The organism is Martinezella rhizogenes (assembly GCF_027460065.1).
In the GTDB taxonomy this organism is placed as follows: Bacteria; Pseudomonadota; Alphaproteobacteria; order Rhizobiales; family Rhizobiaceae; genus Agrobacterium; species Agrobacterium rhizogenes_C.
Map to the genome: position 1 here is coordinate 1 of NZ_JAPYZZ010000016.1, position 56,720 is coordinate 56,720.

Annotated in this window: 52 protein-coding genes and 2 pseudogenes (1 of these 54 running past the window's edge); 27 read left to right on the top strand and 27 right to left on the bottom strand. The window is 60.1% G+C overall.

Annotation, left to right across the window (positions count from 1 at the left end):
• Positions 1-159 (top strand): annotated as a pseudogene (locus tag O8B93_RS20960) (IS110 family transposase); the annotation flags it as partial.
• Between the two features lie 180 nt (positions 160-339).
• Here O8B93_RS20960 and O8B93_RS20965 read toward each other — a convergent pair.
• The 5 genes from O8B93_RS20965 to O8B93_RS20985 are packed head-to-tail and all read right to left on the bottom strand — an operon-like array spanning position 340 to position 6,217.
• The gene (locus O8B93_RS20965; RefSeq protein WP_269711812.1) at positions 340-1,611 is read right to left on the bottom strand and encodes a dihydrolipoamide acetyltransferase family protein; all 1,272 of its coding nucleotides are present in this window, start codon (positions 1,609-1,611) and stop codon (positions 340-342) included.
• A gap of 2 nt (positions 1,612-1,613) precedes the next feature.
• Positions 1,614-2,627 carry an alpha-ketoacid dehydrogenase subunit beta gene (locus O8B93_RS20970; protein WP_269711813.1) on the bottom strand — a complete coding sequence of 338 codons (1,014 nt, stop codon included), beginning with the start codon at positions 2,625-2,627 and terminating at the stop codon, positions 1,614-1,616.
• 3 nt (positions 2,628-2,630) lie between these two features.
• Positions 2,631-3,869: a 3-methyl-2-oxobutanoate dehydrogenase (2-methylpropanoyl-transferring) subunit alpha gene (locus O8B93_RS20975; protein WP_269711814.1), complete on the bottom strand. Its 1,239-nt coding sequence runs from the start codon at positions 3,867-3,869 to the stop codon at positions 2,631-2,633.
• Positions 3,870-3,913: 44 nt separating this feature from the next.
• A complete protein-coding gene (locus O8B93_RS20980; RefSeq protein ID WP_269711815.1) occupies positions 3,914-5,041 on the bottom strand; it encodes an acyl-CoA dehydrogenase family protein in 1,128 nt (375 codons plus the stop codon).
• Positions 5,042-5,053: 12 nt separating this feature from the next.
• The gene (locus tag O8B93_RS20985) at positions 5,054-6,217 is read right to left on the bottom strand and encodes an acetyl-CoA C-acyltransferase (protein WP_269711816.1); all 1,164 of its coding nucleotides are present in this window, start codon (positions 6,215-6,217) and stop codon (positions 5,054-5,056) included.
• A gap of 183 nt (positions 6,218-6,400) precedes the next feature.
• Between O8B93_RS20985 and O8B93_RS20990 the strand changes: the two genes are divergently transcribed.
• The 8 genes from O8B93_RS20990 (at position 6,401) to panB (ending at position 15,292) form a co-directional block, all read left to right on the top strand.
• Positions 6,401-6,874: an Lrp/AsnC family transcriptional regulator gene (locus tag O8B93_RS20990; protein ID WP_035221263.1), complete on the top strand. Its 474-nt coding sequence runs from the start codon at positions 6,401-6,403 to the stop codon at positions 6,872-6,874.
• An 81-nt stretch (positions 6,875-6,955) separates the two neighbouring features.
• The gene (locus O8B93_RS20995; RefSeq protein ID WP_269711817.1) at positions 6,956-8,128 is read left to right on the top strand and encodes an isovaleryl-CoA dehydrogenase; all 1,173 of its coding nucleotides are present in this window, start codon (positions 6,956-6,958) and stop codon (positions 8,126-8,128) included.
• Between the two features lie 7 nt (positions 8,129-8,135).
• Positions 8,136-9,737: a carboxyl transferase domain-containing protein gene (locus tag O8B93_RS21000; protein ID WP_269711818.1), complete on the top strand. Its 1,602-nt coding sequence runs from the start codon at positions 8,136-8,138 to the stop codon at positions 9,735-9,737.
• 7 nt (positions 9,738-9,744) lie between these two features.
• The gene (locus tag O8B93_RS21005; RefSeq protein ID WP_269711819.1) at positions 9,745-11,742 is read left to right on the top strand and encodes an acetyl/propionyl/methylcrotonyl-CoA carboxylase subunit alpha; all 1,998 of its coding nucleotides are present in this window, start codon (positions 9,745-9,747) and stop codon (positions 11,740-11,742) included.
• Position 11,743: 1 nt separating this feature from the next.
• Positions 11,744-12,670, top strand: a complete 927-nt coding sequence (locus O8B93_RS21010; RefSeq protein ID WP_269711820.1) for a hydroxymethylglutaryl-CoA lyase — start codon at positions 11,744-11,746, stop codon at positions 12,668-12,670.
• On the top strand, positions 12,660-13,436 hold the full coding sequence (locus O8B93_RS21015; protein WP_269711821.1) for an enoyl-CoA hydratase-related protein: 777 nt from the start codon (positions 12,660-12,662) through the stop codon (positions 13,434-13,436). Before O8B93_RS21010 ends, O8B93_RS21015 begins: the two co-directional genes overlap by 11 nt.
• Positions 13,437-13,577: 141 nt before the next feature.
• Positions 13,578-14,456, top strand: coding sequence for a pantoate--beta-alanine ligase (panC, locus tag O8B93_RS21020; RefSeq protein ID WP_269711822.1), 879 nt, complete (start codon positions 13,578-13,580; stop codon positions 14,454-14,456).
• Complete coding sequence (gene panB / locus O8B93_RS21025) at positions 14,453-15,292, top strand: 3-methyl-2-oxobutanoate hydroxymethyltransferase (protein ID WP_269711823.1); 840 nt, start codon at positions 14,453-14,455, stop codon at positions 15,290-15,292. The genes panC and panB overlap by 4 nt, the downstream gene beginning before the upstream one ends.
• Positions 15,293-15,496: 204 nt before the next feature.
• Here panB and rhaI read toward each other — a convergent pair whose 3' ends face one another.
• Positions 15,497-16,789, bottom strand: coding sequence for an L-rhamnose catabolism isomerase (rhaI, locus tag O8B93_RS21030; RefSeq protein WP_269711824.1), 1,293 nt, complete (start codon positions 16,787-16,789; stop codon positions 15,497-15,499).
• A 189-nt stretch (positions 16,790-16,978) separates the two neighbouring features.
• Entirely contained in the window at positions 16,979-19,075 is a 2,097-nt protein-coding gene (locus tag O8B93_RS21035) for a bifunctional rhamnulose-1-phosphate aldolase/short-chain dehydrogenase (protein ID WP_269711825.1), read from the bottom strand.
• 200 nt (positions 19,076-19,275) lie between these two features.
• Here O8B93_RS21035 and O8B93_RS21040 point away from each other — a divergent pair, with 200 nt between their 5' ends.
• The 8 genes and pseudogenes from O8B93_RS21040 (at position 19,276) to O8B93_RS21070 (ending at position 26,707) form a co-directional block, all read left to right on the top strand.
• Complete coding sequence (locus O8B93_RS21040; RefSeq protein ID WP_269711826.1) at positions 19,276-20,106, top strand: DeoR/GlpR family DNA-binding transcription regulator; 831 nt, start codon at positions 19,276-19,278, stop codon at positions 20,104-20,106.
• A gap of 47 nt (positions 20,107-20,153) precedes the next feature.
• A complete protein-coding gene (rhaS, locus tag O8B93_RS21045) occupies positions 20,154-21,164 on the top strand; it encodes a rhamnose ABC transporter substrate-binding protein (protein WP_269711827.1) in 1,011 nt (336 codons plus the stop codon).
• A 19-nt stretch (positions 21,165-21,183) separates the two neighbouring features.
• Positions 21,184-21,372: pseudogene (locus tag O8B93_RS27970) on the top strand (rhamnose ABC transporter substrate-binding protein); the annotation flags it as partial.
• A gap of 70 nt (positions 21,373-21,442) precedes the next feature.
• A complete protein-coding gene (locus O8B93_RS21050; protein ID WP_269711828.1) occupies positions 21,443-22,978 on the top strand; it encodes a sugar ABC transporter ATP-binding protein in 1,536 nt (511 codons plus the stop codon).
• Between the two features lie 14 nt (positions 22,979-22,992).
• The gene (locus tag O8B93_RS21055; protein WP_269711829.1) at positions 22,993-23,994 is read left to right on the top strand and encodes an ABC transporter permease; all 1,002 of its coding nucleotides are present in this window, start codon (positions 22,993-22,995) and stop codon (positions 23,992-23,994) included.
• The gene (locus O8B93_RS21060; RefSeq protein WP_269711830.1) at positions 23,991-25,001 is read left to right on the top strand and encodes an ABC transporter permease; all 1,011 of its coding nucleotides are present in this window, start codon (positions 23,991-23,993) and stop codon (positions 24,999-25,001) included. Before O8B93_RS21055 ends, O8B93_RS21060 begins: the two co-directional genes overlap by 4 nt.
• Before the next feature lie 3 nt (positions 25,002-25,004).
• Positions 25,005-25,328, top strand: a complete 324-nt coding sequence (gene rhaM, locus O8B93_RS21065; RefSeq protein ID WP_269711831.1) for an L-rhamnose mutarotase — start codon at positions 25,005-25,007, stop codon at positions 25,326-25,328.
• Positions 25,325-26,707, top strand: a complete 1,383-nt coding sequence (locus tag O8B93_RS21070) for an FGGY-family carbohydrate kinase (protein ID WP_269711832.1) — start codon at positions 25,325-25,327, stop codon at positions 26,705-26,707. The genes rhaM and O8B93_RS21070 overlap by 4 nt, the downstream gene beginning before the upstream one ends.
• Before the next feature lie 53 nt (positions 26,708-26,760).
• Here O8B93_RS21070 and O8B93_RS21075 read toward each other — a convergent pair whose 3' ends face one another.
• The 4 genes from O8B93_RS21075 to O8B93_RS21090 form a co-directional block, all read right to left on the bottom strand.
• The gene (locus O8B93_RS21075) at positions 26,761-27,597 is read right to left on the bottom strand and encodes an alpha/beta fold hydrolase (protein ID WP_269711833.1); all 837 of its coding nucleotides are present in this window, start codon (positions 27,595-27,597) and stop codon (positions 26,761-26,763) included.
• A 316-nt stretch (positions 27,598-27,913) separates the two neighbouring features.
• Positions 27,914-28,609 carry an FkbM family methyltransferase gene (locus O8B93_RS21080; protein ID WP_269711834.1) on the bottom strand — a complete coding sequence of 232 codons (696 nt, stop codon included), beginning with the start codon at positions 28,607-28,609 and terminating at the stop codon, positions 27,914-27,916.
• A gap of 162 nt (positions 28,610-28,771) precedes the next feature.
• A complete protein-coding gene (locus O8B93_RS21085) occupies positions 28,772-30,694 on the bottom strand; it encodes a putative bifunctional diguanylate cyclase/phosphodiesterase (RefSeq protein WP_269711835.1) in 1,923 nt (640 codons plus the stop codon).
• Positions 30,695-30,715: 21 nt separating this feature from the next.
• A complete protein-coding gene (locus O8B93_RS21090) occupies positions 30,716-31,222 on the bottom strand; it encodes a putative pterin-binding protein (RefSeq protein ID WP_269711836.1) in 507 nt (168 codons plus the stop codon).
• Positions 31,223-31,829: 607 nt separating this feature from the next.
• Between O8B93_RS21090 and O8B93_RS21095 the strand changes: the two genes are divergently transcribed.
• On the top strand, positions 31,830-33,266 hold the full coding sequence (locus O8B93_RS21095; protein WP_269711837.1) for an NAD-dependent succinate-semialdehyde dehydrogenase: 1,437 nt from the start codon (positions 31,830-31,832) through the stop codon (positions 33,264-33,266).
• Positions 33,267-33,508: 242 nt separating this feature from the next.
• Positions 33,509-34,606 carry a DNA alkylation repair protein gene (locus tag O8B93_RS21100; protein ID WP_269711838.1) on the top strand — a complete coding sequence of 366 codons (1,098 nt, stop codon included), beginning with the start codon at positions 33,509-33,511 and terminating at the stop codon, positions 34,604-34,606.
• Positions 34,607-34,621: 15 nt separating this feature from the next.
• On the opposite strand, the gene O8B93_RS21105 is transcribed toward O8B93_RS21100, so the two are convergent.
• From O8B93_RS21105 to O8B93_RS21125, 5 genes are all read right to left on the bottom strand, one after another.
• Positions 34,622-35,647 (bottom strand): sulfate/molybdate ABC transporter ATP-binding protein, encoded by a 1,026-nt coding sequence (locus O8B93_RS21105; RefSeq protein ID WP_269711839.1) that lies wholly within the window; start codon positions 35,645-35,647, stop codon positions 34,622-34,624.
• A gap of 5 nt (positions 35,648-35,652) precedes the next feature.
• The gene (cysW, locus tag O8B93_RS21110; RefSeq protein ID WP_269711840.1) at positions 35,653-36,540 is read right to left on the bottom strand and encodes a sulfate ABC transporter permease subunit CysW; all 888 of its coding nucleotides are present in this window, start codon (positions 36,538-36,540) and stop codon (positions 35,653-35,655) included.
• A gap of 3 nt (positions 36,541-36,543) precedes the next feature.
• Positions 36,544-37,365, bottom strand: a complete 822-nt coding sequence (cysT, locus tag O8B93_RS21115) for a sulfate ABC transporter permease subunit CysT (protein ID WP_269711841.1) — start codon at positions 37,363-37,365, stop codon at positions 36,544-36,546.
• 74 nt (positions 37,366-37,439) lie between these two features.
• Complete coding sequence (gene cysP / locus O8B93_RS21120) at positions 37,440-38,426, bottom strand: thiosulfate ABC transporter substrate-binding protein CysP (RefSeq protein WP_269711842.1); 987 nt, start codon at positions 38,424-38,426, stop codon at positions 37,440-37,442.
• Positions 38,427-38,595: 169 nt separating this feature from the next.
• A complete protein-coding gene (locus O8B93_RS21125; RefSeq protein ID WP_405049077.1) occupies positions 38,596-39,687 on the bottom strand; it encodes an enoyl-CoA hydratase/isomerase family protein in 1,092 nt (363 codons plus the stop codon).
• Between the two features lie 262 nt (positions 39,688-39,949).
• On the opposite strand from O8B93_RS21125, the gene O8B93_RS21130 reads away from it, so the two are divergent.
• Positions 39,950-40,207: a DUF2934 domain-containing protein gene (locus O8B93_RS21130; RefSeq protein ID WP_269711843.1), complete on the top strand. Its 258-nt coding sequence runs from the start codon at positions 39,950-39,952 to the stop codon at positions 40,205-40,207.
• Positions 40,208-40,276: 69 nt separating this feature from the next.
• Here the strand turns inward: O8B93_RS21130 and O8B93_RS21135 are convergent, their stop codons facing one another.
• A complete protein-coding gene (locus tag O8B93_RS21135; RefSeq protein ID WP_269711844.1) occupies positions 40,277-41,101 on the bottom strand; it encodes an SH3 domain-containing protein in 825 nt (274 codons plus the stop codon).
• A 257-nt stretch (positions 41,102-41,358) separates the two neighbouring features.
• On the opposite strand from O8B93_RS21135, the gene ubiG reads away from it, so the two are divergent.
• Positions 41,359-42,111 carry a bifunctional 2-polyprenyl-6-hydroxyphenol methylase/3-demethylubiquinol 3-O-methyltransferase UbiG gene (ubiG, locus tag O8B93_RS21140; RefSeq protein ID WP_269711845.1) on the top strand — a complete coding sequence of 251 codons (753 nt, stop codon included), beginning with the start codon at positions 41,359-41,361 and terminating at the stop codon, positions 42,109-42,111.
• Positions 42,112-42,159: 48 nt separating this feature from the next.
• Here the strand turns inward: ubiG and O8B93_RS21145 are convergent, their stop codons facing one another.
• The 4 genes from O8B93_RS21145 to O8B93_RS21160 are packed head-to-tail and all read right to left on the bottom strand — an operon-like array spanning position 42,160 to position 44,576.
• The gene (locus tag O8B93_RS21145) at positions 42,160-42,588 is read right to left on the bottom strand and encodes a DUF1178 family protein (protein WP_269711846.1); all 429 of its coding nucleotides are present in this window, start codon (positions 42,586-42,588) and stop codon (positions 42,160-42,162) included.
• Positions 42,585-43,445, bottom strand: coding sequence for a carbon-nitrogen hydrolase family protein (locus tag O8B93_RS21150; protein ID WP_269711847.1), 861 nt, complete (start codon positions 43,443-43,445; stop codon positions 42,585-42,587). The genes O8B93_RS21145 and O8B93_RS21150 overlap by 4 nt, the downstream gene beginning before the upstream one ends.
• A 24-nt stretch (positions 43,446-43,469) precedes the next feature.
• Positions 43,470-43,724, bottom strand: a complete 255-nt coding sequence (gene grxC / locus O8B93_RS21155) for a glutaredoxin 3 (protein WP_162688067.1) — start codon at positions 43,722-43,724, stop codon at positions 43,470-43,472.
• Positions 43,725-43,784: 60 nt separating this feature from the next.
• Positions 43,785-44,576 (bottom strand): ComF family protein, encoded by a 792-nt coding sequence (locus O8B93_RS21160; protein WP_269711848.1) that lies wholly within the window; start codon positions 44,574-44,576, stop codon positions 43,785-43,787.
• A 142-nt stretch (positions 44,577-44,718) separates the two neighbouring features.
• Between O8B93_RS21160 and O8B93_RS21165 the strand changes: the two genes are divergently transcribed.
• Positions 44,719-45,600, top strand: coding sequence for a methyltransferase domain-containing protein (locus tag O8B93_RS21165; RefSeq protein ID WP_269711941.1), 882 nt, complete (start codon positions 44,719-44,721; stop codon positions 45,598-45,600).
• 17 nt (positions 45,601-45,617) lie between these two features.
• Here the strand turns inward: O8B93_RS21165 and O8B93_RS21170 are convergent, their stop codons facing one another.
• The 6 genes from O8B93_RS21170 to O8B93_RS21195 form a co-directional block, all read right to left on the bottom strand.
• Entirely contained in the window at positions 45,618-45,809 is a 192-nt protein-coding gene (locus O8B93_RS21170; protein ID WP_269711849.1) for a Flp family type IVb pilin, read from the bottom strand.
• A gap of 95 nt (positions 45,810-45,904) precedes the next feature.
• Entirely contained in the window at positions 45,905-46,219 is a 315-nt protein-coding gene (locus O8B93_RS21175) for a hypothetical protein (protein ID WP_080829525.1), read from the bottom strand.
• Positions 46,220-46,391: 172 nt separating this feature from the next.
• Positions 46,392-46,805 (bottom strand): 8-oxo-dGTP diphosphatase MutT, encoded by a 414-nt coding sequence (mutT, locus tag O8B93_RS21180; protein ID WP_006315742.1) that lies wholly within the window; start codon positions 46,803-46,805, stop codon positions 46,392-46,394.
• Positions 46,802-47,578 (bottom strand): GNAT family N-acetyltransferase, encoded by a 777-nt coding sequence (locus tag O8B93_RS21185; RefSeq protein ID WP_269711850.1) that lies wholly within the window; start codon positions 47,576-47,578, stop codon positions 46,802-46,804. The genes mutT and O8B93_RS21185 overlap by 4 nt, the downstream gene beginning before the upstream one ends.
• Before the next feature lie 18 nt (positions 47,579-47,596).
• Positions 47,597-48,838 carry a bifunctional glutamate N-acetyltransferase/amino-acid acetyltransferase ArgJ gene (gene argJ / locus O8B93_RS21190; protein ID WP_269711851.1) on the bottom strand — a complete coding sequence of 414 codons (1,242 nt, stop codon included), beginning with the start codon at positions 48,836-48,838 and terminating at the stop codon, positions 47,597-47,599.
• Positions 48,839-48,927: 89 nt separating this feature from the next.
• A complete protein-coding gene (locus tag O8B93_RS21195) occupies positions 48,928-49,791 on the bottom strand; it encodes a peptidylprolyl isomerase (protein WP_269711852.1) in 864 nt (287 codons plus the stop codon).
• Between the two features lie 242 nt (positions 49,792-50,033).
• Here O8B93_RS21195 and secA point away from each other — a divergent pair, with 242 nt between their 5' ends.
• The 5 genes from secA to O8B93_RS21220 form a co-directional block, all read left to right on the top strand.
• Positions 50,034-52,742, top strand: a complete 2,709-nt coding sequence (gene secA / locus O8B93_RS21200; RefSeq protein WP_269711853.1) for a preprotein translocase subunit SecA — start codon at positions 50,034-50,036, stop codon at positions 52,740-52,742.
• A gap of 149 nt (positions 52,743-52,891) precedes the next feature.
• Complete coding sequence (locus O8B93_RS21205; RefSeq protein WP_269711854.1) at positions 52,892-53,785, top strand: DMT family transporter; 894 nt, start codon at positions 52,892-52,894, stop codon at positions 53,783-53,785.
• 81 nt (positions 53,786-53,866) lie between these two features.
• Positions 53,867-55,069 (top strand): glucans biosynthesis protein MdoC, encoded by a 1,203-nt coding sequence (gene mdoC / locus O8B93_RS21210; protein WP_269711855.1) that lies wholly within the window; start codon positions 53,867-53,869, stop codon positions 55,067-55,069.
• A gap of 56 nt (positions 55,070-55,125) precedes the next feature.
• Positions 55,126-56,541, top strand: coding sequence for a Wzx-type polysaccharide biosynthesis protein UppV (gene uppV, locus O8B93_RS21215; protein ID WP_269711856.1), 1,416 nt, complete (start codon positions 55,126-55,128; stop codon positions 56,539-56,541).
• Between the two features lie 8 nt (positions 56,542-56,549).
• Positions 56,550-56,720, top strand: partial view of a GNAT family N-acetyltransferase gene (locus tag O8B93_RS21220; protein ID WP_269711857.1) — the beginning only. 1,101 nt of this gene lie beyond the right edge of the window; 171 of the gene's 1,272 nt are visible here — the first part of the coding sequence; its start codon is at positions 56,550-56,552; its stop codon lies off the right edge, out of view.

Below are 56,720 nucleotides of genomic sequence, written 5' to 3' on the forward strand. Positions count from 1 at the left end.
CTCGTCGCCATCAGGCATAACCCGACCCTCAAAATCTTTCGTGATCGCCTCGTTCAGGCAGGAAAGCCTAAAATAGTCGCCGTCGTCGCAACCATGCGAAAGCTCCTGACAATCCTAAACGCCATCATCAGAGACAACAAACCATGGCAAAACGCTTGACATCAAAGACAGTCGCTCATTCCTGTGCCCCGGAACAAGCCCGAGGATGTCACAAGAATCCAGCCGACGCGCGTCTGCGCGGCGAAAAGAGCCGCTCTCAGCCCAAGAAACTGGGCTGGCTGGATCCCTGTAACAGGCACAGGGATGAGGGCGTAAAACGCACCGATCAAAAACGACCCCTCACTCGATGAAAATAAGAGCCGGCTTCTCCAGGAGCGCTTTGACGGCCTGAATGAAGACGGCCGCATCCCAGCCGTCGACGACCCGATGGTCGAAGCTCGAAGACAGGTTCATCATCTTGCGCGGCACAAACCGGTTCCCATCCCAGACCGGCCGCGTCACGATCTTGTTGACGCCAATTATGGCCACCTCGGGATGGTTGATGATGGGCGTCGAGACCACACCGCCCAAGGCTCCCAGCGAACTGATGGTGATGGTGGAGCCCATCAGTTCTTCCCGATGCGCCGTGCCGGTGCGGGCGGCTTCCGCGACACGCGCGACTTCTTCCGCACAGTCCCAAAGGCCGAGTGTTTCCGTGTGGCGAACGACCGGAACCGTCAGGCCCGCCGGCGTCTGCGTGGCAATGCCGATATGAACCGCTTCATAGTGGCTGACGACACCGTTCTCGTCATCGAAAGTGGCGTTCATGCCGGGATGATCGGCTACGGCTTTCACCAGCGCACGCATCAGAAACGGCAGGATCGTCAGTTTCGGCTGCCCGGAACGGCGGTTACCGTTCATCGTCGCGCGCAAATCCTCCAACTCCGTCACGTCGATTTCCTCGACATAAGTGATGTGGGGAATGCGCGAGACGGACAGCACCATCTTCTCGGCAATCTTGCGCCGCAGTCCCGTTATCTTCACTTCCTCGACGGCGCTATCGTGCGGCGTCATCGGTTCGTGACGTTCCGGCCGTGCCCGTACCGTTAAAAACCCATCGAGATCTGCATGGGTGATATGCCCGTCCGGCCCCGTTCCCTTGACCTTGGTGAGATCAATATCGAGATCGTCGGCGCGTTGGCGAACGGCGGGGGATGCGAGCGGCTTGTGGTGCGGCTCGGCTGCGGACACGGGAGGTGTCTCCTCGGCCTGCCGCGCCGCCAACTGGGTTTCGACGGGTGGCGGCGCTTCCGTCATGTCGGCAGGCGCTTCCTCTTCCGTCGTCCGGGTAGGCGCCTCCGCCTCCGGCGCGCTGCCATTGGATGCGGCGACATCGGTTTCGATACGGACGAGCGGTGCTTTCACCGGAACCGTGTTTCCGACCGTCACGGCGAGCCAGGTGACGACGCCCGCCACCGGCGAAGGAATTTCCACCGTCGCCTTGTCCGTCATGACAGCGGCGAGCACCATGTCCTCATGGACAATATCGCCCGGCTTGACGTTCCATTCCACCAGCTCGGCTTCCGCCACGCCTTCACCGACATCGGGCATAGTGATAACAAATTCCGCCATAATCAGGCCTCCATGACGTCTACGAGGGCACGCCCGACGCGGGCGGGTCCCGGAAAATAGTCCCATTCCTGCGCATGGGGATAAGGCGTATCCCAGCCGGCGACCCGGACAACGGGAGCCTCGAGATGATAAAAGCAATGTTCCTGCACCAGCGACACGACTTCCGCGCCGAAGCCTGAAGTCAGCGTCGCCTCATGCACCATCACACAGCGGCCGGTCTTGGAGACGGACTTCACGATGGTGTCGAGATCGAGCGGCAGCAGGCTGCGCAGATCGATGATTTCGGCATCCACGCCCGTCTCCTCCGCCGCCGCCAATGCCACATGCACCATGGTGCCGTAAGCGATGACGGTGACATCGTTTCCGGGGCGACGGATTTCGGCCTTGCCGATGGGGATGGTGTAGTGCCCTTCCGGCACCTCGCCCATATCGTGTTTGGACCAAGGGGTGACCGGCCGGTCGTGATGGCCGTCAAAAGGCCCGTTATAAAGCCGCTTCGGCTCCAGAAACATCACCGGATCGGGGTCTTCGATCGAGGCGATCAGCAGCCCTTTGGCATCATAGGGGTTGGAGGGAACAACCACCTTCAGCCCGCAGACATGGGTAAAAAGTGCTTCCGGGCTCTGGCTATGCGTCTGCCCGCCGAAAATACCGCCGCCGGTCGGCATGCGAAGAACGATCGGGCAGGTAAAATCGCCATTGGAGCGATAACGAATGCGCGCCGCTTCCTGGGTGATCTGGTCATAGGCGGGATACATGTAATCGGCGAACTGGATTTCGACACAGGGGCGCAGGCCATAAGCGGCCATGCCGATGGCGGTGCCGACAATGCCGGATTCGCTGATCGGCGCATCGAAACAGCGGGTCTTGCCGTATTTTCCCTGTAGCCCCTGCGTGGCGCGGAACACGCCGCCGAAATAGCCCACATCCTCGCCGAACACCACGACATCGTCGCTGCGCTCCATGGAAACATCCATGGCGCTGCGGACGGCTTCGATCATCGTCATTCTTGCCATGTCTTACCATCCTGCCTTCTGGCGCTGGCGGGCGAGATGCGGCGGCATCTCCTCGTAAACGCCTTCGAAAATATCCTTTTTCGGCGGTTTTTTGCCTTCGTGCAGCGTGCCGTGGCTTTCCGCCTCCCGCTGCGCTTCCAGCACCTCATCGGCGATTTCCGCCTCCGCCTGCCGATGCCGCTCGTCCGACCAGACGCCGCGCAGGGTGAGATGTTTCTTGAGGCGGAGAACCGGATCGCCGAGCGGCCAGGCTTCGGATTCGGTCTTGGGCCGATAGGCGCTCGGATCATCCGAGGTGGAATGGGCGCCGACACGATAGGTGACATATTCGATCAGCGTCGGGCCGAGATTGCGGCGCGCCCGCTCCACGGCCCAGCGCGCCACGGCATAAACGGCGAGATAGTCATTGCCATCGACCCGAAGTGCTGGAATGCCGAAGCCCAGCCCGCGCGCCGCAAATGTGCCGGACCCGCCGCGCGCAATGCCCTGAAAGGTGGAAATGGCCCATTGATTGTTGACGATGTTAAGGATGACCGGGGCCTTGTAGGTGGAGGCAAAGACCAGCGCGGAGTGGAAATCCGACTCCGCCGTCGAACCGTCGCCAATCCAAGCGGCCGCGATCTTCGTATCGCCCTTGATGGCCGAGGCCATCGCCCAGCCAACCGCCTGCACATATTGCGTGGCGAGGTTGCCTGATACGGTGAAAAACCCGTGCTCCTTCGAGGAGTAGAGCACCGGCAATTGCCGCCCGTGCAACGGGTCGAGCTCGTTGGAATAGATCTGGTTCATCATCGTGACGAGCGGATAATCATCGGCGATCAGCAACCCGGCCTGCCGGTAGGTCGGGAAATTCATGTCGCCTTTGGAAAGCGCCTTGCGGAAAGCGCAACTGACTGCCTCCTCCCCCAGATGCTGCATGTAAAAGGAAGTCTTGCCCTGCCGCTGCGCCATCAGCATGCGAGCATCGAAAGCCCGAAGCCGCATCATGTTTTTGAGACCGACCAGCAAGTCCTCGTCCGAGAGCAACCCTGCCCACGGCCCGACGGCCTCACCCTGATGATTGAGAACGCGGATGATCGAATAAGCGAGATCACGCATGCTCTCCGGTGCAGCGTCCACCTCCGGGCGCGGCACGGAGCCGGCCTTGGGTATTTTCACATTGGAGAAATCCGGCTCCCCGCCGGGCCGCACCGCAGGCTCTGGAACATGCAGGCTGAGATGTGGCGTTTCTGATATATCCATTCTACTCCTCCCGTCACGGTCTCCTCCAGACCGCGAAACAATCCTCAAAGGTTTCTTGCGATCACCATGCGCTGGACATCGCTTGTCCCCTCGTAAATCTGGCAAATACGCACATCGCGATAGATCCGCTCCACCGGATAATCCGCCATGTAGCCATAACCGCCGTGAATCTGGATGGCGTCGGAACAGACGCGTTCAGCCATTTCGGAGGCGAAGAGCTTGGCCATCGAGGCCTCCGAAAGACAGGGCTCTCCCGCCTCCTTCAGCGCCGCCGCATGCAGCACCAGCTGCCGCGCCGCCGTAATCCGCGTTGCCATATCCGCCAGCCGGAACGCGACCGCCTGGTGCTCCACGATTGCCTGCCCGAAGGCCTTGCGCTCGCGCGCATAATCCCGCGCCGCCTCGAAGGCCGCCTGCGCCATGCCGACCGCCTGTGCAGCAATGCCGATGCGGCCACCTTCCAGATTGGCAAGCGCGATGCGATAACCCTGCCCCTCTTCGCCCAGCCGCAATTCGACGGGGACCGCCATCTCGGTGAAGGCTATCTGGCAGGTATCGGACGAATGCAGGCCAAGCTTTTCTTCGACCCTTATCACCTCGTAACCAGGCGTATCGGTCGGCACGATGAAGGCGGTGATGCCCTTCTTGCCCGCCGCCGCATCGGTGACGGCGAAAACGATGACGACATCACCATTCTTGCCTGACGTTATGAACTGTTTTGCACCATCAAGAATATAGCGGTCGCCATCCCGCCGGGCGCGGGTCTTCAGATTGGAAGCATCGGAACCGGCCTGCGGTTCGGTCAGCGCAAAACCGCCGATCCATTCGCCCGAGGCCAGTTTCGGCAGGAAACGCTGTTTCTGGTCTGCCGTGCCGAATTTCAGGATCGGCACGCAGCCAACCGAATTATGGACGCTCATGATGGTGGAACAGGCCCCGTCACCGGCAGCAATTTCCTCCAACGCCAAAGCATAAGCGACGGCACCGGTTTCCGATCCGCCATAATCCTCCGAGACCAGCATGCCGAGGAAACCGAGCTCGCCCATTTCCTTCAGTTCGGCTTTCGGGAACCGGCTTTCCCGGTCACGCGCGGCAGCGCCGGGGGCGAGCCGCTCGCGGGCGAAATCGCGGGCCATGTCCCTGATCTGCTGCTGGGCTTCGTTCAGGATCATCGCCGCCTCCCCTCAATGCCGCTCGATGCCGAGCGCGGTTGCTTCACCGCCGCCGATACAGACTGCGGCCACGCCGCGCTTCAGCCCGTGACGCTGCAGGGCCGCCAGCAGGGTGACGACGATCCTCGCGCCGGAAGCGCCGATCGGATGACCGAGCGCACACGCCCCGCCATGCACATTCACCTTGTCATGCGGCAGATCGAGATCGCGCATTGCCGCCATCGCCACCACGGCAAAGGCCTCGTTGATTTCGAAGAGATCGACATCCCTCGCCGTCCAGCCGGTTTTATCGAACAGCTTTTTCATCGCGCCGATGGGAGCCGTTGGATATCCGGCAGGGGCATCCGCATGGGAGGCCTGACCGATGATGGTCGCCAGTGGTGAAAGACCCCGCCTTTCCGCTTCGGAGCGACGCATGAGAACGAGAGCGGCCGCACCATCGGAAATCGAACTGGAATTGGCCGCCGTCACCGTTCCGCCATCGCGAAAGGCGGGCTTCAGCTGCGGGATTTTCTCCGGCCTTGCCTTGCCCGGCTGCTCGTCCACGGCAATATCGCCGACAGGCGCAATTTCCGCTTCAAAGGCTCCCTCCGCTATGGCGCGACGCGCTCGCTCCAGCGAGGCAAGCGCATAGTCATCCTGCATGGCGCGGGTAAATTGATAGGTTTCAGCGCAATCTTCCGCGAAAGTGCCCATCAGCCGGCCCTTGTCATAAGCATCCTCGAGGCCGTCGAGAAACATATGGTCGATGACCTTGCCATGACCGAGACGATAGCCATTTCGGGCGCGATCCAGCAGATAGGGCGCATTGCTCATGCTTTCCATGCCGCCGGCCAGCACGATGGAAGAGCTTCCCGCCGCGATCTGGTCATGGCCCAGCATAATCGCCTTCATGCCCGAGCCGCACATCTTGTTGATGGTCGTTGCGCCAATCGAATTGGGAATGCCGGCGGCAATGGCTGCCTGTCTCGCGGGCGCCTGCCCCTGCCCGGCCGTAAGCACACAGCCCATCAATACATCGTCAATATCAGAAACCGGAACAGCGGCCCGTTCGACGGCCGCACGGATCGCCGCGGCCCCAAGATCGGGCGCAGCCACCGATTTGAATTCGCCCCGGAACCCACCCATAGCAGTACGGGCGGCCCCGACGATCACGACAGGGTCATGCACAGCCAAATTCACCTCCCTTGGCCATTCTCCCGCTTGAGAAAACGACCGTCATCGTGATCTCCTCCAGACCGCGAATGACATGAACGCTATCACCAACTCGAATTCATTTCAAAGCTATTTTGATTGACAGTTTTTTGATTCACGATATCTTTGATCCAACAATTAGTCATATCATAGAGCAAATGATCCATGATTGAGCTCGACAGTTTCGACCGCAAGATTCTGCATGTGCTCGGCGATGACGGGCGGGTGAGCTGGCGCGATCTGGCGGCCCGCATCGGTCTTTCCTTCACGCCAACGCTGCGCCGTGTACGCAAGCTGGAAGAGGAAGGCATCATTCGTGGCTATACCGCCGTGTTCGATGAGAACCGGCTGCTCGGCAATATGGGCGTTTTCATCTCCGTCACTCTGGAACGGCAGATCAAGGAAGCGCTGACGACCTTCGAGCACCATGTCGCTTCTATCCCCGAAGTCGTAGGCGGTTACCAGACCAGCGGCAGTTCCGATTATCTGATCCACGCCATGGTGCGGGATTTGCCGCATTATCAGGAGCTACTGGATTTCCTGACCACGGTTCCCGGCGTGTCGCGCATCCAGTCCAATTTCGCCATCAAGACATTCGTGCGCCGTTCCGCCGCCTTCACCGGAGGTGACGCGCCGTAAAAATGAGGGTTGTCGGCGCGGAGGAGGTGCCGGCAGCTGACAAGAGGGACAGCGGCAGAGCCGTCCGGAGGAGGAGACGCGATGAGTTTGAACCTCGCCGCCATTTTCGATGCCGATCTCGGCCCGGAAATCGCAGCATTGCGCGACAGCGCCAGTGCATTCGCAGATGATAAAATTGCGCCGCTCGCCGGCGAGATTGATCGCAACGACCGCTTCCCGCGTCAGCTCTGGCCGCAAATGGGTGAGCTTGGCCTGCACGGCATCACCGTTTCGGAAGAATTCGGCGGCGCCGATATGGGTTATCTCGCCCATTGTGTGGCGATGGAGGAGATAAGCCGGGCTTCCGCTTCCATCGGCCTTTCCTACGGCGCTCATTCCAACCTCTGCATCAACCAGATCCACCGCTGGGGAACGCAAGAGCAGAAGCACAGATATCTGCCGAGACTCGTCTCCGGTGAACATGTCGGTTCCCTCGCCATGAGCGAGACGGAAGCCGGTTCGGATGTCGTCTCGATGCGGCTGAAGGCGGAACGCAGGGGTGACCGTTATGTGCTGAACGGCGCAAAAATGTGGATCACCAATGGCCACGAGGCCGATACGCTGGTGGTCTACGCCAAGACGGATATGTCCGCCGGCCCGCGCGGCATCACCGCCTTCCTGATCGAAAAGGGCTTCAAGGGATTTCGCCCGGCCCAGAAACTCGACAAGCTCGGCATGCGCGGCTCACCCACATCAGAACTGGTGTTCGAGGATTGCGAGGTGCCGGAAGAGAACATTCTCGGCCGCCTCAATGACGGCGTGACAGTGCTGATGAGCGGGCTGGATTACGAGCGCGCCGTGCTGGCCGCCGGCCCTGTTGGTATCATGCAGGCGGCCATCGATCTGGTACTGCCCTATGCTCGCGAGCGCAAACAATTCGGCAAACCGATCGGCGAATTCCAGCTGGTGCAGGGCAAGCTTGCCGATATCTATTCGGCCATGAATGCGTCGCGCGCCTATGTCTATGCCGTGGCCAGGGCCTGCGACAATGGCCGCATCACGAGGCAGGACGCGGCCGGCGCAATCCTCTTTGCCGCCGAGCGGGCGACACAGGTGGCGCTGGATGCCATCCAGCTTCTCGGCGGTTCCGGCTATGTCAATGAAAGCCCGGCCGGACGGCTGCTGCGAGATGCCAAGCTTTACGAGATCGGCGCGGGCACCAGCGAAATTCGCCGGATGCTAATCGGCCGCGAACTGGTCAAGGGTAACGGGTGAGAACGCGATGAAGCTTGCATCCAGTCTAAGCCGCGACCCCACCTTCGCTGCCAACGTCGATTTCATGTCGGGCCTGGTCGATGACCTGCGCCGACACGTCGAAAAAATCTCCAGAGGCGGCGGCGAAAAGGCCCGCGAACGGCATCTTTCCCGCGGCAAATTGCTGGCGCGCGATCGCATCGAAGCCCTTCTCGATCCCGGCAGCCCGTTTCTGGAATTGTCGCAATTCGCAGCTTACGAGGTCTATGAAGAACCGGTTCCCGCCGCTGGCATCGTCACCGGCATCGGCCGGGTCTCGGGCCGCGAATGTGTGATCGTTGCCAATGACGCGACGGTAAAAGGCGGCACCTATTATCCGCTGACAGTGAAGAAACATCTGCGAGCGCAGGAAATCGCCACTGAGAACCGCCTGCCCTGCATCTACCTCGTGGATTCCGGCGGCGCGAACCTGCCCAATCAGGACGAGGTGTTTCCCGACCGCGATCATTTCGGCCGCATCTTCTACAATCAGGCCAATATGTCGGCGCAGGGCATCGCCCAGATCGCCGTGGTGATGGGCAGCTGCACGGCGGGCGGGGCCTATGTGCCCGCCATGAGCGACCAGTCCGTGATCGTCAAAAATCAGGGCACGATCTTTCTCGGCGGCCCGCCGCTGGTGAAGGCCGCAACCGGCGAGGTGGTGAGCGCGGAGGACCTCGGCGGTGCGGATGTGCACTCCCGCCAATCCGGCGTCACCGATCATTATGCCCACGACGACCGCCATGCGCTGGCGCTGACCCGGCGGATCGTCTCCACCCTCAACCGCCGCAAGCAGGTGGAGCTGGATATCCGCGAACCCGCAGAACCGCTTTACCCGCCCGACGAGCTTTACGGCATCGTTCCTGCCGACACGCGCAAACCCTTCGAGGTGCGCGAGATCATTGCCCGACTGGTGGATGGTTCCGAATTTGACGAGTTCAAGGCGCTTTATGGCACGACGCTGGTCTGCGGTTTCGCCCATATCCATGGCTATCCCGTTGGCATCATCGCCAATAACGGTATCCTTTTTTCGGAATCGGCGCTGAAGGGCGCGCATTTCATCGAGCTCTGCTGCCAGCGCGGCATCCCGCTGGTTTTCCTGCAAAACATCACCGGTTTCATGGTCGGCAAAACCTATGAGGCTGGTGGTATCGCCAAGGATGGCGCGAAACTAGTAACCGCCGTCGCTTCAGCCAAAGTGCCGAAATTTACCGTCATCATCGGCGGCTCCTTCGGGGCCGGCAATTACGGCATGTGCGGGCGGGCCTATTCGCCACGCTTCCTGTGGATGTGGCCGAATGCCCGTATTTCCGTGATGGGCGGCGAACAGGCGGCGTCCGTGCTGGCGCAAATCCGCCGCGACGGCATCGAGGCCGATGGCCGCCACTGGTCGAAGGAAGGCGAAGAGGCCTTCAAACAGCCGATCCGCGAAAAATACGAGCGGGAAGGCCATCCCTATTATGCCAGCGCAAGATTGTGGGACGATGGCATCATCGACCCGAAGGATACCCGCCTGGTGCTCGGCCTTGGTCTTTCCGCCGCGCTCAACGCGCCGATTGAACCCACCCGTTTTGGCATATTCAGGATGTGAGGCGACGATGTTCTCGAAAATACTGATCGCCAACAGGGGCGAAATCGCCTGCCGCATCATCCGCACCGCCAACCGCATGGGCATCCGCACAGTGGCGGTCTATTCGGACGCCGACCGAAACGCCGTGCATGTGGCGCTGGCCGACGAGGCCATCGCCATCGGCCCCGCGCCGGCGCGCGCCTCCTATCTCGATGCGGAAAAAATCATCGCGGCTGCAAAAACAACCGGCGCGGAGGCGATCCATCCGGGTTACGGCTTTCTCTCCGAAAATGCCGCGTTCGCCGAAGCCTGTGCCGCCGCGGACCTCATTTTCGTGGGCCCACCGCCGCAGGCAATCCGCGCCATGGGCGGAAAAAGCGAGGCAAAGGCGCTGATGACAGAGGCGGGTGTTCCCGTCGTTCCGGGTTATCACGGCGATGAGCAGGCCGAAAAACGGCTCGCGAGCGAGGCGGACAAGATCGGCTATCCGGTATTGCTCAAGGCCTCGGCCGGCGGCGGTGGCAAGGGCATGCGCGTTGTCAGGCAAAAGCGCGACTTCGCCGCGGAGCTTGCCGGCGCGAAACGCGAAGCGCTTGCCGCCTTCGGCAATGACCGCATGCTGATCGAAAAATACCTCGAACGGCCACGGCATGTGGAAGTGCAGGTTTTTGCCGACGGCCACGGCAAATGTGTTTCGCTGTTCGAACGCGACTGCTCGATCCAGCGCCGGCACCAGAAGGTGATAGAAGAAGCCCCCGCCCCCGGCCTGCCCGATGCCTTGCAGCAACGCATGTATGATGCGGCAACCGCCGCCGCCCGCGCCATCGATTATCGCGGGGCCGGAACCGTGGAGTTTCTGCTCGACCCCTCCGGCGACTTCTATTTCATGGAAATGAACACCAGGCTTCAGGTCGAGCATCCGGTGACGGAATATATTACCGATCTCGATCTGGTCGAATGGCAGATCCGCGTCGCCAACGGCGAGCCCCTGCCGGAAGGCTGGTCCGGCCTTGGCATCAACGGCCATGGCATCGAGGCGCGGATTTACGCCGAAGATCCGGCGCATGATTTTCTGCCGTCGATTGGCACGGTCAGCCATCTCATTTTTCCCGATGAGGGCCCTCACCTCCGGATCGACAGCGGCATCCGCGCCGGCGACGCCATCACCGTGCATTACGATCCGATGATCGCCAAACTGATCGTCTGGGATCAAGACCGCCCCGCCGCCGTGCGAAGGTTGCGGCTGGCGCTGGAAAAACTGGCAATCTGTGGTGTCACCAGCAATGTCGCCTTTCTGGCGCGGCTTGCGAGGCTCGAGAGTTTCGCGGCGGCCGATCTCGATACCGGCTTCATCGCCCGCAACGAGGCGGCACTATTCGCCCCCGCAGCCATCGGCGAGAGCGAGATCGCTATAGCCGCGCTTGGCCTTCTTCTTTCCCGACAGAAAATGGCCAAGACCAGTTCTCTGTCATCGGCCGATCCCTATAGCCCATGGAACAGCACCAGCGCTTTCCGCCTGAATGCACCGGCGCGGGAAACCCTGAATTTCACTCTCGACCATCAGCCTCGCACATTTGCCGTTACCCATGAGGAGGACGGGTTTTCAATGGAGATTGACGGCGGGACGATCCGCATCGGCGGCAATCTCGCGGAGAATGGCAAGCTGCGTGCGGTCATCGATGCCATGCAGAGGCAGGGCTATTTTTTCACCGAAGACAGCGGCCATACGCTTTTTCTGGACGGCGAACATTATCGCATCAGCCAACCGGACCCCGTCGATATAGCGGATGCCACCACCCACACCGGTGGTCTGGAGGCCCCCATGCCGGGCGTTATCCGTGCTCTGCTCAGCCAGAAAGGTGCGCTCGTCGAAGCCGGCGAGGCGCTGGTGGTGATGGAGGCCATGAAAATGGAGCACACGATCCGTGCCCCGGCGAGAGGTATCGTTGCCGCCATCAACTGCGCCGAAGGCGATATGGTGGCAGCCGGTGCGGTGCTGGTGGATTTCGAGCCGGAGGGCGCGTGACATGAGCTGGCCCGAAACCGTCAAAATCGTCGAGGTGGGCGCGCGTGACGGCCTGCAGAACGAAAGCACCGACGTTCCCGTCGCCATCAAGATCGAACTGATCGAGCGGCTCGCAGCAGCAGGCCTGTCGGCGGTCGAGGCGGGCGCTTTCGTTTCACCCAAGAGAGTTCCGCAGATGGCGGGTTCGACGGCGGTGTTTCAGGGTCTAAGACAGCGGCACGGCACAGCTTATCCGGCGCTCGTTCCTAATATGAAAGGTTTCGAGGCGGCCATTGAAGCCGGCGTGACGGAAATCGCCGTTTTCGTCTCCGCATCCGAGGGCTTCAGCCAGCACAATATTGGCTGTTCGCGTTCGGAAAGCCTTGAGCGACTATACGATGTCGCGCAGGTAGCGACCAGCCAGAATATCCGCATGCGCGGTTACGTTTCCTGCATTGCCGGCTGCCCCTATGACGGCGCGGTTGCACCCGATGAGGTGGCGGCAATGGCCGACGCGCTTGTCGCCATGGGGTGTTACGAAATTTCGCTCGGCGATACGATCGGCGTCGGCACAGCTGGCCAAATCCGCAACCTCATCGAGCATGTATCGACCCGCATCCCGCGTGAAAAAATCGCCATTCATTTCCATGACACCTATGGGCAGGGCGTAGCCAATGTGCTGGCCTCGCTTGAGGAAGGCATCGCCGTTTTCGACAGTTCCGTTGCCGGGCTGGGTGGCTGCCCCTTTGCGCCGGGGGCGAGCGGCAATGTCGCCACCGAAGATGTCGTTTATCTTCTGCAGGGACTTGGCATCAAAACCGGTATCGACCTGATGGCGGTGGCGAAGACCGGTGACTGGATCAGCCGGCATCTCGGCAGGCCAAATGCGGCCCGCGCCGGAAAAGCGCTGCTTGCCGCAAAACAGGAGGGTGACCTGCATGGCGGATGAGTTGTTGCGTGAGACACGCAAGGATGTTCTGTGGCTGACGCTCAACCGGCCCGGGGTGCACAACGCCCTCAATGCCGCCATGACAGATGCGCTCACGGATGCCATCCGCGCTGCATCCGTTGACCGCAATCTGCGCGCGGTGGTGATAACGGCAGCGGGAGATCGCAGTTTCTGTTCGGGAGCCGATCTCAAGGAAAGCGCCGGTGGCATGTTCCTTTCGCGCGATGGAACAAACCCCATCGCTGATGTGATGCGCGCCATCGAGCGATGCGAAAAACCCGTCATTGCCCGCATCAACGGCCGGGTCCTGGCTGGCGGGCTAGGCCTCGTTGCCGCCTGCGATCTTGCCTATGCCGCCGAGCACGCCGAATTTGGTCTGCCGGAAGTGAGGGTCGGACTTTTCCCAGCCATGGTGGCCGCGAAGCTTCTGACGAAAATGCCCTTGGGCGGACTTCAGGAAATGGCTTATCTCGGAGCGCCAGTCAGCGCTGCGGAGGCAACACGCCTCGGCCTCGTCAATCGCACCGCGCCTGCGGCCGAACTCGATCGCTTGATCGAGGGTGTTATTGCAAAGCTGCGACAGAATGCGCCGGGCGCCATCGCAGCCGGAAAGGCAGCTTTGCTGGCGATGCGCAACATGCCGTCCGATGAACGGCTGGCCTTTGCCGAAAGTATCATCGCCACCATCAGCGGCAGCGATGAGGCACGCGAAGGGCGGCAGGCTTTTGCGGAAAAGCGGCCGCCTATATGGGCGGGAACATCCTGAACCGCAGCACTTTCACCGTAGTCGTCACCTCTTGAGGCGTTAATCGATATAATGCCCGCGGCCGCGTTGACCCCGTTCAGCAAATCGCGTTCTATCCAGCACCTTTCGCCGGATCGCGATCGGGCAGCCGGAGGAGACCCCATGCGCCTTGTAAAAACCGTCGCCGAATTGCGGGATGCGATTGCCGCCTTTCGCCGCGAGGGCAAGACCGTCGGCTTTGTGCCGACCATGGGTTTTCTTCATATCGGCCACCTCACCCTCGTTGCCCAAGCCAAGGCAGAAAACGACGTGACGGTGGTTTCCATCTTCGTCAACCCGCTGCAATTTGGCGCGAATGAAGATCTGGCGCGTTACCCGCGTGACCTCGCCCGCGACAGCGCGCTGCTGGAAGAGGCGGGCATCGATATTCTCTTCGCGCCAGAGGTGACGGAGATGTATCCGCGCCCGATGTCGACCGTCGTGGACGTGCCGGAACTGGGCAGCCAGCTGGAAGGCGCGGTGCGGCCGGGGCATTTTGCCGGCGTCACCACCGTCGTGACCAAGCTCTTTAATCTCGTCCAGCCGGATGCCGCCTATTTCGGCGAAAAAGACTATCAGCAGGTAACTCTGATTCGCCGCATGGTGGAAGACCTTGCCCAACCGGTGCGGGTCGTGCCGGTCGCGACGGTGCGTGAAGCGGATGGTCTCGCCTGCTCCTCGCGCAATGTCTATCTGACCCCCGAGCAACGCGCTGCCGCCGTGATCGTACCGCGCGCGCTGGACGAGGCCGAGCGGCTTTATGCTGAAGGAGTCGATGACCCGGCAGCCTTTGAAGCCGCCATAGAAAAGTTCATTGCAGCCGAGCCGCTGGCGTCGCCTGAGGTCGTTGCGGTGCGCGATCCCGATACGCTGGCGCCCGTTGCCTCCCTGCAGGTGGGGGCCGTGCTGGTCGCGCTGTTCGTGCGCGTCGGCAGCACGCGGCTTCTCGACAACCGCGTCATCGGCCGCGAAAAAACCGGGAAACAGGAGTCCGCCCAATGAGCGCCCATGCAAAACAAAAGCGGCTGACGACGGCCTCCATCCGGCAGATGAAAGGCGAGGCGCGCATCGTCTGCCTCACCGCCTATACGACGCCGATAACCCGCCTGCTTGATCCGCATTGCGACCTTTTGCTGGTGGGAGATTCCCTCGGCATGGTGCTTTACGGCATGGATACGACTGTTGGTGTGACGCTGGATATGATGATCGCCCACGGCCGCGCCGTCATGCGCGGCGTCAACCGAGCCTGCGTCATCGTCGATCTTCCTTTCGGCACCTATCAGGAATCCAAGGAACAGGCGTTCCGCAACGCCGTGCGGCTGATGCAGGAGACCGGCTGCGATGGTGTGAAGCTGGAAGGCGGCGAGGAAATGGCGGAGACAATCGCCTTTCTGGTCGCCCGTGGCATCCCTGTCTTTGGCCATGTCGGCCTGATGCCGCAGCTTGTCCACACCGCCGGCGGCTTCCGCTCGCTCGGCCATTCGGATGCGGAAACGCAAAAGATCTGGCGTGATGCGATTGCGGTCGATCAGGCGGGCGCCTTCGCCATCGTCGTGGAAGGCACGGTTGAGCCGCTTGCCCGCGAGTTGACGGAGAAACTTTCCGTCCCCACCATCGGCATCGGCGCGTCGCCTGCCTGTGACGGGCAGGTGCTGGTCTCCGATGACATGCTTGGCCTGTTTTCCGATTTCAAACCGAAATTCGTCAAACGATATGCCGATCTCGGCACGGCGGCTTCGCAAGCGGCGGCGGCTTATGCCGATGAGGTGCGCTCCGGGGCGTTTCCGGGGCCGGAGCATACGTTTCAGGTGCGCAAGCAACCCGTTAAGGGGGAGTGAGAAGCTTAGCCAGTATGCCGATGGCAAGCCTTGCCCTAAAACTCAACGTCATCCTCGGGCTTGACCCGAGGATCCATAACCTGACGCACCATAGATCCTCGGGTCAAGCCCGAGGATGACGGCGGAGAGGTGATGCAATACTATTTGCTGTTAACCGTCTGCTCCGCCTGATCGCAGTCTTTGCGCATCCAGCAAATCGAACGACTACACAATACCACCGCTACCACCAACCGAAGCCGGCCGTTCCGCTGCCACCCGTTTGCGATAACCGCTCGCCCGATAGGTCGCGATAGGATCGATTGCACCACCAGCCAATTGCCGGGCCTGCGCGAGGATGGGCTCTACATCGGTGCGATAAGCCCGTTTCAGCGTATCAGAAGCCAGCAGCGCATCATTATCCTGCTGATAGCCATCAAGAACCGCGCGATCCACCAGCAATGCCTGCGCATAGGCGCGTCGGATTTCATTGGCGCTGGAGATCAGGCTTTCGATCGGGTCCGTCACATTGTGCGACTGGTCGATCATATGGGCCGGATGGAAACCCTTCACGCCGCGATATTCGGCATCGACAAGCTCGTTGAAAACGAGGAACAGGCGGTAGGGCTCGATCGAGCCGGCATCCAGATCGTCATCGCCATATTTGCTGTCATTGAAGTGGAAACCGCCGAGCTTGCCGAACTGGATGAGCCGGGCAACGATCATTTCGATATTGGTGTTCGGCGCATGGTGGCCGAGGTCAACGAGGCAGAAGGCCTTTTCGCCGAGCGTATTGGCGATGAGGTAATTGGTGCCCCAGTCCTGCACGACGGTGGAATAGAAGGCCGGCTCATACATCTTGTGTTCGGAGAAAATGCGCCAGTCATCCGGCAGCGCCTTGTAGATATCGGCCATGCCGGCGAGATACCGCTCGAAACTTCTGGTGAAATTGCTCTGGCCGGGGAAGTTCGAACCATCGCCCACCCACACCGTCAGCGCCTTGGAGCCTATGGCGTTGCCGATCTCGATACATTCAATGTTGTGTTCGACGGCCTGACGGCGCGTGGCGGCGTCCGTGTGGCTAAGCGAACCGTATTTGTAGGAATGGGTCTGACCGGGCGCATCCGAAAACGTGTTGGAATTCATCGCGTCAAAGCCGAGACCCAGCGCATCGGCATGAGCTTTCAGCCGCTTCGGGTCTTCCTTGTCCCACGGAATATGGAGCGAAACGTTGGGCGTTGCCCGCGTCAGCTGGTTGATGACGGCGCAATCATCGAGCTTGTCGAAAATGCCGCGCGGCTCCCCTGTGCCCGGAAAGCGGGCAAAACGGGTTCCACCAGTGCCGACGCCCCAGGACGGCACGGCGACGAAAAACTCCGCCACCTTGGCCGTAACGGCATCGATATCGATGTTACGGCGGGCGAGCTGGTTACCCAGCGCCTGATAGTCGTCTTTCTGTGCGCCGGCGCGCTTTTCGTTTTCAGCCGCGATCACATCGGCGGCGATTTTCGTCTCGGTCATCTTTTCCTCCCGGGAATCGGTCCAGTGCATGCTTAGCTTATCGACCTCATCTCCGTCATACCGGCCTTGAGCCGGTATCCAGTCGACGCGCGTCTGCGCGGCGGGATAAGTTCCTTCAGCCCAAGGACCTGGGCTGGCTGGATTCCGGCACAAGGCCGGAATGACGGAAATAAGAACGGGCCAAACGCCTTATCGCGTAAAACTCTGCGCGTTACCGGCATCAACATTGATGATGTTGCCGGTGGACTTGGCGGAAGCGTCGGACGCCAGGAAGTAGATCGCCTCGGCGATGTCTTCCGGGAAGACGTTGAGCTTCAGCAGCGAGCGCTTGCGATAATGTTCCTCCAGATCGGTCACCTCGATCTTGGATGAAGCCGCGCGCTGCTCACGCCACTCACCATTCCAGATTTTCGAGCCGCGCAACACGGCATCGGGATTGACGGTGTTGACGCGAATGCCGGCCTCCGCCCCTTCGAGCGCAAGGCAACGGGCCAGATGGATTTCCGCGGCCTTCGCCGTGCAATAGGCCGACGCATTGGGTGAAGAGGCAAGGCCATTCTTGGAGGCGACGAACACGACGTTGCCGCCGAGATTCTGACGCCGCAGCAGCCGGAATGCTTCGCGCGACACAAGGAAATAACCCGTGGCGAGAATGTCGATATTCTTGTTCCACATGGCAAGTGTGGTGTCTTCCACGGGTGCGGAAGAGGCAATGCCGGCATTGGAAACGAGAATATCCACGCCGCCGAATTCCACGCTCACTTGCGCAAAGGCCGAAATGACCGCGTCCTCCTGCGTCACATCAAGCTTCACGATACGGACCGCGTCGGCGCTGTAACGCTTGACGAAGTCGCCCTTGGCGGCGTCCAGCGTCGTCTCGTCAATATCGGCGAGCACCACGCAGGCGCCCTCGGCCACCAGCCGTTCCGCTGTTGCCCGGCCAATGCCGCCGGCGCCGCCGGTGACGAAGGCCACGCGGCCGGCAAGGCTTTTCGGCTTCGGCATGCGCTGCAGCTTTGCTTCTTCCAGCAGCCAATATTCGATATCGAAGGCTTCCTGCTCGGGAAGCCCCTGATATTCCGACACGGTGGACGCGCCGCGCATGACGTTGATGGCGTTGACGTAAAATTCGCCGGCGATGCGGGCGGTGGCCTTGTCCTTGGCGAAGGACAACATGCCGACGCCGGGGATGAGGAAGATCACCGGGTTCGGATCGCGCATCTTTGGCGAATTGTCGTGGCGGCAAGCCTCGTAATAACGGCTGTAATCGGCGCGGTAAGCCTCAAGCGCTTTGTCCAGAGCCGCCGTCAGCGCATCCACATCCGGATTTGCCGTATCAAGATCAAGGATCAGCGGGCGGATTTTGGTGCGCAGGAAGTGATCGGGGCAGGATGTGCCGAGATTTCCGAGTGGCTTCAATTCCCTGGAATTGACGAATTCGAGAACTGCATCCTGATCGTCAAAATGGCCAAGCTTGCGCTCCTCGCGGCCAATACGGCCACGGATTTCCGGCATCAGCCGCGCGGCGATGGCGCGGCGTTCGGCAACCGGCAGGCTCTTGGCCACGGCACCGCCGAAGATCACCTTGCCTTCAGTCTCAGCCGCAAACCACTCGATCGCCTTGTTGATGATGGCGAGCGTCAGTTCATAGCATGCCTTGGCGTCATTATCCCAGGTGAACAGGCCGTGGCTTTCCAGCACGACGCCCTTGGCCTTCGGATTGGCCTTGACGAAAGCCTCGAGATCAAGACCGAGCTGGAAACCGGGGCGGCGCCAGGGCAGCCAGCCGATGTCATCCCCAAAGATCTGCTGCGTGAGTTCTTTCGAGTTTTTGGAGGCGGCAATCGCGATGATCGCATCCGGATGCATGTGGTCGACATGATCGTAAGGCACAAAACCGTGCAGTGGCGTATCGATGGAGGCAGCACGCGGGTTGAGGTTGAAGGTGCAATGCGGCAGGAAGCCGACCATGCGGTCCTCGTCTTCGACGCCCTTATAAATGCCCTTCAGCGCTTCCAGCTTGTCGAGATAAAGCGTCGAAAAACCATCGAGCTTGATGGTGCCGACATCACCGCCGGAGCCTTTCACCCACATGACGCGGACCTTCTCGCCCGTCAGCGGATCGGTTTCCAGCACCTTCGCGGAGGTGTTGCCGCCGCCGTAATTGGTGATGCGCTTGTCCGCACCCAACAGATTGGAGCGATAAAGCAGCTTGCCGGGCTCATCGAGCGTTCTGGCATAAGCGTCGTCCCAACGGCTTTCGAGAAGGCGGGATGTTCCCGTCATGTCTTCCTCCCAATATCTGTCTGCATTCGCGGAGCCGATATCGGCCCGCCTCCTTTGATGGCAGGTATCGCGCATCCAAAAGCACAATGTCAATCAAAAACGATCATAAATTTTCATGCTGCAGCGCGATATTGATTAATTTGATCGTTCTTGATTGACAACGTAAAGAGATTGCGAATAATCACGGTCAGGAGGACCCCATGCACGAACGCGAACGCCATCGCATCATCTTGAGCGCCACACAGGAAAAAGCTGTCGTGACGGTGCAGGATATTGCTGAACTCACGGATGCGTCGGAAGCGACGATCCGCCGGGATATCGCGTCTTTGCACGTTCAGGGCAAGTTGCGGCGCGTGCGCGGCGGAGCGGAAGCGGTGCATCCGCCGCAGCTCGGCAATCTTGCCGCACGCCCTTTCCGTGTTTCCGAATCGGTCAATATCGACAAGAAACGCGCAATTGCGCGCAAGGCGGTCGACCTCTGCAATGATGGCGACGCGATCATCCTGAATGGCGGCACGACGACATTCCAGATGGTGCATTACATGGCGGCACGCCGCCTGCAGGTGATGACCAATTCCTTCGCGATTGCCGAGCATCTGGTCAAGCATTCCAAATGCAGTGTCAGCGTGCCGGGCGGCGCGATCTATCGCGACCAGAGCCTTATCCTGTCGCCTTTCGAGAACGACGCGATCCGCAATTTTTATGCGCGACGGATTTTTCTCGGCGCGCAGGGCGTGGGCGCGCTCGGCATCATGGAGTCCGACGCACTGGTCATCCAGAGCGAACAGAAGCTGATGCGGCAGGCCGAGGAGCTGATCGTCATGGTCGATTCCTCGAAATTCAGAAAACGGTCCAGCCTGATTTTATGCCCGCTCGAAAACGTAACGACCATCATCACCGATGACGGGATTTCGGACGACGCGGCGAGGATGGTGGAAAATGCCGGCGTGGAATTGCTGATCGCCGGCGCGGTGGCGGCGGGAAAAACCGCCGGTCCGCCGGATGAGGAGAATTCTTCTTCAGTCGCTTGAGGAGCGCTGGAGGGAAAAACAAGGTTCAAAACGGGAGGAAAAGGGACATGAAACTTACACGCAGAACATTGACCAGCGTCTTGGCACTCAGCGTGGCTCTTTCTGTCGCAGGACTTGGCAGCATTGCCGAGGCGGCAGACGTCAAGATCGCGCTGGTGGTCAAGTCACTCGGCAACGGCTTTTTCGAAGCCGCCAACAAGGGCGCGCAGGAAGCCGCAAAGGATCTCGGCGGCGTCGAGATCATCTATACCGGCCCGACCAGCACCACGGCGGAAGGCCAGATCGAAGTCATCAATTCGCTGATCGCGCAGGGCGTCGATGCCATCGCCATTTCCGCCAACGACCCCGACGCCGTGGTTCCGGCGCTGAAAAAGGCGGCACAGCGCGGTATCAAGGTGATTTCCTGGGATTCCGGCGTCGCACCTGAAGGTCGTATTCTTCAGCTTAACCCGTCCTCCAACGCGCTGATCGGCAAGATGTGCCTGCAGCTTGCGGCAGCCCATCTGGAAGGCGGCAAGGGCGATTTCGCCATCCTTTCCGCCACCACCACCTCCACGAACCAGAATGTCTGGATCGGCGAGATGAAGAAGCAGCTGAAGGACTTCCCCGGCCTCAACCTCGTCACCACGGTTTACGGTGATGACCTGGCCGACAAGAGCTATCGCGAAGCGCAGGGCCTGCTCTCCTCGCAGCCGAACGTCAAGGTCATTGTCGCACCGACGACGGTTGGCGTTCTCGCTGCCTCTCAGGCCGTGAAGGATGCGGGCAAGATCGGTCAGGTCTATGTGACCGGCCTTGGCCTGCCGTCTGAAATGGCCGGCGCCATCAAGTCGGGCGCCACCAAGGAATTCGCCATCTGGAACCCGATCGACCTCGGTTACTCCGCCACCCAGATCGCCTATCGCCTTGTGAAGGGCGAAGCCGACGGCAAGCCGGGCTCGGAAATCGAGGCTGGCCGCATGGGCAAGATCAAGGTTGGCGAAAACAGCGAAGCGGCCATGGCTGATCCGTTCATCTATGACGCGAAGAATATCGATCAGTTCTCGAAGATTTTCTGATCTGGCAATTTCCGGCAGNGACCTCGGTTACTCCGCCACCCAGATCGCCTATCGCCTTGTGAAGGGCGAAGCCGACGGCAAGCCGGGCTCGGAAATCGAGGCTGGCCGCATGGGCAAGATCAAGGTTGGCGAAAACAGCGAAGCGGCCATGGCTGATCCGTTCATCTATGACGCGAAGAATATCGATCAGTTCTCGAAGATTTTCTGATCTGGCAATTTCCGGCAGGGCAGAGGGGGGTGCCCCTCGCCGCTTCAATCAAACAGACCGGTAAGACGGAATGATGCGTGCTGAAACCCAAATTTTAAACATGACAGAGGCTTCGAGCGCCACGCCCATTCTGGAAATGCGCGGCATCAGCCAGATATTCCCCGGCGTGAAAGCGCTGGATGGCGTCGATATCGCGCTTTATCCCGGCAAGGTCACCGCACTGATCGGTGAGAACGGCGCGGGCAAATCCACACTCGTCAAAATCCTCACCGGCATCTACCGCCCGAACGAGGGCGAAATCCTTCTCAATGGCCAGCCCGTCCATTTTCACAGCGCACAGGACGCCATCGATGCCGGCGTGACCGCCATTCATCAGGAAACCGTGCTGTTCGACGAACTTTCGGTCGGCGAAAACATCTTCCTCGGCCATGCGCCCAAAGGTCGTTTCGGCCTCATCGACTGGAAGACCATCAATGAGCGCGCCAGGGTTCTGCTGGAACAGTTGGAAAGCACCATCGACCCTACCATCCGGTTGAAAGATCTTTCGATCGCCCAGCGCCATCTGGTGGCCATTGCCCGTGCGTTGTCGGTCGAGGCGCGCATCGTCATCATGGACGAACCGACGGCCGCCTTGTCCCGCAAGGAGATCGACGATCTCTTCCGTATCGTCGAAAATCTTAAGCGGCAGGGCAAGGCGATCCTCTTCATCAGCCACAAGTTCGATGAGGTCTATGAAATCGCCGAGAACTATGCCGTGTTCCGTGACGGAAAAATGGTTGGCGCCGGCACGCTCGCCACCACCCCGCAGGATGAAATCGTGCGGCTTATGGTCGGTCGTGACGTGACGAATGCCTTTCCCAAACAGGCCGTCACCCTTGGTCCAACCGTCCTTTCGGTGCGTGATTATTCGCACCAGACGGAATTCCGCGATATCTCCCTCGATCTGCGCAAGGGTGAGATTCTCGGCCTTTACGGGCTGATCGGCGCCGGGCGCTCCGAACTCTGCCAGTCGCTGTTCGGCATCACCCGGCCGGCCTCTGGTGAGGTGACACTGAACGGCCAGCCGCTCACCATTCGTTCGCCGGAAGACGCGATCCGCGCCGGCATCGTTTATGTACCGGAAGAGCGCGGCCGCCATGGGCTGGCGCTGGACATGCCGATCTACCAGAACATGTCGCTGCCCTCTCTCACGCGCACCTCGCGCAAGGGGTTTCTCGCCGCCGCCAATGAATTCGCGCTGGCGCGCAAATATGCCTCGCGACTGGACCTTCGCGCCGCCGCACTCTCCGTGCCTGTTGGCACGCTTTCGGGTGGCAACCAGCAGAAGGTGGTGATCGGCAAGTGGCTCGCCACGAAGCCGAAGGTCATCATTCTCGATGAGCCCACCAAGGGCATCGATATCGGCTCTAAGGCCGCCGTGCATGGCTTCATCAGCGAGCTTGCGGCCGAGGGGCTTTCCATCATCATGATTTCATCCGAACTTCCCGAAATCCTCGGCATGTCCGACCGCGCCATCGTCATGCGCGAAGGCCTGATGGCGGGCCAGTTCAAACGCACCGAATTTTCTCCGGAAAAGCTGGTGCGCGCCGCCACCGGCAATGCCTGAGAGGGGCCACAAACATGCAACGTCTACTGAAAAATCGCGAATGGCTGCTGGCGGGCATCATCATCGTCATGATCGCCGGCTTTGCACTGCGTGCGCCCGGCTTCGGCCGGCCTGGCAATCTCGTCAATATCTTCAATGACACCTCCATCCTCATCATTCTGGCGCTTGGCCAGATGGCGGTCATTCTCACCAAATCCATCGATCTCTCCGTCGCCGCCAATCTCGCCTTTACCGGCATGGCGGTGGCGATGACCAATGCCGCCTTTCCAGGCGTGCCCCTGCCGCTGCTCATCGTCATGGCGGTCGGCATCGGTGCGTTTCTCGGCTCGCTCAACGGCATCCTCGTCTGGTGGCTCGGCATTCCGCCCATTGTCGTGACGCTCGGCACGCTCACCATCTATCGCGGCATGGCTTTTGTGCTGTCGGGCGGCGGTTGGGTGAATGCACACCAGTTTTCCCCGACCTTCCTCAATGTGCCGCGCACGATGATCCTCGGCATGCCGGTTCTGTCCTGGGTCGCCATCCTCATCATCGCGGGAGCCTGGCTGGTGCTGACCCGCAGCTCCTTCGGTCGCTCCGCTTATGCCTCCGGCGGCAATCCGGGGGCCGCAGTCTATGCCGGCATCGATGTCGGCCGCACGCGCTTTTTCGCCTTCGTGCTGTCAGGCGCGCTGGCCGGCCTCGCCAGCTATCTCTGGGTGTCGCGTTACGCCGTCGCCTATGTGGATATCGCCGCCGGCTTCGAACTGGACAGCGTGGCGGCCAATGTGATCGGCGGCATCTCGATTGCCGGCGGTATCGGCTCGGTGGCCGGTGCGGTGCTTGGCGCGCTGTTCCTCGGCGTCATCAAGAACGCGCTGCCCGTCATCGGCATCTCGCCATTCGCGCAGATGGCGATATCAGGCGTGGTCATCGTGCTCGCCGTTGTCTTCAACGCCCGCGCCGAAGCCAGGAAAGGCCGTATCATCCTCCGCGACCGGGCCGCGGCAGACCATGGCAAGGAAGCATCCGCATGAGCACGAATTCCCAACCATCACCGGCACCGCGCGTCATTCCCGACAAGCTCGGCACGCCGCTCAGCCGTATCATGGCCAGCTGGGAAGTCTTGCTGCTTGGCGTCGCGATCCTCATCTTCATCGCCAATTCGCTCGCCTCGCCCTATTTCCTCAATGCCTGGAATCTCTCCGACGCAACCTTCAACTTCACCGAAAAGGCGATCATCGCCTTTGCCATGGCGCTTCTGATCATTGCCGGTGAAATCGACCTGTCGGTCGCCGCCATCATCGCGCTCGCCTCCACCGCCATGGGTGCGGCGGCGCAGATGGGGATCGGCATATCAGGCCTCGTCGCCATCGGCATCGGCACCGGGCTTTTCTGCGGCGCCTTCAACGGCTTTCTGGCCGCAGGGCTGAAACTACCCTCCATCGTCGTCACCATCGGCACGATGAGCCTGTTTCGCGGTATTTCCTATATGGTGCTGGGGGATCAGGCCTATGGCAAATATCCGGCGGATTTCGCCTATTTCGGTCAAGGCTACGTGTTCTGGGTGATCTCCTTCGAATTCGTGCTGTTCGTCATCATGGCCGTCCTCTTCGCCATTCTGCTGCACGCCACCAATTTCGGCCGGCAGGTCTATGTCATCGGCACAAACCCCTTCGCCGCCCGCTTTTCCGGAATTCCTGTCGAGCGCGTGAAGTTCATCCTCTTCCTGCTCACCGGCCTGATGAGCGGCATCGCCGCCGTCTGCCTCACCTCGCGGCTCGGCTCCACCCGCCCGTCGATCGCGCAGGGCTGGGAGCTTGAGGTGGTGACCATGGTGGTGCTGGGTGGCGTGTCTATCCTCGGCGGCTCCGGCACCATTGCGGGCGTCGTTATCGCCGCCTTCGTCATGGGTCTTGTCACTTTCGGTCTGGGGCTTCTGAACGTGCCCGGCATCGTCATGTCGATTTTCGTCGGCTTGCTGCTGATCATTACCATCGCCATCCCCATCGTCGTTCGCCGCCTTCGGGCCATGAGAGGCTGAGCCATGCCGGAACTCGAAAAACACGCCTTCAAGATGAAGCTCTTCGCCGGCAAAGAGGCCGAATACAAAAAACGCCATGACGAGATATGGCCGGAGCTGGTGGCGCTGCTGCACGAGGCGGGTGTGAGCGACTACTCCATCCATCTCGACCCGGAAACCAACATTCTTTTCGGCGTGCTGACCCGGCCGAAGGCCCACGGCATGGCGGCTTTGCCCGAACATCCCGTGATGAAAAAATGGTGGGCGCATATGGCTGATATCATGGAGAGCAATCCCGACAACTCGCCCGTCGCAAAAGACCTGGTGACGGTGTTCCATCTGCCATGAGCGACAGCATCAAACCTGGCCGCGTCGCGGTCATCGATATCGGCAAGACCAATGCCAAGGTGGTCGTCATCGACACCGGCAGCGGCGAGGAAATTGCCGCCGAGAAGCGGACCAACCCCGTTCTTCGCGATGGTCCCTACCCGCATTACGATGTGGAGATGCTCTGGCACTTCATTCTTGCCGCGCTTCAACGGTTTGGTCACGAGCCGGGTTTCGATGCGATTTCCATCACCACCCACGGCGCTTCAGCGGCACTTCTCGATGGAAACGGCGACCTCGCCATGCCGGTGCTTGATTACGAGCATATCTACCCCGAACCAGTTCAAGAGGCCTATCGCGGTATAAGGCCCGATTTTGATGAAACCGGCTCCCCGCAGCTCCCTGCGGGACTAAACCTCGGTGCGCAGATCCATTTCCAGAAAACCACCTTTCCGGACGATTTCGCCAGGGTGCGCAGCATCGTCACCTATCCCCAATATTGGGCGGGACGGCTGACCGGGGTGCAGGCAACCGAAACGACCTCGCTCGGGTGCCATACCGACCTGTGGAACCCGCGCCGGAAAAGCTTATCCTCCCTGGTTGGGCGTCTCGGCATCGAGCACCTGATGGCGCCTGTCCGCTCCGCTTTCGATGTGCTGGGCACGATCCGCCCATCACTGGCGCAGGAAACCGGGCTCTCACCCGATATGCCGGTCTATTGCGGCATCCACGATTCCAACGCGTCGCTGCTGCCGCATCTATTGCGCCGGGAGGGCGATTTTTCCGTCGTCTCCACCGGCACCTGGGTGGTGAATTTCGCCATTGGCGGCAAGGCGGATGCGCTGGATCCCGCCCGCGATACGCTTTTGAATGTCGATGCCCTCGGGCGCCCCGTTCCATCGTCCCGGTTCATGGGCGGCAGGGAATATGAGATGCTGGCGCAGCAATTTGGAGCGGAGACGCCCCATGACATTGAAGCCGCCCTCGGCGGGGTTATCGAAAAAGGAATGATGCTGCTGCCAAGCGTGGTCAGCGGCTCCGGCCCCTTTCCGGCAAACGAGGCGCGCTGGATCGCCGATAGCGGTGCAACGGGGCCGGAGCGACATGCGGCTGCCTCGCTATATCTCGCCCTGATGACGGAGTTCTGCCTTTCGCTCGTTGAGCGGAGAGGACCTGTTGTCGTCGAGGGACCCTTCGCCGGAAACACGCTGTATCTGGAGGCACTCGCCGCTTTCGCCGCAACCGACGTCATTGCCATGGAAGGGTCTACGGGAACCAGTGCGGGTGCCGCGCTCCTCACCGGGATCAAGCCAGTTGCCGGTCGCGAGCGTCATTTCACGGCGGGGGATATGGCAGGACTTGCGTTCTACCGAACCGCCTGGCTAAACCATTTGACCTAACCCGCATAAAAATGCGGCCGAACAATCGGCCGCATTTCGATTCTGCAGAAAGCTCAGCCCTTGATGAAGGCCAGTAGGTCGGCGTTCAGCACATCGGCATTGACTGTCAGCATGCCGTGCGAGAAGCTTGGATAGGTCTTCAGCATGCCGTTTTTCAGCAGCTTGACCGACTTGTGAGCCGAGTCGGCAATCGGAACGATCTGGTCGTCTTCACCGTGCAGAACGAGTGTCGGAACGCTGATATTCTTCAGGTCTTCAGTCTGGTCGGTTTCGGAGAAGGCCTTGATGCCGTCATAATGGGCCTTTGCGCCGCCCATCATGCCCTGACGCCACCAGTTCTGGATCACGCCTTCATGCACGGTCGCGCCATCGCGGTTGAAGCCGTAGAACGGGCCGGACGGCACATCGCGGAAGAACTGGGCACGGTTGGCGGCAAGTGCGGAGCGGAAGCCGTCAAACACGTCCATCGGCAGGCCTTCGGGATTGGCCTCGGTCTTGAGCATCAACGGCGGGACTGCGGAAACGAGAACGGCCTTGGCAACGCGGCCGGCGGGTTCGCCATGCTTGGCGACATAACGGGCGACTTCGCCGCCACCGGTGGAATGGCCGATATGGACGGCATTCTTCAGATCGAGCGCCTCGACGACGGCAAAGGCGTCGGCGGCGTAGTGGTCCATATCGTGACCATCGGCGACCTGGGCGGAACGGCCGTGGCCACGGCGGTCATGGGCAACGACGCGAAAACCCTTGGAAACGAAGAACAGCATCTGCGCATCCCAGTCATCGGACGAGAGCGGCCAGCCGTGGTGAAATACGATGGGCTGAGCGTCCTTCGGGCCCCAGTCCTTGTAGAAGATTTCGGTTCCGTCTGTCGTCTTAACAAAGCCCATGATCGTTTCTCCTTCGGTTGCGTTGGCATCTCCAGTGCAGCTTCTTGTGCGCCGGTTTGATGGAGGGATAATGACGCAGGAAAACGGCCCCAACAATTACAATAATAATTCGGAATGAGTTGCGTTTTTAGCAACAATAAGGGAGCCGCCCGCTGCCTGCCGGATTATGGCATGGCACTAAACTTCACGCAGCCTCAAAAGTTGCACCGGATGGCGCGAGCGGAAGGAAAACTGATTGAGGGCAGAACGCGCCGCGCCCTGCCCTCAGTTTGAAACAAACTCTCTGACGTCACCCTCTGCTTGAGGTGCCCGGCTTTCAATCCACGTCGGGATCGTATTCCCGCGGGCTGTCATCCCTCGAAAACAGCACGCAAGGACCGCGTGAACCCCGCGGATCATAGGCATAACCCTTGGCGGTGAGTGCCTGCATGATGTCGCGAACGCCGGCGAGACCATAGAGGTGGTCGTGCAGCTCGACGAATATCCGCTCGACACCGGCCAGCTCGGCCTTGCCAAGCAGATCGCGCTCCGCACCCTCGATATCCATGACGAGCGCGGTAATGCCCTGCTCCGCAACAAATTCATCGATATTCGCCGAGGAGATTTCGATGCGCTTTTCATAAGGCCCCTGATTTTCGTCCATGGACGACATCCAGAGGTCCTTGCGAACATAAAAGGAATGGGAGCGAGGCTCGTCGGCGGTGAGCAGCCCCTGTGAAAACACCACATTGTCGCGGCAATTGGCCTTGATGACCCGCTCCGCCAGCGCGGCCGTCGCAGGGTTGGCCTCGAAGGCCCAGACCGAAACACCCTTGATGCCAGCAATGATCGAGGTGATGATGCCGATACCGGATCCCAGCTCCAACACGCGGTCGCCGGGCTTGATGGCTTTCAGGACGCTGCGGGCCTCCTTCGCCTCGTAGCTGCCGTCGGTCAGCGCCTGCCATATGACGGGCGATACCTCATCGGAAGAAAGAGGCAGGGCAACTCCATGCACGTCCAGTATTTCCATGTCTCAAGCCTTTTCGCAAAAAACCGGTCGCTTCGTTCGAATGATCCACATCGACCGGCACTGCTCTACAACATCGGCGCGGCGACCGATATCGGTTTTAGCGGGCAATGATATATCGGTTAAGAATTCGACACGCTTGCAAGGTCGCGAAACCGGCCTGTTTCAGACAGAACTCCAGGCCACCAGTTCCTTGGCCGGCAAGGGCCGGCTGATCAGATATCCCTGCACCTGATCGCATCCCAAACGTCTGACACATTCATATTGCTCTTCCGTCTCGATACCTTCCGCAATCGTCGTCATGCGCAAACTGCGGCCGACGCCGACCACGAATTCCACGATCGCCAGGGCGTCACGGTCACTGGTGATATCGCGCAGGAAGGATCGGTCGATCTTGATCTTGTCGAAGGGCACACCGCGCAGATTGGCGAGCGACGAATAACCGGTGCCGAAATCGTCCATGGCGATCTTGATACCGACGGCCTTCAGCCGCGACAGCGTATTGATCGTCTGGTCGCTCTTGTTGAGCAGGATCGATTCGGTGATCTCAAGCTCGAGACGGCTCGGTTCCAATCCGCTTTTATCAAGCGCGCCCATGACGTTCTGGATGAGGTTGGTGCTGTGGAACTGAACCGGCGAAAGATTGACCGCCACCTTCATGTCCTCGTCCCACCCCATCGCCTCGCGGCAGGCGGTCTCCATCACCCATTTTCCAAGCGAATGGATGAGGCCGGTCCTTTCCGCGACGGGAATGAACACGCTGGGCGGCACATCGCCCCTGACCGGATGTTTCCAGCGCAGCAGCGCTTCGAAACCGCAGAGCTTGCGGGTCTGCGTCGCCACCTGCGGCTGGTAATAGACTTCCATCTCGTCGTTCTGCAGTGCCGTCTGCAGATCGGCCTCGAAGGATTTCTTCTCGGTCAGCTGCTTCTGCATGCGGACCTTGAACACGCTTGCCCGGCCCGGGCCAATGGCTTTCGCCTCGTAAAGCGCCAGATCGGCGCGCTTGAACAATTCATCGGCATCGACGGCGCCATGCGAGATGGCGATGCCGATGCAGGTGCCGATTTTGACCTCCTGCTCACCCAGCTGATAGGTGCGGCTGATCTGGTCGATGAGTTTGGTGGAAAGGCGGCGGGCGGCATCTTCGTTCAGATCGTCGGAGACGACGGCAAATTCATCGCCGCCCAGACGGCAGACCATGTCATAATCGCCGCCGATGGCCGAAAGACGCTGCGCCACGGCCTGAAGCAGCGCATCGCCCGCATCATGGCCGAGCGTGTCGTTCACATCCTTGAACCCGTCGAGATCGAGGAGGAGGATGGCCGTCGTTCCGGTACCGCCGAAGGATCGGCGCAACCTCTCGATCAGTTCCTGCCTGAACAGCGCGCGGTTCGGCAGCCCCGTCAATGCATCGTGATAGGCATCGTGCTCGAGCCTGACATTCTTCGCCTGCAATTCCAGCGTGGCCGCGCGCAGGTCGTCCGTCAGGCCGCGCATGCTTTTCTGCGCGCGGTTCAAGAGATCGTTCTGGCGCAGCAGCAATATGACGAGGGCAATACCGCACAGGATCAGGCCGCCGGCCAGCGCGGTATAGACGATATGCAGCTTGCGAACATCCTCATGGGCGGTATCGATGAGATTGACATCATAAGCGACGGAAGAGGAGGCAAGCGTCGTCATCGGTGCATCGAGCGCGCTCATTGTCGACAGGAGATCAGGAACCGCGGCCGGATCGAGCGTGTTCACCTCCTGCTCCAGCCGCGCCAGAACGGCATCGAGGCGGGCTACAAGTTCCCGCCACTGCTGTTTCTCATTGATGAAGGCCCCGAGATTGCCCTGCTTCAGAAGTTCAAGCCGGCTCAGCATGATGTCCAGACGCAGCTGCAACTCGTCCCGGTCTATCTTGCCGGGATTGAGCGCGAAGACGGCCAGCTTGTTCTGCAGGCGCAGATATTCCGCCACCGTCTGGCTGACGGCCCAGGAGTCATTGTAGCGGGCGAATTTCTGCAGAGCGGTCTGCCGCTCGGCAATGACGAAAGCGATATAGCCCGTTGCCAGGACGAAGCAACAGATGATCACCGCCACAAGTTTTCGCAAACGGCACCTTTATTCCACTATCAGTTTGGCAACTTGCCATGCGGACCGCGAATAATAAGTCTGCTTCTGCAGCTCCGGGTCGCTGTCATAGGGATAGATGACGAACAACGGGCCTTTTTCGCGAACTGTCATGTAATTGCCATCCAGCTTGATCGCCAGAATAACGTTAAATTTCTTAAAATCTTCAATCGGTATCGTACTGACATAATCATTCAAAGCGACCGCCGTGACGCTGGTGCCCTTTGCGCCGACGATATCCATCAACTTTGCCAGCGAAACACCATCGAAGCGAACACGGCCATCATGCCATGGCGTCGTCGTCTCCACCGTCTCCATGCCGAGCGCTTCCAGCATGTCGCGGTCAAACTGCGCCGCACCCTCGGCATTCGTGTTGGTGATGTTTCCGGATATGGTTAATATCGGTTTGCCCTGCGGTTTGGCAATTGTCCCGGCCTGCGCACAGGAGAGCCACACGAGCGACAAGAACGCAGTGAGAAGTACCCGGCCGACACTCATATTTTTTCTCCATCTATAACGTTCAGCTCGAGGGTTTTCGCCAACCTTTGAAGGTTAAAGGCACCGACACGCACAATATATATCAGGAACCGATGTTATATCCTCACTGAGATTTTATCCGTATTTTCTCTAGGTTCTGAGTAAACTCTTTGGATAATTTTTCCGTCTTATTGTAGTTTTTTACGCTGGACGCCCTGTTATGACGCAAGCGGCAAACGCCAGAGACCCTTCACGACAATCCGTCCGGTGCGACAAAGGCCGAATTGTGGCCAAAGCTGTTTCACCCTTGTACAGCATCTTCTGATTCGCGCAGGCCGACCGATCAGTCGTCGCCCTCCAGGTGCCGAACCGGAATAACGGAGACAGGTTCCGCGTCACAGAAAAATCATGACGATTGCCAGAGCGCACGGTTGAAACATACCATCAGGAACTTAATATAAAGGCTGTCGTTTCCGTTTCCGACCATCTCGAATGTAGGAAATATCCAGACATCTGTTCTGCGCAGCGCAAGCCGCGATGCCGGATTTCGTCCGGTCAGGAAAATTCTGTTCACGTCTCCGGGCCGGACGGCATCCGCCGTATCGGCCGCATCATGAAGGTAGCCCCTATGCACACCTATCCCGACATCAAACTTCTCATTGATGGCGAATGGCGAGACGCCGTTTCCGGCAAGACGATCGCCGTGTCCGATCCGGCAACAGACGAGATCATCGGCGCGATTGCCCATGCCGAGAAGGAAGATCTCGATCTGGCACTTGCCGCCGCCGAGCGCGGTTTCAAGCTGTGGCGCGACACCTCGCCCTTCGAGCGCTCCAAGATCATGCGCAAGGCTGCCGACATCCTGCGCGAGCGCAAGGACAAGATCGCCTATATCATGACCCGCGAGCAGGGTAAGCCGCTGGCGCAATCCGGCACTGAAATCATGGGCGCCGCCGATACCATCGACTGGTTCGCGGAAGAAGCCCGCCGCACCTATGGCCAGGTCATCCCCGCGCGCGCGACCGGCGTTTCGCAGCTTGCCATCAAGGTGCCGGTCGGCCCCGTTGCGGCGTTCACGCCGTGGAACTTCCCGCTCAACCAGATCGTCCGCAAGCTTTCCGCAGCGCTTGCCACCGGCTGCTCCATCATCGTCAAGGCACCGGAAGAAACACCGGCGTCACCGGCTGAACTCATCCGCGCCTTCGTGGATGCGGGCGTGCCGGCAGGCGTCATCGGCCTCGTTTACGGTGTCCCGTCCGAGATTTCCGAATATCTGATCCCGCATCCGGTCATCCGCAAGATTTCCTTCACCGGCTCCACCCCCATTGGCAAACATCTGGCCGCGCTTGCGGGCAAACACATGAAACGCGCCACGATGGAACTCGGCGGCCATGCGCCTGTCATGATCTTCGACGATGCCGATATCGAAAAGGCGATCGAGGTGACCTCGCTTGCCAAGTTCCGCAATGCCGGCCAGGTCTGCGTCGCCCCCACCCGCTTCCTCGTGCAGGACGGCGTGGCGGATCGCTTCCTCGAAGGTTTCGTGGAAGCAACCAAAGCGATCAAGGTCGGTAACGGTCTCGAAGAAGGTGTCATCATGGGTCCACTTGCCAATGAGCGCCGCATTCCCGCACTGGAAGGCCTCATCAACGATGCCGTTTCCCATGGCGCGGAACTGAAGACCGGCGGCCGGCGCATCGGCAACAAGGGCAATTTCTTCGAGCCGACGGTTCTCGCCAATGTGCCCACCACGGCCAAGATCATGAATGACGAGCCCTTCGGCCCGGTCGCGATCATCAACCGCTTCTCGAGCTTCGATGACGCCATCACCGAAGCCAACCGCCTGCCCTTCGGCCTTGCATCCTATGCCTTCACCGGCTCGGTCAAGACCGCGCATGCGCTCGGCAATCAGGTCGAGGCCGGCATGCTGACCATCAACCATAACGGCCTTGCGCTTCCCGAAGTCCCCTTCGGCGGCATCAAGGATTCCGGTTATGGCACGGAAGGCGGCTCGGAAGCGGTTCAGGCCTATCTGGAGACCAAATTCGTCAGCCAGATGAGCTGAGTGTTCCAAAATTTCTTCTCCCCGCCGGGGAGAAGATGCCCGAAGGGCAGATGAGGGGGCAAGCTCGCGACTTATCGCTGCCCTTGCCCCCTCATCCCGCTGCCGCGGACTTCTCCCCGCCGGGGAGAAGAAACCCGTGGCACCCGCTCGGTCCGTCAGCAGTGTCCGAAAGCCGCTCAGTCTTCCCTTGCCTCCGATCTCCTTGTGCTTTAAAAGAACAAAAAGTGAACTTTGAGGGTAACATGAGCGACACTGCGGCACCGGCATTGAAAGAAATCTTCAACCGCGAAAAACTGCAGCACATCGCCGATCAGACCAAGGCCGTTCATCCGCCCTTCGACGTTTCCGCCTTCATGGCGCACGCCACGACAAATCTTGAGGCGCTCGGGATCATGCAGCGCATGCGGCAGGTGGCGACGAGCCTGCATGCCACGCTGCCCGGCGACTATGCCCGCAACATCGAGATCCTGACCGCCGCAGCGCCCGGTATCGGCAACGGTTTTGCCTCCATTTCGCTGCCGGAATATGTGGCCCTTTACGGCCTCGATGATTTCGATCTTTCCATGCAGGCCTTGTCCTATTTCACCCGCTTCGGCTCCTCGGAATTCGCCATCCGGCACTTCCTGCAAAAGGACTTGAACGCCACGCTCGCCGTGATGGAAACATGGTCACGACATGAAAACGAGCATGTGCGGCGGCTGGCCAGCGAAGGCTGCCGGCCCCGCCTGCCCTGGTCGTTCCAGCTGAAACCGCTGATTGATGATCCCTCCCCGGTCACCGCGATCCTCGACGCCATGAAAGCCGATGAAGCGTTGTATGTGCGCAAATCCGTCGCCAATCACCTGAACGACATCACCAAGGATAATCCCACTTTCGTTCTGGCGTTGATCGACACATGGCCGAAGGACAACGCGCATACGCGCTGGATCATGCGGCAGGCCCTGCGCACCCTCATCAAGAAGGGTGATGCCGCGGCGCTTGCCCATCTCGGCGCGCATGAGGAAGCGCAGATTACGCTTGCGGCGTTTCAGGTGTCGCCTGAGACGGTCACTCTCGGCAATCCGGTGCGGATTTCCGCCTCTTTCACCTCAACGGCGAAGAGCCCTCAGAAGCTGGTGATCGATTACGCCGTGCATTACGTGAAGAAGAGTGGCGATGCCTCCGCCAAGGTCTTCAAATGGAAGGAAGTCGAACTTCAGCCCGGCGAAACCTGCGCGCTGTCGATCAGCCGCGCCATGCGCGACTTCACTACCCGGAAGCACTATGCCGGGATTCACAAGGTCGAGTTGATGATCAATGGCAGGCTGATGGCGGAAAGCGCCTTCGAACTTCTGATCTGAAGCTGACCGCCGCCCCTATGCTGCCGGAAAAATCTTCGCCCGGCGGATGATGACCGAACCGCGATCTCCGGCCGTGACGTCGCTTTCCGGCGGTACGTCGAATTCCAGAAGGTCCCCGCCATCGGTGCTGGCGATCACCCGGCGTTCGCCGGCGCGGTCGAGGACACGCTCCACGGAGGCCGGAATGCCCTCATGCAAATCTTCCCATTCCAGATCACCGGGACGGGCATAGATATCGACGGCGCCGTCGCCTTGGGCATAGGAGAAGGGCAGCTCGTTGTCGCCGACATAGACCTTGCCACCGCGCGCCACGCCGGACACCCGGTTGGCATCGCCCAGGAAACGCATGACGAAAGAACTGTTGGGCTGACGGCACACCTCTTTCGGCGTACCCTGCTGCACGATCCCGCCCTGATTGAGAATGACCACACGGTCAGCCAGATCGAGCGCCTCTTCCTGATCATGGGTCACGAAAATCGTGGTGATACCAAGCGAATCGTGAATTTCCCGCAGCCAGCGCCGCAAGTCACGACGCACATTGGCGTCCAGCGCCCCGAAAGGCTCATCAAGCAGCAACACCTTGGGATCGACCGAAAGGGCGCGAGCCAGCGCCACGCGCTGCCGCTGCCCGCCGGAAATCTGCGCCGGGAAACGGTCGCCAAGCCCTTCCAGCTTCACCAGCCGCAGCAACTCCTCAACGCGGGCATCGATCGCTGCCCTGTCGCGCTTCACCCTGGACACCTTCATGCCGAAGGCGATATTTTCGTACAGGGTCATATGCGGGAACAACGCATAATGCTGGAATACGAAACCGACACCGCGGTCCCGCACAGGAATATTGGTGGCGTCCTCGTCCCCGAAAAAGATGCGGCCGCCATCGCTATATTCGAGACCGGCGACCATGCGCAGAATCGTCGTCTTGCCGGAGCCGGAAGGACCGAGCAGTGCGAGAAGCTCGCCGCTTTCGATATCCAGCGAAACATCGCGCACGGCGCGGAAGGTATCGAAGGTCTTCACCACATTTTCGAGGCGGATTTTCATGGGGATCAGTTCTCCGTGGCGATGGCGGCATCGCCGTTGGTCTTTTTACGCCCGCGCCCGGCGCCGCGCCGTTCCAGCGCCACCTTGGCGATGATGGTGACGACGGCAAGCAAAGCGAGGATGGAGGCCGACGCAAAGGCGCCTGCCGTCTGGTAGTCGTGGTAGAGCAGCTCGATATGCAGCGGCAGCGTATTGGTCTGGCCGCGAATATTGCCCGAGACGACCGATACCGCGCCGAATTCCCCCATCACGCGGGCATTGCACAGCACGACGCCGTAAAGCAGCGCCCATTTGATATTCGGCAGCGTCACAGAAAAGAAGGTGCGCCAGCCGGATGCACCAAGCGAGGTCGCAGCCTCCTCGAGATCGCGGCCCTGCGCCTGCATCAGCGGGATGAGTTCACGCGCCACGAAAGGTGCGGTGACGAACATCGAGGCGATGACGATGCCGGGCAGCGCAAACAATATCTTGATATCATGGGCATCGAGGAACGGTCCGAACAGCCCCTGCAAACCATACACAAAGAGATAGGCGACACCGGCGACGATCGGCGAAATCGAGAAGGGTATTTCGATCAGTACCAGCAGGAAGCGCCGGCCGGGAAAATCGAATTTGGTGATGGCCCAGGCCGCCGCAACCCCGAAGGCGGTGTTAACTGGCACGGCGATCAGCGCCGTCAGCACCGTCAGCATGATGGCGTGGCGGGTATCGGGATGGGTGATGGTGGCGGAATAGACCTTCCAGCCCTGCGAAAACGCCTCGACGCCGATGATGATAAGCGGTGCGACGACCAGCAGTGCGCCGATGACGAGGACGAAGGCGATCAGGCTGCGTCGAACGAGAGGCGCGTCACCAACGCGCGGCGGTTTGCGGTGTCGGGAAATGGTGCTCATGCCTCAGCTCCTCACCGTATAACGCAGCGCCCGCGTCTGCAGATAATTGGTCACCGCCAGCATCACGAAAGCGGTGATGAGCAGCACGGAGGCAATGGCGGCGGCGGCCTGATAATCATATTCTTCCAGCCGGATAAAGATCAGCAGTGCGGTGATCTCCGTCGAGAACGGCTGGTTGCCTGCGATGAAGATGATCGCCCCGAATTCACCGAGGCTGCGGGCAAAGGAGAGAGAAAGACCTGCGAGCAGCGCCGGCGTCAGAAGCGGCAGGATGATCTTGCGGAAGATTTCCAGATCCGAGCCGCCAAGCGACTGCGCCGCTTCCTCCAGCGCCGGATCGAGGTCTTCCAGCACCGGTTGCACGGTGCGCACGATAAAGGGCAGGCTGGTAAAGGCCATCGCCACCATAATGCCAACAGGCGTATAGGCCACCTTAATGCCGAGCGGCGCCAGCAGAGAACCGAACCAGCCATTCCCCGCAAACAGCGTCGTCAGCGCAATGCCGGCAACGGCGGTGGGCAGCGCAAAAGGCAGATCGACAATGGCATCAACGACGCGCCAGCCCGGAAAGCGGTAACGCGTCAGCACCCAGGCGAGCGCCACCCCGAAAATGACGTTGAACAGCGTGGCAGCCAGCGCACAAAGCACGGTGACGCGATAGCTGGCGACGGCGCGTGGCGAAGAGATGATCGACCAATATTCGGCGGGTCCGAGGCTTGCGGCCTTGAACACCAGCGCCGAAAGCGGCAGAAGCACGATGATGGCGACGTAAGTCAGGGTAACGCCAAGGGACAATTTCAGCCCCGGCAGAACATTCCGTTTCAAACCTCGCCCCCATCAATCATAAAGCGACCCGGCAGTTTCCCGCCGGGTCTTTTGACCGTTCTTTGTCGTCGTGATTAACGGCTGCCGTAAAGCGTATCAAGCGTCGCGCCGGATGCAAAATGCTCTTTCTGGATTTTGTCCCAGCCGCCGAAGGCATCATTGACGTTGACGAGGCGAATGGCCGGGAACTTGTCCTTGAATTCGCCGACGACCTTTTCATTATGGACACGGTGGCCGAACTCGGCGGCGATGCGCTGGCCCTCTTCGGTATAGAGGAAATCGAGATAGCTCTTCGCCAGATCGCGCGAGCCGCGCTTGTCAACGACCTTGTCCACCACGGCGACAGGGAATTCGGCAAGCAGGCTGACCGAAGGCACAACGCCTTCCACCTTTTCGGCGCCATATTGCTTGGCAATGCCGCGGGTCTCGGCTTCGAAGGTGATCAGCACGTCGCCGATTTCACGCTCCACGAAGGTGGTGGTGGCGGCGCGGCCTCCGGTGTCGAACACCGGCGTGTTGTCGAAGATTTTCTTGACGAATTCCTGAACCTTCTTCTCGTCGCCGTTGAACTTCTCCTTGGCGTAAGCTGTGGCGGCAAGATAGGTGTAACGGGCGTTACCCGAGGTCTTCGGATTGGGGAAAACCACCTTCACGTCGTCGCGGGCAAGATCGTCCCAGTCCTTGATACCCTTGGGGTTACCGGCGCGCACGAGGAAGGACGGGAAGGAATAGAACGGCGAGGCGTCGTTCGGGAAATCCTTTTTCCAGTCGGCGGAGACGAACTTCTGCTTCACCAGAAAATCGACATCCGTCACCTGGTTGAAGGTGACGACGTCGGCTTCCAGACCCTCAACGATGGCGCGCGCCTGCTTGGAGGTACCGGCATGCGACTGATCGACGGTGACACCCGGATGCAGCTTGATGAACGCCTCGTTCTCGGCCGCAAAAACCTCACGGGCGACATCATAGGACGCGTTGAGAATGGTGGTCGGAGACTGCGCCTGCGCCGCACCTGCGAAAAGAGCGGCAATGGCAGTACCGATAATGAGAAGACGTTTCATGAATACCCCCGGCAATTCGAATGGGGCTCAACATAACGGGCGGCGGCAACAGCGACGAGAAACAGCCGTGCTTTGCAGAGGCATGGATTGGAAATTTCGCCCAAAGAATTGAAAGTCCAAAGGTGATGATTTCATATGGGGCGGGAAGCCGGATTTCTTTTGCGTCAGGCTAAAGACGATGCTCGGGAAACAGATTGCCGGAATGCGCGGCAAGATAAGGTGCAAGGTCTTCTTCACTCACCTCTTCCAGCCGTGCAGGCCGCCAGCGGGGATTGCGGTCCTTGTCGACCAGAGCCGCACGCACGCCCTCGTAAAAATCGTGCTGCCGCAATATCTCCGTACCGGCGGCGAATTCACGCTCCAGGCATTCGATCAGGCTCGCACTTTCCCGGCCAAGGCGCAGTAACTTCAGGGTCAGTTTTAGGCTGGTGGGAGAACGTTTGCGCAGGACTTCGAGGGTCTCGCGTGAAAAAGCATCATCGCGCGCCGAAAGTGCGTCGAAGATTTCCTCGACCGTGTCGAAACGGAACGTCGCATCGATGGCGTCCCGGTTTGCGGCCAGCACGCCTTCGCCCGCATCAGTGACACAGGACGCTATTGCCGCCTCGATGCCTTCGATATCGGTAGCCTTCGACAGAGCCTGCACCAGTATGTCGAGATGTCCTGATGGCACGCAATAATCGGCAAAACCGGCATAAATTGCATCGGCGGCGGTGACGGCGTTGCCTGTCAGCCCCAGCCAGGTGCCGCATTCGCCGGGCGCTCTCGGCAGAAGCCAGGAACCGCCGACGTCAGGGAAATAGCCGATGCCCGTTTCCGGCATGGCGAGCCGCGTGCGCTCCGTAACGATGCGGTGACTGCCATGGGCGGAAATGCCGACGCCACCGCCCATGACGATGCCGTCCATCAAGGCCACATAAGGCTTGCCGAACCGGGCGATGCGATAGTTGAGCGGAAACTCCTCCCGCCAGAAATCCAGCACCTGCGGGTCGCCGGCCTTGCCGAGATCGTGGATGATGCGGACATCGCCGCCGGCGCAGAGCCCTTTTTCGCCCTCTCCTCTCAGCACCACGCAGGAAATGGCGGGATCATCCTCGAAACGCGGAAGTGCCTGGAACAGGGCGCGCACCATCGGCAGCGTCAGGCTGTTGATGGCCTTCGGGCGATTGAGGCGGATGATGCCGGCCGCTCCTTTTGTCTCGACGATGACCTCAGCTTCCACTTCCCTTGCCAGTTCCAAGACCGCCTCCTCCGCCGCCATGCATCCGCCCATCTTGGCGGCCTTGGCGCGATCACGCAACGTTGATCTTGCCCTGCGGGAACGTCTTTCGCTGAAACGGCTTTGCAGGGAGAGAAAATGCCGAAAATCCTCTTTCGCAATGCAGCATGTTTGCTTGACGCCCGGAAGATCATGGCATGTAATGGGTTTTGGAAATGCCGGCATTGATTGCTGTCGAGCGTGTGCCGGACCAAGCGGAATGTCGCCTTCTCAAAGGCGCTGTAAACAGCAACGGGAGACGAGCATGCAGGTTTCGGAAAACGACTGGATCAGTAAACGGGCATATACACTCTGGGAAAAGGAAGGCCATCCCCATGGTCGCGACGCGCAGCATTGGGAACAGGCCAGGCATGAATTTTCGCTTTTGAAGACATCGGAAGCGACAAAACCGGCAACGCGCAAAAAGGCCGCTCCCAAGGCCGCAGTTGACGTTACGGCACCGGATGCGGAAACGCCGGCAAAACCGAAGAGCCGCTCCCGCAAGGCTCCCGCTGCGAAATAACGCCGCACGAATACATTAAACAAAGGCCCAAATGAAAAAGCCCGACGAAATCTCGTCGGGCTTTGTCTGTTAGCGGGCGGCGCAACCAGGATCACCGATCCGGCAGCCATCGCGAAAATTTTCCGAGGCCGGCGCGCGACGCGGGTCATCCCACTGCCGACGCTCTGGCGGAAGCTGACCACCTTCAGTCTGATTCTGCTGGCGATCACGATTGCCGTCGCGATTGCGGTCACGGTCGCGGTTTTCATCTTCCCAACGACGGCGGTCGTCTTCGCGACGCGGCCTGTCCTGATTTCGGTCACCCTGGTTCCAGTCGCCGTAACGACGTTCCCAGCGACCGTCATTCGGGCCACCCTGACGCGGGTCGCGCCATTCATCACGGCGTCCGTCACGCCAGTCGTCCCGGCGGCCATCGCGCCATTCGTCGCGTGGACGCGGGCGATCCCAGCCGGCACTCGGAGGTGGCGCGTTCCAGTAACCGCCTGATGGCGGCGGACGACGCCAGCGGTCACGCTCGCGGTAAAAGTCGCGGTCGCGATAATAACGGTCCCAATAACGGCCGGCTTCAAAGGTGATCACGGGTACGCCGAGATCGCGATAATAACGCGGCTCGACGTAGACCCGGTTTTGCCGGAACGTCGTCTGGATATAACGACCGGCGACCCAACCACGACCATTGACAAAAGAGACGTCGCACCACGGCGTATCCGACAGGCAGCCGTGTACCGTCAATGGTGCGCCAACCGGGATCACGACAACAGCCGGATAGGCGGTGCTCGGGCCGGAGCGCATATTCACATTCGCGGTGGCGAAACCGCGTGTCGCAGCTTCGGCAAGTGCCGGCGCAGCGAGCATCGCCACCAGCGCAATTGCGCCAAACAGTTTTTTCTTCACTTCTTTCTCCTCAAGCAAAGGCCCGCTTTGCCCTTGTCGGCATCCATCATATTCGATGGACGAGCATGCGTCCCGCACACTGCCACGATCGGAAAATACGCGTTCCTCCATGAACGCAGCATGAAACAAATGAGGTGCCGCATCAGTTCCATCTGCGGCAATGCGCCCCCGACAATTTGCCTGCGGAATAGGCCGCCGGTCTTGACTTCGGGGGGCAATCATCCGACTTCAATGCAACAGCAATATGGAGCAGAACCATGAGCGAGACCGCACAGACGACCGTCGACCAGAGCGAGGTGGATCGCTTCTCCGCGATGGCTGCGGAATGGTGGAGCCCGACAGGCAAGTTCCGCCCGCTGCACAAGTTCAATCCGGTTCGGCTCGAATATATCCGCAACCGTGTCTGCGAGAATTTTGGCCACGACCCGAAAGCGCACCGCCCGCTGGAAGGGCTGCGCGTGCTGGATATCGGCTGCGGCGGCGGCCTTCTGTCCGAACCCGTTGCACGCATGGGCGCCACCGTGGTTGGCGCCGACCCATCGGAGAAGAACATCGGCATCGCCTCCACCCATGCGCGGGAAAGCGGCGTCAGCGTTGATTACCGCGCCGTGACCGCGGAACAGTTGCGGGAAGCGGGCGAGACCTTCGACGTCATCCTCAACATGGAGGTGGTGGAGCATGTGGCCAATGTCGATTTCTTCGTCACCACCTGCGCGAAAATGGTGCGCCCCGGCGGGCTGATGTTTGCCGCCACCATCAACCGCACGCTGAAGGCCAGGGCGCTGGCAATCTTCGCCGCCGAAAACGTGTTGCGCTGGCTGCCGCGCGGCACACACCAGTATGAAAAGCTGGTGCGCCCGGAAGAGCTGGAGCGACCGATGGTGGCGAGCGGCATGGATATCATCCACCGCACCGGTGTCTTCTATAATGTGCTGCAGGACCGCTGGAATCTTTCGCCGGACATGGATGTCAACTACATGATGCTGGCGAAACGGCCGACGGAGGGGTAACGCCCCTCACTTTCATTACAACCCGTCTTGAGCTGGCCGACCAGGCAATCAATTGACGTCGTCAGGCAGTGTCGGCAGCGGCGCGATCTCTATGCCCTCGTCCAGCAGGGCCTTGGCCTCCTGCACCGAGGCATTGCCGATGATGCCGCGTTCATCTGCCTCGCCATAGTGGATTTTGCGGGCTTCCTCGGGAAACTTGTCGCCGACGTCCTCGGCATTGGCGCGGATGTTGGCGACGGCCTCGCGAATTTTCGCAATCGCCTCCTTTTTTGCCGTGTCCATCGCGAGCGTCTGGCGTTCGTCCTTTTTGCGGGCGGTGGAGACCGAAGGCGCCATCAGAAGTTTGGAGACCTGTACGGAATTGCAAACCGGACAAGACAGGAAGCCGCGCTGCAACTGATTATCGAAATCGTCGCTGCCGGCAAACCAGCCTTCAAACTCATGGCCTTTTTCACAGGCCAGCGCATAACGGATCACGCCGCCTCACCTCCGGCAGGTTTCAGGGGAATGACGGTGTCCAGCCCGAACTCGCGGGCATTGCGCAGATTGGGAATTTTGCCGCGGGCAGCCGCAACCAGCGACGTGTCGATCTCGGCAAAAATGATCTCTTCCCCCGCACCGCCGGCCATGGCCAGCACCTTGCCCCACGGATCGATGATGATGGAATGGCCGAATGTCTCGCGACCGTCCTCATGCACGCCGGCCTGCGCGGCGGCGATGACGAAAGCGCCGTTCTCGATAGCGCGGGCACGCAGCAGAATTTCCCAATGGGCTTCCCCCGTCTGGCGCGTGAAAGCCGCCGGAACCGTCAGAACCTCGGCGCCGGCCAGTGCTTCCGCCCGGAAAAGCTGGGGGAAACGGACGTCATAACAAATCGCAAAGCCGAATTTCGCCATTGGCAGTTCGGCGATACGCGCCACTTCGCCGGGCTGGTAAGCAGCACTTTCACGCCAGCTTTCGCCATTGTCGAGATCGACATCGAACATATGGATCTTGTCATAGCTGCAGATGCGCGAACCATCCGGCGCGAAGAGAAAACCGCGATTGGCAATCTTGCCATCCGGGCGTGCAATCGCCGTGGAGCCGACATGGACGTGAATGCCGAGTTCGCGGGCCAGACGAGCCGCCGTGGCAACGATGATGTCGCCATCATCGTCACGCAACTGGGCACGAAGCGCCTGCCTGTCTTTCTGGATTGCGCCGGTCATTTCCGGGGTCTGCACATACACAGCCCCTGCAGCCGCGGCGGCGCGCACAAGCCGCTCCATATCGGCGGCGTTCCTTACCGGATCGATGCCTGAGCGCATCTGGATGGCGGCAGCCTTGAAACTCATCACGTCCTCCAAATATCCTGCCGATCAGGCAGCCAGCATGGCATCCAGTTTGCCGGCACGTTCCAGCGCATGCAGGTCGTCACAACCGCCGACATGCTGGCCGTTGATGAAGATTTGCGGGAAGGTCGTGCCGCCGGATTTCTCGATCATTTCCTGCCGGTATTCCGGTGTCGTGGTGGCATTATATTCGGCGTAATCCACGCCCTTCATGTCCAGCAGCGCCTTGGCGCGCGCACAATAACCACAAAAATCTCGCGTATAGATCGTTACCGGTGCCATGTTCTTCAGAGCCTCGCAAACGTGCGGCAAAACGCACGATAAAGTCACTTCATCAAGGCTTCATATAGGGCCGGAAATGGCCATTGCAAAGGTCAAAACTGTCACATCCGCGGCACCCGCCTTGCGCAGGGCGCGGCTTGCCGCCCCCACCGTCGCGCCTGTCGTATAGACGTCATCCACCAGCACCACGCGCTTGCCGAAAATATCGGCCTCTCGGCCGGGTGCGAGTGAAAAAGCGCCCCGCACATTATCCCGACGAGCAAGCGCGGAAAGCCCCACCTGCCGCTCGGTCGGCTTCACGCGCAACAGGGTGCCGGCGAGCAGAGGTTTGCCGGCGGCCCTGGAAAGATGCCGGGCCAACTCGGCGGATTGGTTGAAACGGCGACGCAGGAAGCGGCGGCGATGCAGCGGAACCGGCACGATGCAATCGCAGGCGTCGACCGTTCCATCACTTGCCCGCAACATCCACAGCGCCATCAACCGGGCGAGATCGGTGCGGTCCTGATATTTCAACCGGTGAACCAGCTTGCGGGCCGTGCCCTCATGGCTGGCGACGCTCCGCAGGCGATCGAAAGGCGGCGGATCGGCGATTGCCTGCGCACTGACAACACCTTCTCCGTGATCCCGCGCGAAGGGAATGCCCAGAACCTCGCAGAAAGGGCGATCGATAAAGCCGACATCCCGCCAGCAATCGGGGCATAAGGCCCCTTCGCCACCGGTCATGCGATTGCAGCCGGCGCAGGTGGGCGGATAGACGAGGCGGAAGAACGAACGCGCCACCTTGCGTGCCGCGGAAGGCACGGCGGCAGACTTCGACAGCAATCCCGAAAACAGATCGTCACCAGCTCCCATGAGGTTGACTTTAGCGCCGAACGGGTGCCTTTGCGAGGGCGATACGCTCCGGTGCAACACCGGAAATGATGCCCGAAGCGGCATGACAGCAACGATACGGCCCGCCGACCTCGAAGGCGTTGAAGGCCGAGCAGGCAAGACGATGGATATTCTCTTTGACCAGGCCCTGATCGAACAAAACCGCCGCCGTGCGTGGACCCGGCGTGACGACAAGGCCCTGTTTCTTCTCGACATGGCAGCCGAAGAGCTGGCGGACCGGCTTGCGATCGTCGAGCGCAAGTTCGAGACGGCCATCGAACTGCACGGCGGAACGGGCGTGACGGCCCACCGGCTGGCCGAGACGGGAAAAGTGGACAGCATTCGCCGCATCGAAACCGAAAGCGCATTCGCGACGGACGGAAACGTTCCCGAGATGGCGTCGATGGAGCATCTGCCGCTTGCGGAAGCCTCCGCCAATCTCATCGTTTCGCCGCTTGCCCTGCACCTGACCAACGACACCCCCGGCGCGCTGATCCAGATCCGGCGGGCATTGAAGCCCGATGGACTGTTTCTCGGCGCCATTCCCGGCAGCGGCACCCTGCATGAGCTGCGCGACGTCTTGCTGACGGCGGAAGCGGAGCTGACCGGCGGCGCAAGCCCACGCGTCATTCCCTTCGCCGATGTGCGGGATGTCGGTGCGCTTTTGCAACGCGCCGGTTTTGCGCTTCCCGTCACCGACGCCGAAACCTATACGGTGCGTTACGATTCGATTTTCCCGCTGATGCGCGACCTGCGCGCGATGGGCATGGCCAACCCGCTGGCAAGCAGAAGCCGAAAGCCGCTCAACCGCGCCTTTTTTGTGCGGGCTGCGGAGCTGTACGCGGAGCGTTATTCCGATCCGGATGGGCGGATAAGGGCGACATTTTCCATCATCTACGTATCAGGCTGGGCGCCGCATGAGAGCCAGCAAAAGCCCCTGAAACCCGGCTCCGCCAAGATGCGCCTTGCTGATGCCTTGAAGACAACAGAGGTAAAACTGTCCTGAATAATCGGCGCGAGCTTTCAACCCGTGGGAAAAGCGTCGACGATGAACTGAAACACGGCATTGATACCGCCGCTGATATTGCCGAGGCCAGCGATGAGCGCTGCGGAAATTATCCCTGCGATCAGGCCATATTCAATCGCGGTCGCGCCGTTTTCATTTCTGCAAAAATTGATAAAAAAATGCAGCACAGGATATTCCCCATCCGCCATCCGGTGCGTTTCGACAACCGGCACACGCCCTGTTGAAATTCTGCACCATCCTAGGTCGGCGACATGAGGAATCCGTTACCGTTGATGGTAAATGATCAGCAACCGCCCTCGTTGCTGTAACCCGTGACCACGCAGGGCATCTCCGGCATTGGCTGGGTGACGCTGCGGCGGATGGAATAGGTCTTGCCCACATCGGTCTTCTTGATGGAGCCGGTGCTGATCATGTCGTAATTGTCGGGGAACTGGGCCACGCGCGTGGGAGATTTTCCGGCAAGCATGGGAGTGATGATCAGCGAGAGCGCGATGACCGCCGTGCCGAACAGCAGGGCCACATTGAGCACGCCGGTGCGACGGGATTTGTTGGAATACAAATGACGACCTTCCACCGTCTTCCAGAAATCCTCGTTCATGACCAACCTCGTCTCGCGCAGTTTACCGCTTCTTTAGCTTAACAATCTGCCAGAGGGTGCTGAACGATCTCTTAACGAAGCCCCGTTTTGGCACGGCAAAACCATGCACGAAGGACGTTTTCACGAAGCTGTGACGGGATAAGGTGTGAGGGCCTCAAAGGCCCCTCGATTCTTACAGCAAATCCTGAAGGAAGGGGATGAGCGGTTCATCGGCCGGCGGCATGGGATAATCACGCAGCGCCTGGGGTTTGACCCATTTCAGCGCCTGGCCTTCCCGGCCATGGGCGATGCCTTCATAACGGCGGCACACATAAAGCGGCATCAGAAGATGAAAGGTCTCGTAAGTATGGCTGGCAAATGTCAGTGGTGCGAGGCAGGCGACCTTGGTTTTGACGCCCAGTTCCTCGTCCAGTTCGCGGACCAGGGTTTCTTCCGGGGTTTCGCCCTGCTCCACCTTGCCGCCGGGAAACTCCCACAGCCCCGCAAGCGACTTGCCTTCCGGCCGCTGCGCCAGAAGAATGCGGCCATCCTGATCGAGAAGCGCGCAGGCGGCGACCAGCAGGATTTTTTTGCCCGCCTCACTCATTCGCCGGTCCCCTTTTGCCAGTAGCGATAACGATAAGCCTCGGAGAAGCCGAATTTTTCATAAAGCGCGATCGCCGGCGCATTGGTCGAAACAACCTGCAGCCAGGCGGTTTTTGCGCCGCTGATTCTCGCCCAGCGCAGTGCCGACGAGAGAACCTGCGTGCCGAGACCCTTTTTACGCTGCGACTTTTCGACATCGAGCGAGATGACGCCGGCAAGATCGTTATCCTGCACGCAGATCATGGTCGCGAGCGGGTTACCCTCCACTTCCTCGTTGATGAAGAGGCCGAGCGTCGGCTTGATGGAACTGACGATTTCCGCGATTGCCGGACGCAACGCCGGATCGCCATCGCTGACCTTGATGCTCGCTTCGACAAAACGGCCGATATCGTGGCTCGGCAGGCTAACCAGCGTTTCCGGCAGCTCCATGCTGGCGAGATCGGCCGTCATGACCATGACCTCTTCGAAGACGGACCAGCCATCACCAGTCAGAAAATCCACGAGTTGCGGCGGCATCAGCGTCGTTTCGCGCACCACCAGCGGCCGGCCGAAATCCTCGAAACGCTTGCGGGCCTTTTCCAGCCGCACCGCGCAGTTGCCGTAATCGGAGGGATCGAGCGGCACCACGCAGTTGATACGCTTGGAGGGATGCGAACCCGTGAGGCGGACTTGCCAGCTGCCATCATAAATCACCGACGAGGCCGGCCATGCGCGGAAGCTGACGGCTTCCAGACGGCGAACCAGCGGCAGATTGACGGCCTTGTTGTCCTGCATTTTCTTCGGCTCCAACGGTCAGCTCCGGTAGTCGCCGTTGATCGCAACATATTCCTTGGTCAGGTCGCAGGTCCAGACCGTGGCCGTACCCTCACCGAGACCGATATCCACCTTCACCGGAATATCTTCCAGCCGCATCACGGCGGTGGTCTCCGCTTCGGAATAGTCCGGATCGCGCTCGCCGTTCACGGCAACGCGCACGCTGCCAAACCAGATGGCGAGCCGGTCGCGGTCAGCCATTTCGCCCGATTTGCCGACAGCCATGACGACTCGGCCCCAATTGGCGTCTTCGCCGGCCACGGCGGTCTTCACCAGCGGCGAATTGGCGATGGAAAGGGCTATCTTCTTGGCAGCGGCATCGTTTTCCGCACCTGTCACGGTGACTTCCACCATCTTGCGCGCGCCTTCGCCATCACGAACAACCTGCAACGCCAAATCCTTCAGGAGATCGTTGAGCGCGGCGCGGAAGGAGGACAGGCGCTCGTCATCGGCGCTCGTTACCTTCAGCTGGCCATCTTCTGCCGCCGCACCCGTGGCAAACAGCATCAGCGTGTCTGACGTGGAGGTATCGCTATCAACAGTCACCGAATTGAAGGTCGGGCCGACACCGGCGGACAACAGGGATTGCAGCGCGGCGGGCTCGATGTCGGCATCCGTCACCACGAAGGAGAGCATCGTCGCCATATCGGGCGCGATCATGCCGGCGCCCTTGGAAATGCCGTTGATCGTGACGACCACGCCGCCGATCTCGGCGGTGCGGGTCGAAACCTTGGGATACGTATCGGTCGTCATGATCGCCTTGGCGGCTTCCTGCCAGAAATCGGCCTCCGCCCTGACGTTCATATCGCCGAGAACACCGGCGAATTTCGAGGCGTCCAGCGGCTCGCCGATCACGCCTGTTGACGCCAGGAAGACTTCGCCTTCGGAGCAGCCGACGGCAGCGGCGGCAGATTTCGCGGTCAGTTCGGTCGCGGCCTTGCCCTTGAGGCCGGTAAAGGCATTGGCATTGCCGGAATTGACCACCACGGCACGCGCCGCGCCGCCGCCGAGATTGGCGCGGCAGAAATCAACGGGGGCCGAGGGGCATTTCGATTTGGTGAAGACGCCAGCCACACTTGCCGGCCTGTCGAACACCATCAGGAGAACATCCGTGCGGTTCTTGTACTTGATGCCGGCGGCAGCCGTCGCCATGCGAACGCCGCGCAGCGCGGGCATATCGGGATAGGATTTGGGAGCGAGCGGGGAAACGGCAACGGACATGGGAAGCGCCTGAAATTCTGGAAAGGGAGGGTCTGGGAAAGCCTGAGATGAAACGGGGCGGCCCATTGCCGCCCCGTGACCTTGATTTTTTACTGCTGCGGCTGAGCCTGCTGTTCCTTCGAGGCTTCGTCATAGCCCTTCTTCAGCGTCTCATCCATGATTTCGATCTTCTGCTCGGCCTTTGCCTTCTCGATGAGAGCAACGTACTTGTCACGCATGACAAGCTGACGAACCTGCGGCTCGACCTGCTCGAAAGCCGGCGGAGGGGCGATGCGCTTGTCTTCCAGCTTGATGACGTGGAAGCCGAACTGGGTTTTGACAGGGGTCTTGGTGTAGGCGCCCTTTTCGAGGCCGAAAGCGGCTTCTTCGAATTCCGGCACCATGCGGCCCTTGCCGAACCAGCCGAGATCGCCGCCGTCATCCTTGTTGGAATCGGTCGACTTTTCCTTGGCGAGCGCTGCGAAATCCTTACCCGAATCAAGCTGCTTGATGATGTCCTTGGCTTCGTCCTCGCTGGCGACGAGGATGTGTGCGGCCTTGATTTCTTCTTCCTGCGGCAGGGCTGCGACTTCCTTGTCGTAGCGAGCCTTCACTTCGTCATTGGTGACGGCATCGACCACATGCTTGCGGAAATAAGCGTTATGCAGCTCACGGTCCTTGATGAATTCCATGCGCTTCTTGAAATCTTCAGTCTTTTCCAGACCTTCTGCATCGGCGTTCTTCACCAGAAGCTTGACGTCGATCGCGCCGGAAAGGGCGGCAACCTTCTTCTGTTCATCGGGAAGCTGCGCGAGCTGGGGGTCGAGGTTGCTCATGGCGAGATCGAGTTCGGACTGGTGGATTTCCAGATTGCCGACCTTGGCGACAACCTTGTCTTCCTGTGCAAAAGCCGGAAGCTGGAGGCCGAGCGTGGCCACAATCACCGCAGCCGCAATTTTATTATAGCGCAACATTTTGAACCTTTCGGGGACAATGCCGGCTCCAGACATGGTTTCCGGCTCTGAAAAAACTTCCAAACACCGGATTGTGGCCATTCTGTAACGGGCAGAACCGTTGACATCATTTGCCCCCCCTCTTATCTGTCACGCAACCTCGCGTCCAGATACGTTGAAGGGCGAAGTCCGTCATTTGTGCTGAAATCAGCGTGACGGAGAAAAGCGCCCGGCAAAACGGAATTTCAGAAAGGGCCAGTAAGATGGTCAGTCTCGGCGGAATAGCCCGCAAGTTGTTCGGTTCGGCAAATGATCGCCGCGTCCGCTCCTATAAAAGCAAGATCGCAGCCATCAATGCGCTGGAAGAAGCCACCAAGGCTTTGTCCGACGAAGCGCTGGCGGCCAAGACCGCGGAGTTCCGCCAGCAGCTTGCCGATGGCAAGACGCTGGACGATCTGCTGATCCCGGCTTTCGCCGTTGCCCGTGAGGCGTCGCGCCGTGTTCTGCACATGCGTCCCTTCGACGTGCAGCTGACCGGCGGCATGATTCTTCATGGCGGCGCCATCGCCGAAATGAAGACCGGTGAAGGCAAGACGCTGGTGGCGACCCTTGCGGTCTACCTCAACGCCCTTGCCGGCAAGGGCGTGCATGTCGTCACCGTCAACGACTATCTCGCCAAGCGCGACGCCGCGACGATGAGCAGGCTTTATGGCTTCCTTGGCCTGACGACCGGCGTCATCGTCCACGGGCTGGATGACGACCAGCGCCGCGAGGCCTATGCCTGCGACATCACCTACGCGACCAATAACGAACTCGGCTTCGATTATCTGCGCGACAACATGAAATATGATCGCGCCCAGATGGTGCAGCGCGGCCACAACTACGCGATCGTCGACGAAGTCGATTCGATCCTCGTTGACGAGGCGCGCACGCCGCTCATCATTTCCGGCCCGCTGGACGACCGCTCCGACCTCTACAACACCATCGACGCCTTCATTCCGCTTCTGTCGCCGGAAGACTATGAGATCGATGAAAAGCAGCGCTCGGCCAACTTCTCCGAAGACGGCACCGAGAAGCTCGAAAACCTGCTGCGGCAGGCAGGTCTGCTGAAGGGTGAATCGCTTTACGACATCGAAAACGTCGCCATCGTTCACCACATCAACAATGCGCTGAAGGCTCACAAGCTCTTCACCCGCGACAAGGACTACATCGTCCGTAACGACGAAATCGTCATCATCGACGAATTCACCGGCCGCATGATGCCGGGCCGCCGTTATTCGGAAGGCCAGCACCAGGCTCTGGAAGCCAAGGAAAAGGTGCAGATCCAGCCGGAAAACCAGACGCTGTCCTCCGTCACCTTCCAGAACTATTTCCGCATGTATGGAAAGCTGGCCGGCATGACCGGTACGGCATCGACGGAAGCGGAAGAATTCGGCAACATCTACGGCCTCGACGTCATCGAAGTGCCGACCAACCTGCCGATCCAGCGTATCGACGAGGACGACGAGGTTTACCGCACCGGCGAAGAGAAGTTCCTGGCCATCATCACCGAGATCAAGGCGGCGCATGAGCGCGGCCAGCCGGTTCTCGTCGGCACGACCTCCATCGAAAAGTCCGAGCTTCTGGCCCATATGCTGCGCCAGTCCGGCTTTACCGATTTCCAGGTTCTGAACGCCCGTTATCACGAGCAGGAAGCCTATATCGTTTCGCAGGCCGGTGTTCCCGGCGCCGTCACCATCGCCACCAACATGGCCGGCCGCGGTACCGACATCCAGCTCGGCGGCAACGTCGACATGCGCCTTGAGCGCGAACTGGAAGGCATGGAACCGAGTCCGGAGCTTGATGCCAAGGAAGCGGCTATCCGCGCCGAGATCAAGGTCTTGAAGGAAAAGGCGCTGGCCGCCGGCGGTCTTTACGTCATCGCGACCGAACGCCACGAAAGCCGCCGTATCGACAACCAGCTGCGCGGTCGTTCCGGCCGTCAGGGTGACCCGGGCCGCTCGAAATTCTACCTGTCGCTTCAGGACGACCTGATGCGCATCTTCGGCTCCGAGCGCATGGATTCGATGCTCCAGAAGCTCGGCCTGAAGGACGGCGAAGCCATCGTCCATCCGTGGATCAACAAGGCGCTGGAACGCGCCCAGAAGAAGGTCGAAGCCCGCAACTTCGAGACCCGCAAGAACCTTCTGAAATATGACGACGTCTTGAACGACCAGCGAAAGGTCATTTTCGATCAGCGTCTCGAGTTGATGGAAGCCGACAATATCGGTGAAACCGCCGCCGACATGCGCCACGAGGTCATCGAAGCGCTCGTCACCAAGCATATTCCTGAAAATGCCTATGCCGAACAGTGGGATATCGCCGGCCTGAAGGCTGGTATCGCCCAGTTCCTGAACCTCGACCTGCCGGTCGAGGAATGGGCGAAGGAAGAAGGCATCGCCGAGGACGACATTCTCCAGCGCGTCACCGAAGCGGCCGACACATACGCCGCCGAACGCGCCGAACGTTTCGGCCCCGAGATCATGACCTATGTGGAACGCTCGGTCATTCTCCAGACGATCGACCATCTGTGGCGCGAACATATCGTCAATCTCGACCATCTGCGCTCTGTCGTCGGCTTCCGCGGTTACGCCCAGCGCGATCCGCTGCAGGAATACAAGGCGGAAGCCTTCGAACTGTTCCAGTCGCTGCTCACCAATCTGCGCGAGGCCGTGACTGCCCAGCTGATGCGCGTGGAACTGGTGCAGCAGGAACCGCAGCAGCCTGAACTGCCTGAGATGACCGCCCATCACCTCGACCCCGTCACCGGTGAGGACGAGATGTCACAGGGCATTCCGGCCGCTTTCGTGCCAGCCGATGAACGCGATCCGAACAATCCCGCCACCTGGGGCCGTATCGGGCGCAATGAAATGTGCCCCTGCGGTTCCGGCAAGAAATACAAGCACTGCCACGGCGTTTACGAACAGGCGTAAAAGGTCAGGGCTTTATGCCAGAAATCGGTCGCCCGTAACCTGCGTTACGGGCGATTTTGTTTGCGCCGGATCATTGCTGCCGGTCGGGGTGTTGACTGGTATCGGCACTTTCCATATGGGAGCCGGATCATCTTGCGGAAACTGCTCTCATGGCCCCTCGCGATCTTGCCGCCTATATTTTTCTCGCGATTACGTGGGGTGTGTCTTTCCTGCTGCTTCTCCATGTCGTCGCGGCCTTCGGCTGGATTGGCGCAGTCACGCTTCGCTCGATCATAACCGCTGTCGCCCTTTTTCTCATTGCGCGGGCGGCACGCCGGAAGCTGACATTTTCCGCCAGCTGGGGCGCTTTCGCAATCGTCGGCGCAACGACGGTCGCCGGGCAACTGATTGGTCTGTCCTACGCGACGCCTCAGATCGGCACTGCGATGGCAGCCATATTGGTGGCGACGATTCCGCTTTTTTCGATGCTCATCTCGCAGATATGGGGTCTGGAACGTCTGACGCGGCAGGGCATTGCCGGTCTCGTCATCGGCTTTGCCGGTATCGTTCTGCTCGTCGGTTTTCCCGCTGTTCCCGTCACATCCGGCTTCATCATCGGTTGTGCTGCCGCTGTCGCCGCCTGCATCTGTGCCGCCTATGGCAGCAATTTTGCGAGCCTGCACCTCAAAGGGGTTGGATCCTGGGAAATCACCATCGGTTCCTTCCTGACAGGCGGCCTGATGACCCTGCCGCTTCTTTTAGCCGTGCCCTTGCCCAGAACGCCTGATCTCGTCGATTACGGTTATCTTCTGATTCAGGCCGTCGTCATGAGCGGCCTGACCTACATCACCTATTTCAAGCTGGTCTCTTCGATCGGCGCAACGAAGGCGATCAGCGTGGAATTTGCCGTCACCGTCGTGGCCGTGCTTGTCGGCGCCCTGGTGCTCGATGAGCCCCTGTCGCTTCCCCAGCTATTCGGCGCCGGCATCATCATTTTCGGCTGCGCGCTGGTGCTCGACCTTCTGCCCAAGAAAAAAGCGCCGCCCACACCCTCCGGTGCGTGAAGAGTTTATTAGCACTTTCCACCAATAGTCGTGCTGGTCGTCACGGAGCACGCGGGATCGCGTTTTCGGCGCGGGGGAAAAATGCAACCGGGCAAGTCAGACTATGAGCATTACTGGGACCCTCTCCGGGCCCTCCTGATGCTGCTCGGCATTCCCTATCACGCTTCCCTGCTCTATAGCCACGTTCTGCCCTGGGACATCAAGGATTTCGAGACCAGCCCGCTTCTGAGTGCGCTCGGTGCTGCGCTCGTCACCTTCCGCATGCCGACATTTTTTCTGGTGGCCGGATATTTCTCCACCATGGTCATCGGCAAGAAGGGCAAGTTGCACTGGCTCAAGCAGCGTTTCCTGCGCCTCGGTGTGCCCTTCATCGTGGCCGTGCTTCTCCTCGGGCCATTGCAGCTTTTCCTACAGCAGGTTGCCGGCGTCGCCAAAGGCGATATTTCCGCCGATCGTCTGCTGGAGAGCCTGCCCGGCTTGCTGCGCCCGAGCGAACAGTGGATCATGCATCTATGGTTCCTGCCGGCCCTCATTGCCTATTCCGTCCTGCTGGCAGCTCTTCTGTTTCTAGCGGAACACCCGCCATTTACCCGTGTCAGAAACGGGTTCAACGGCTTGCAGCAGCGGCACGCCACCCTGTTTTTCGCAGCACTCTGTGCCCTCCCGGTTCTGTGGGAGCTGATGGTCTATGGTTCCGGCCTGCTTGCGGCAAGCAGCGGAAGCAGGCTTTTCCTTCTTTATGAGCGTGCTTCCGACCCCTATGCGCGTTACCTGCCCTTCTTCCTGATCGGCGCCCTGCTGCATCGTAGTCGCGCTCTTTTTCACCAATTCCGCCAGACGGGTCTTCTCACCGGCATTATCGCAGCGGGCGCTATTGGTGCAGCGGTGACATTACGCCTGCAATATCCCTTTTCGACTTCGGCCCTTTTGGTCCTTGTTTCCGCAATTGCGGCGGTGGCGGCGAGCCGTCTGTTGATCGACCTCGCCTGCCGCTATTTCGACCGGCCAAGCCCGCTTGCGAGACGCATGACGGATGCATCCTTCACCATTTACCTGTTTCATCATCCGCTGATTTACACCTTTGGAATCCTCTTCATCCTGATCGCGCTGCCGCCGATCCTGGAATTCGCGATCATCGTCGCAGCCACCACGGCAACAGCCTATATGCTGCATCAGGCGATACGCCGGAGCCCACTCGCACTTTTCCTGCTCAACGGCATTCGCAGACCGCGCGGGGTGGACGATATCGGCACACAGGCCGGTGCGTCCCAAACCCTTCGTTAAGGATAAGCGCTTACAGTCGAACTGCCTATTTAACTGGAAATGATGGCGTGTGGATCATGGCTATCCTCAACACGGCGGAAAAAGCCTTACCCGCAGGCCTGCGCGCAAAGCTTGCGCCGCTGGGGGCGAAAGTCGCCGTCCTTGTTTCCGGAAGAGATGAGGTTTCGCGCGCGCAACGCATGGCGCTCGTCGCCTTTGCGGTGCGTATCGTCAGCGCCGGCATCGCCTTTGTTTCCCAGATCATCCTTGCCCGCCTGATGGGCGAATTCGAATATGGCCTCTTCGCCTTTGTCTGGGTTCTGGTGATCCTGTTCGGCAACCTCTCCTGTCTCGGTTTCCATACGACCGTGATCCGATTTTTACCCGGCTACCGTCTGGAGGAGGCCCATGACAAGATCATGGGGCTGACGTCGACGGCCCGCATCTTCGCGATGCTTGCCGCCAGCGCGCTCGCAATTTTCGGTTTCGTTTTCCTGTATTTCTTCGGCGAGCGCATCGCTTCCTATTATCTCATCCCGGTTGCGCTGGCACTTTTCACCCTGCCGATGGTGGCGTTGGGCGATGTGCTGAACGGCACCGCACGCGCCAATGGCTGGGCCGTCTCCGCGCTCAGCCCGACCTATATCGTCCGCCCGGTGCTGATCCTGCTGTTCATGCTGACAGCCATCGGTTTCGGCGCGGAAAAAACCGCAACGACCGCCATGCTGATGGCCCTCCTTGCCACCTATGTCACCACGCTTTTCCACTTCGCCTTCATGAACCGCCGGCTCAACCGGCATTTTCGCAGTGCTGCCCGCAGGGTTCATTTCCGTCACTGGATAAGGTTCGCCTTCCCGATGTTCCTGATCGATGGCATCGGTTTCCTGATGACCAACTCCGATGTGGTGATTGTCGGCCTTTACCTGCCACCCGATCAGGTCGGCATCTATTTTGCCGCGGCAAAAACCATCGTGCTGATGCAATTCGTGTTTTTCTCCGTGCAGGCCGCCGCTGCTCCACGTCTTGCAGCGCTGATGTCGGCCAATGATCGCCAGGGGCTTGCCGGCTTTGCCGGTCAGGCCGCACGCTGGGCTTTCTGGCCATCGCTCGCCGTTGGCAGCGTGGTGCTTCTGGCCGGCCCGTTTCTGCTCTCGCTGTTCGGCCCGGGCTTCGTTCAGGGTTACCAGCTGATGTTCTTCCTGTTTGCCGGTTTCCTCGCCAAAGCGATGATCGGCCCGGGAGAAACCCTGCTGAATATGGCCGGCAAACAAAAACTTTGCGTTGTGCTTTATATTATTATCTTCGGTTGCAACATTGCACTCAACATGGCGCTCATTCCGGTCTATGGTCTGGCAGGGGCCGCGGCGGCGGTGGCAATAGCCATGTGCATAGAAGCTGTGCTATTGCATATTGCCATTCGCCGCACACTCGGGATCGTCCTTTTTGCCTTCAACGATCCCCGGGCGGGTCAAGACACTGGGAAGGCGGTGTAACGATAAGCATGTCCAGCGATCCAAAGAATCCGGATTTTCAGGACCCGCGCATCGCGGCGCTGATGGCGTCTGCGGAGCGTGACCGTCCCGCGGCAGACAGCAGCCGGCGCGTGGGACGCGATGGCCGGGAATTCTGCATCTATCCGGGTCAGCTCGGTTACGACATGCAGGAAGAACTC

What these genes read in the sequence shown, in the direction of transcription:
- O8B93_RS20965 (WP_269711812.1), bottom strand. Translation starts at nt 1,611, where the DNA reads ATGGCGGAATTTGTTATCACTATGCCCGATGTCGGTGAAGGCGTGGCG.
- O8B93_RS20970 (WP_269711813.1), bottom strand. Translation starts at nt 2,627, where the DNA reads ATGGCAAGAATGACGATGATCGAAGCCGTCCGCAGCGCCATGGATGTT.
- O8B93_RS20975 (WP_269711814.1), bottom strand. Translation starts at nt 3,869, where the DNA reads ATGGATATATCAGAAACGCCACATCTCAGCCTGCATGTTCCAGAGCCT.
- O8B93_RS20980 (WP_269711815.1), bottom strand. Translation starts at nt 5,041, where the DNA reads ATGATCCTGAACGAAGCCCAGCAGCAGATCAGGGACATGGCCCGCGAT.
- O8B93_RS20990 (WP_035221263.1), top strand. Translation starts at nt 6,401, where the DNA reads ATGATTGAGCTCGACAGTTTCGACCGCAAGATTCTGCATGTGCTCGGC.
- O8B93_RS20995 (WP_269711817.1), top strand. Translation starts at nt 6,956, where the DNA reads ATGAGTTTGAACCTCGCCGCCATTTTCGATGCCGATCTCGGCCCGGAA.
- O8B93_RS21000 (WP_269711818.1), top strand. Translation starts at nt 8,136, where the DNA reads ATGAAGCTTGCATCCAGTCTAAGCCGCGACCCCACCTTCGCTGCCAAC.
- O8B93_RS21005 (WP_269711819.1), top strand. Translation starts at nt 9,745, where the DNA reads ATGTTCTCGAAAATACTGATCGCCAACAGGGGCGAAATCGCCTGCCGC.
- O8B93_RS21010 (WP_269711820.1), top strand. Translation starts at nt 11,744, where the DNA reads ATGAGCTGGCCCGAAACCGTCAAAATCGTCGAGGTGGGCGCGCGTGAC.
- O8B93_RS21015 (WP_269711821.1), top strand. Translation starts at nt 12,660, where the DNA reads ATGGCGGATGAGTTGTTGCGTGAGACACGCAAGGATGTTCTGTGGCTG.
- panC (WP_269711822.1), top strand. Translation starts at nt 13,578, where the DNA reads ATGCGCCTTGTAAAAACCGTCGCCGAATTGCGGGATGCGATTGCCGCC.
- panB (WP_269711823.1), top strand. Translation starts at nt 14,453, where the DNA reads ATGAGCGCCCATGCAAAACAAAAGCGGCTGACGACGGCCTCCATCCGG.
- rhaI (WP_269711824.1), bottom strand. Translation starts at nt 16,789, where the DNA reads ATGACCGAGACGAAAATCGCCGCCGATGTGATCGCGGCTGAAAACGAA.
- O8B93_RS21035 (WP_269711825.1), bottom strand. Translation starts at nt 19,075, where the DNA reads ATGACGGGAACATCCCGCCTTCTCGAAAGCCGTTGGGACGACGCTTAT.
- O8B93_RS21040 (WP_269711826.1), top strand. Translation starts at nt 19,276, where the DNA reads ATGCACGAACGCGAACGCCATCGCATCATCTTGAGCGCCACACAGGAA.
- rhaS (WP_269711827.1), top strand. Translation starts at nt 20,154, where the DNA reads ATGAAACTTACACGCAGAACATTGACCAGCGTCTTGGCACTCAGCGTG.
- O8B93_RS21050 (WP_269711828.1), top strand. Translation starts at nt 21,443, where the DNA reads ATGATGCGTGCTGAAACCCAAATTTTAAACATGACAGAGGCTTCGAGC.
- O8B93_RS21055 (WP_269711829.1), top strand. Translation starts at nt 22,993, where the DNA reads ATGCAACGTCTACTGAAAAATCGCGAATGGCTGCTGGCGGGCATCATC.
- O8B93_RS21060 (WP_269711830.1), top strand. Translation starts at nt 23,991, where the DNA reads ATGAGCACGAATTCCCAACCATCACCGGCACCGCGCGTCATTCCCGAC.
- rhaM (WP_269711831.1), top strand. Translation starts at nt 25,005, where the DNA reads ATGCCGGAACTCGAAAAACACGCCTTCAAGATGAAGCTCTTCGCCGGC.
- O8B93_RS21070 (WP_269711832.1), top strand. Translation starts at nt 25,325, where the DNA reads ATGAGCGACAGCATCAAACCTGGCCGCGTCGCGGTCATCGATATCGGC.
- O8B93_RS21075 (WP_269711833.1), bottom strand. Translation starts at nt 27,597, where the DNA reads ATGGGCTTTGTTAAGACGACAGACGGAACCGAAATCTTCTACAAGGAC.
- O8B93_RS21080 (WP_269711834.1), bottom strand. Translation starts at nt 28,609, where the DNA reads ATGGAAATACTGGACGTGCATGGAGTTGCCCTGCCTCTTTCTTCCGAT.
- O8B93_RS21090 (WP_269711836.1), bottom strand. Translation starts at nt 31,222, where the DNA reads ATGAGTGTCGGCCGGGTACTTCTCACTGCGTTCTTGTCGCTCGTGTGG.
- O8B93_RS21095 (WP_269711837.1), top strand. Translation starts at nt 31,830, where the DNA reads ATGCACACCTATCCCGACATCAAACTTCTCATTGATGGCGAATGGCGA.
- O8B93_RS21100 (WP_269711838.1), top strand. Translation starts at nt 33,509, where the DNA reads ATGAGCGACACTGCGGCACCGGCATTGAAAGAAATCTTCAACCGCGAA.
- O8B93_RS21105 (WP_269711839.1), bottom strand. Translation starts at nt 35,647, where the DNA reads ATGAAAATCCGCCTCGAAAATGTGGTGAAGACCTTCGATACCTTCCGC.
- cysW (WP_269711840.1), bottom strand. Translation starts at nt 36,540, where the DNA reads ATGAGCACCATTTCCCGACACCGCAAACCGCCGCGCGTTGGTGACGCG.
- cysP (WP_269711842.1), bottom strand. Translation starts at nt 38,426, where the DNA reads ATGAAACGTCTTCTCATTATCGGTACTGCCATTGCCGCTCTTTTCGCA.
- O8B93_RS21125 (WP_405049077.1), bottom strand. Translation starts at nt 39,687, where the DNA reads ATGGCGGCGGAGGAGGCGGTCTTGGAACTGGCAAGGGAAGTGGAAGCT.
- O8B93_RS21130 (WP_269711843.1), top strand. Translation starts at nt 39,950, where the DNA reads ATGCAGGTTTCGGAAAACGACTGGATCAGTAAACGGGCATATACACTC.
- ubiG (WP_269711845.1), top strand. Translation starts at nt 41,359, where the DNA reads ATGAGCGAGACCGCACAGACGACCGTCGACCAGAGCGAGGTGGATCGC.
- O8B93_RS21150 (WP_269711847.1), bottom strand. Translation starts at nt 43,445, where the DNA reads ATGAGTTTCAAGGCTGCCGCCATCCAGATGCGCTCAGGCATCGATCCG.
- grxC (WP_162688067.1), bottom strand. Translation starts at nt 43,724, where the DNA reads ATGGCACCGGTAACGATCTATACGCGAGATTTTTGTGGTTATTGTGCG.
- O8B93_RS21160 (WP_269711848.1), bottom strand. Translation starts at nt 44,576, where the DNA reads ATGGGAGCTGGTGACGATCTGTTTTCGGGATTGCTGTCGAAGTCTGCC.
- O8B93_RS21165 (WP_269711941.1), top strand. Translation starts at nt 44,719, where the DNA reads ATGGATATTCTCTTTGACCAGGCCCTGATCGAACAAAACCGCCGCCGT.
- O8B93_RS21170 (WP_269711849.1), bottom strand. Translation starts at nt 45,809, where the DNA reads ATGGCGGATGGGGAATATCCTGTGCTGCATTTTTTTATCAATTTTTGC.
- O8B93_RS21175 (WP_080829525.1), bottom strand. Translation starts at nt 46,219, where the DNA reads ATGAACGAGGATTTCTGGAAGACGGTGGAAGGTCGTCATTTGTATTCC.
- mutT (WP_006315742.1), bottom strand. Translation starts at nt 46,805, where the DNA reads ATGAGTGAGGCGGGCAAAAAAATCCTGCTGGTCGCCGCCTGCGCGCTT.
- O8B93_RS21185 (WP_269711850.1), bottom strand. Translation starts at nt 47,578, where the DNA reads ATGCAGGACAACAAGGCCGTCAATCTGCCGCTGGTTCGCCGTCTGGAA.
- argJ (WP_269711851.1), bottom strand. Translation starts at nt 48,838, where the DNA reads ATGTCCGTTGCCGTTTCCCCGCTCGCTCCCAAATCCTATCCCGATATG.
- O8B93_RS21195 (WP_269711852.1), bottom strand. Translation starts at nt 49,791, where the DNA reads ATGTTGCGCTATAATAAAATTGCGGCTGCGGTGATTGTGGCCACGCTC.
- secA (WP_269711853.1), top strand. Translation starts at nt 50,034, where the DNA reads ATGGTCAGTCTCGGCGGAATAGCCCGCAAGTTGTTCGGTTCGGCAAAT.
- O8B93_RS21205 (WP_269711854.1), top strand. Translation starts at nt 52,892, where the DNA reads ATGGCCCCTCGCGATCTTGCCGCCTATATTTTTCTCGCGATTACGTGG.
- mdoC (WP_269711855.1), top strand. Translation starts at nt 53,867, where the DNA reads ATGCAACCGGGCAAGTCAGACTATGAGCATTACTGGGACCCTCTCCGG.
- uppV (WP_269711856.1), top strand. Translation starts at nt 55,126, where the DNA reads ATGGCTATCCTCAACACGGCGGAAAAAGCCTTACCCGCAGGCCTGCGC.